57 protein-coding genes (2 of these 57 cut by a window edge) are annotated in these 56,037 nt (G+C 72.1%); 31 read left to right on the plus strand and 26 right to left on the minus strand.

Annotation, left to right across the window (positions count from 1 at the left end; translation table 11 throughout):
- Together IEY98_RS16815 and IEY98_RS16820 are read right to left on the minus strand one after the other, a co-directional pair.
- Positions 1-187, minus strand: the start of a protein-coding gene (locus IEY98_RS16815; RefSeq protein ID WP_229786975.1) for a dihydrodipicolinate synthase family protein. 947 nt of this gene lie to the left of the window's left edge; the window shows 187 of its 1,134 coding nt (coding positions 1-187); it begins with the start codon at positions 185-187; its stop codon lies off the left edge, out of view.
- Positions 184-1,311, minus strand: coding sequence for a Gfo/Idh/MocA family protein (locus IEY98_RS16820; RefSeq protein ID WP_229786976.1), 1,128 nt, complete (start codon positions 1,309-1,311; stop codon positions 184-186). Before IEY98_RS16820 ends, IEY98_RS16815 begins: the two co-directional genes overlap by 4 nt.
- A 112-nt stretch (positions 1,312-1,423) precedes the next feature.
- Between IEY98_RS16820 and IEY98_RS16825 the strand changes: the two genes are divergently transcribed.
- Entirely contained in the window at positions 1,424-2,449 is a 1,026-nt protein-coding gene (locus IEY98_RS16825; protein ID WP_189211347.1) for a LacI family DNA-binding transcriptional regulator, read from the plus strand.
- Positions 2,450-2,514: 65 nt separating this feature from the next.
- Complete coding sequence (locus tag IEY98_RS16830) at positions 2,515-3,291, plus strand: ArsR/SmtB family transcription factor (protein ID WP_189211348.1); 777 nt, start codon at positions 2,515-2,517, stop codon at positions 3,289-3,291.
- Here IEY98_RS16830 and IEY98_RS16835 read toward each other — a convergent pair.
- Positions 3,209-3,718, minus strand: coding sequence for a GtrA family protein (locus tag IEY98_RS16835; RefSeq protein WP_373292404.1), 510 nt, complete (start codon positions 3,716-3,718; stop codon positions 3,209-3,211). The two genes, IEY98_RS16830 and IEY98_RS16835, sit on opposite strands and share 83 nt — an antisense overlap.
- 122 nt (positions 3,719-3,840) lie before the next feature.
- Here IEY98_RS16835 and IEY98_RS16840 point away from each other — a divergent pair, with 122 nt between their 5' ends.
- The 3 genes from IEY98_RS16840 to IEY98_RS16850 all read left to right on the plus strand — a co-directional run bounded on the left by IEY98_RS16840 (position 3,841) and on the right by IEY98_RS16850 (position 6,629).
- Positions 3,841-4,362 carry a hypothetical protein gene (locus IEY98_RS16840; protein ID WP_189211349.1) on the plus strand — a complete coding sequence of 174 codons (522 nt, stop codon included), beginning with the start codon at positions 3,841-3,843 and terminating at the stop codon, positions 4,360-4,362.
- A 528-nt stretch (positions 4,363-4,890) separates the two neighbouring features.
- The gene (locus IEY98_RS16845; protein WP_189211350.1) at positions 4,891-5,979 is read left to right on the plus strand and encodes a sensor histidine kinase; all 1,089 of its coding nucleotides are present in this window, start codon (positions 4,891-4,893) and stop codon (positions 5,977-5,979) included.
- Positions 5,976-6,629: a response regulator gene (locus IEY98_RS16850; protein ID WP_189211351.1), complete on the plus strand. Its 654-nt coding sequence runs from the start codon at positions 5,976-5,978 to the stop codon at positions 6,627-6,629. The genes IEY98_RS16845 and IEY98_RS16850 overlap by 4 nt, the downstream gene beginning before the upstream one ends.
- On the opposite strand, the gene IEY98_RS16855 is transcribed toward IEY98_RS16850, so the two are convergent.
- Genes IEY98_RS16855 through IEY98_RS16875 form a run of 5 tightly spaced genes read right to left on the minus strand, consistent with a single transcriptional unit; the run spans position 6,626 to position 10,646 of the window.
- Entirely contained in the window at positions 6,626-7,087 is a 462-nt protein-coding gene (locus tag IEY98_RS16855) for a DUF1203 domain-containing protein (RefSeq protein ID WP_189211352.1), read from the minus strand. The genes IEY98_RS16850 and IEY98_RS16855 overlap by 4 nt on opposite strands.
- Positions 7,084-8,094 (minus strand): sulfate/molybdate ABC transporter ATP-binding protein, encoded by a 1,011-nt coding sequence (locus tag IEY98_RS16860; RefSeq protein ID WP_189211353.1) that lies wholly within the window; start codon positions 8,092-8,094, stop codon positions 7,084-7,086. Before IEY98_RS16860 ends, IEY98_RS16855 begins: the two co-directional genes overlap by 4 nt.
- The gene (locus IEY98_RS16865) at positions 8,091-8,873 is read right to left on the minus strand and encodes a sulfate ABC transporter permease subunit (protein ID WP_189211354.1); all 783 of its coding nucleotides are present in this window, start codon (positions 8,871-8,873) and stop codon (positions 8,091-8,093) included. The genes IEY98_RS16860 and IEY98_RS16865 overlap by 4 nt, the downstream gene beginning before the upstream one ends.
- Positions 8,866-9,663 carry a sulfate ABC transporter permease subunit CysT gene (gene cysT / locus IEY98_RS16870; RefSeq protein WP_189211355.1) on the minus strand — a complete coding sequence of 266 codons (798 nt, stop codon included), beginning with the start codon at positions 9,661-9,663 and terminating at the stop codon, positions 8,866-8,868. The genes IEY98_RS16865 and cysT overlap by 8 nt, the downstream gene beginning before the upstream one ends.
- Positions 9,660-10,646: a sulfate ABC transporter substrate-binding protein gene (locus IEY98_RS16875; RefSeq protein ID WP_229786977.1), complete on the minus strand. Its 987-nt coding sequence runs from the start codon at positions 10,644-10,646 to the stop codon at positions 9,660-9,662. The genes cysT and IEY98_RS16875 overlap by 4 nt, the downstream gene beginning before the upstream one ends.
- Before the next feature lie 97 nt (positions 10,647-10,743).
- Here IEY98_RS16875 and IEY98_RS16880 point away from each other — a divergent pair, with 97 nt between their 5' ends.
- Complete coding sequence (locus IEY98_RS16880) at positions 10,744-11,514, plus strand: IclR family transcriptional regulator (protein WP_189211357.1); 771 nt, start codon at positions 10,744-10,746, stop codon at positions 11,512-11,514.
- 746 nt (positions 11,515-12,260) lie between these two features.
- Here IEY98_RS16880 and IEY98_RS16885 read toward each other — a convergent pair.
- Together IEY98_RS16885 and IEY98_RS16890 are read right to left on the minus strand one after the other, a co-directional pair.
- The gene (locus IEY98_RS16885; RefSeq protein ID WP_189211358.1) at positions 12,261-12,653 is read right to left on the minus strand and encodes a rhodanese-like domain-containing protein; all 393 of its coding nucleotides are present in this window, start codon (positions 12,651-12,653) and stop codon (positions 12,261-12,263) included.
- Complete coding sequence (locus tag IEY98_RS16890) at positions 12,650-13,162, minus strand: cysteine dioxygenase (RefSeq protein WP_189211359.1); 513 nt, start codon at positions 13,160-13,162, stop codon at positions 12,650-12,652. The genes IEY98_RS16885 and IEY98_RS16890 overlap by 4 nt, the downstream gene beginning before the upstream one ends.
- A gap of 105 nt (positions 13,163-13,267) precedes the next feature.
- Here IEY98_RS16890 and IEY98_RS16895 point away from each other — a divergent pair, with 105 nt between their 5' ends.
- Together IEY98_RS16895 and IEY98_RS16900 are read left to right on the plus strand one after the other, a co-directional pair.
- Positions 13,268-13,957: a substrate-binding periplasmic protein gene (locus tag IEY98_RS16895; protein ID WP_189211360.1), complete on the plus strand. Its 690-nt coding sequence runs from the start codon at positions 13,268-13,270 to the stop codon at positions 13,955-13,957.
- Positions 13,954-14,907, plus strand: a complete 954-nt coding sequence (locus IEY98_RS16900; protein ID WP_229786978.1) for a cation efflux transmembrane domain-containing protein — start codon at positions 13,954-13,956, stop codon at positions 14,905-14,907. The genes IEY98_RS16895 and IEY98_RS16900 overlap by 4 nt, the downstream gene beginning before the upstream one ends.
- A 46-nt stretch (positions 14,908-14,953) precedes the next feature.
- Here the strand turns inward: IEY98_RS16900 and IEY98_RS16905 are convergent, their stop codons facing one another.
- The 3 genes from IEY98_RS16905 to IEY98_RS16915 all read right to left on the minus strand — a co-directional run bounded on the left by IEY98_RS16905 (position 14,954) and on the right by IEY98_RS16915 (position 18,091).
- Positions 14,954-15,796 carry an alpha/beta hydrolase family protein gene (locus IEY98_RS16905; protein ID WP_189211362.1) on the minus strand — a complete coding sequence of 281 codons (843 nt, stop codon included), beginning with the start codon at positions 15,794-15,796 and terminating at the stop codon, positions 14,954-14,956.
- Positions 15,797-15,961: 165 nt separating this feature from the next.
- Positions 15,962-17,257, minus strand: coding sequence for an ABC transporter ATP-binding protein (locus tag IEY98_RS16910; RefSeq protein WP_189211363.1), 1,296 nt, complete (start codon positions 17,255-17,257; stop codon positions 15,962-15,964).
- A 150-nt stretch (positions 17,258-17,407) separates the two neighbouring features.
- A complete protein-coding gene (locus IEY98_RS16915) occupies positions 17,408-18,091 on the minus strand; it encodes a hypothetical protein (protein ID WP_189211364.1) in 684 nt (227 codons plus the stop codon).
- A gap of 59 nt (positions 18,092-18,150) precedes the next feature.
- Between IEY98_RS16915 and IEY98_RS16920 the strand changes: the two genes are divergently transcribed.
- Positions 18,151-19,791, plus strand: a complete 1,641-nt coding sequence (locus IEY98_RS16920) for a M48 family metallopeptidase (protein ID WP_189211365.1) — start codon at positions 18,151-18,153, stop codon at positions 19,789-19,791.
- A gap of 30 nt (positions 19,792-19,821) precedes the next feature.
- Here IEY98_RS16920 and IEY98_RS16925 read toward each other — a convergent pair whose 3' ends face one another.
- The gene (locus IEY98_RS16925; RefSeq protein WP_229786979.1) at positions 19,822-21,171 is read right to left on the minus strand and encodes a S8 family serine peptidase; all 1,350 of its coding nucleotides are present in this window, start codon (positions 21,169-21,171) and stop codon (positions 19,822-19,824) included.
- 216 nt (positions 21,172-21,387) lie between these two features.
- On the opposite strand from IEY98_RS16925, the gene IEY98_RS16930 reads away from it, so the two are divergent.
- Positions 21,388-23,481 carry an MMPL family transporter gene (locus IEY98_RS16930; protein ID WP_189211366.1) on the plus strand — a complete coding sequence of 698 codons (2,094 nt, stop codon included), beginning with the start codon at positions 21,388-21,390 and terminating at the stop codon, positions 23,479-23,481.
- Here the strand turns inward: IEY98_RS16930 and IEY98_RS16935 are convergent.
- A complete protein-coding gene (locus tag IEY98_RS16935; RefSeq protein WP_189211367.1) occupies positions 23,470-23,895 on the minus strand; it encodes a helix-turn-helix domain-containing protein in 426 nt (141 codons plus the stop codon). The genes IEY98_RS16930 and IEY98_RS16935 overlap by 12 nt on opposite strands.
- A 154-nt stretch (positions 23,896-24,049) precedes the next feature.
- On the opposite strand from IEY98_RS16935, the gene IEY98_RS16940 reads away from it, so the two are divergent.
- Positions 24,050-24,382, plus strand: coding sequence for a YciI family protein (locus IEY98_RS16940; protein WP_189211368.1), 333 nt, complete (start codon positions 24,050-24,052; stop codon positions 24,380-24,382).
- Positions 24,379-25,593, plus strand: coding sequence for an RNA polymerase sigma factor (locus tag IEY98_RS16945; RefSeq protein ID WP_229786980.1), 1,215 nt, complete (start codon positions 24,379-24,381; stop codon positions 25,591-25,593). Before IEY98_RS16940 ends, IEY98_RS16945 begins: the two co-directional genes overlap by 4 nt.
- On the opposite strand, the gene IEY98_RS16950 is transcribed toward IEY98_RS16945, so the two are convergent.
- The gene (locus IEY98_RS16950; protein ID WP_189211369.1) at positions 25,594-25,761 is read right to left on the minus strand and encodes a hypothetical protein; all 168 of its coding nucleotides are present in this window, start codon (positions 25,759-25,761) and stop codon (positions 25,594-25,596) included.
- The gene (locus tag IEY98_RS16955; RefSeq protein WP_308425893.1) at positions 25,761-26,183 is read right to left on the minus strand and encodes a cold shock domain-containing protein; all 423 of its coding nucleotides are present in this window, start codon (positions 26,181-26,183) and stop codon (positions 25,761-25,763) included. The genes IEY98_RS16950 and IEY98_RS16955 overlap by 1 nt, the downstream gene beginning before the upstream one ends.
- A 298-nt stretch (positions 26,184-26,481) precedes the next feature.
- On the opposite strand from IEY98_RS16955, the gene IEY98_RS16960 reads away from it, so the two are divergent.
- Genes IEY98_RS16960 through IEY98_RS16970 form a run of 3 tightly spaced genes read left to right on the plus strand, consistent with a single transcriptional unit; the run spans position 26,482 to position 29,367 of the window.
- Positions 26,482-27,177, plus strand: a complete 696-nt coding sequence (locus IEY98_RS16960; protein WP_189211370.1) for an SDR family NAD(P)-dependent oxidoreductase — start codon at positions 26,482-26,484, stop codon at positions 27,175-27,177.
- Positions 27,178-27,192: 15 nt separating this feature from the next.
- A complete protein-coding gene (locus IEY98_RS16965; protein WP_189211371.1) occupies positions 27,193-28,170 on the plus strand; it encodes an aldo/keto reductase in 978 nt (325 codons plus the stop codon).
- 48 nt (positions 28,171-28,218) lie between these two features.
- Complete coding sequence (locus tag IEY98_RS16970; RefSeq protein WP_189211372.1) at positions 28,219-29,367, plus strand: FAD-dependent oxidoreductase; 1,149 nt, start codon at positions 28,219-28,221, stop codon at positions 29,365-29,367.
- On the opposite strand, the gene ligD is transcribed toward IEY98_RS16970, so the two are convergent.
- Both ligD and IEY98_RS16980 read right to left on the minus strand, forming a co-directional pair.
- Positions 29,350-30,282: a non-homologous end-joining DNA ligase gene (gene ligD, locus IEY98_RS16975; protein ID WP_189211373.1), complete on the minus strand. Its 933-nt coding sequence runs from the start codon at positions 30,280-30,282 to the stop codon at positions 29,350-29,352. The two genes, IEY98_RS16970 and ligD, sit on opposite strands and share 18 nt — an antisense overlap.
- Positions 30,283-30,299: 17 nt before the next feature.
- Positions 30,300-30,860, minus strand: coding sequence for a YceI family protein (locus IEY98_RS16980; RefSeq protein WP_189211374.1), 561 nt, complete (start codon positions 30,858-30,860; stop codon positions 30,300-30,302).
- An 87-nt stretch (positions 30,861-30,947) separates the two neighbouring features.
- Between IEY98_RS16980 and IEY98_RS16985 the strand changes: the two genes are divergently transcribed.
- From IEY98_RS16985 to IEY98_RS16995, 3 genes are all read left to right on the plus strand, one after another.
- Positions 30,948-31,406 (plus strand): MarR family winged helix-turn-helix transcriptional regulator, encoded by a 459-nt coding sequence (locus tag IEY98_RS16985; protein WP_189211375.1) that lies wholly within the window; start codon positions 30,948-30,950, stop codon positions 31,404-31,406.
- 60 nt (positions 31,407-31,466) lie between these two features.
- The gene (locus tag IEY98_RS16990) at positions 31,467-32,060 is read left to right on the plus strand and encodes a nitroreductase family protein (protein ID WP_189211376.1); all 594 of its coding nucleotides are present in this window, start codon (positions 31,467-31,469) and stop codon (positions 32,058-32,060) included.
- 101 nt (positions 32,061-32,161) lie between these two features.
- Positions 32,162-34,825 (plus strand): cellulose binding domain-containing protein, encoded by a 2,664-nt coding sequence (locus IEY98_RS16995; protein WP_189211377.1) that lies wholly within the window; start codon positions 32,162-32,164, stop codon positions 34,823-34,825.
- A gap of 43 nt (positions 34,826-34,868) precedes the next feature.
- Here the strand turns inward: IEY98_RS16995 and IEY98_RS17000 are convergent, their stop codons facing one another.
- The 6 genes from IEY98_RS17000 to IEY98_RS17025 all read right to left on the minus strand — a co-directional run bounded on the left by IEY98_RS17000 (position 34,869) and on the right by IEY98_RS17025 (position 39,202).
- Positions 34,869-35,255, minus strand: a complete 387-nt coding sequence (locus tag IEY98_RS17000; protein WP_189211378.1) for a VOC family protein — start codon at positions 35,253-35,255, stop codon at positions 34,869-34,871.
- A gap of 28 nt (positions 35,256-35,283) precedes the next feature.
- Positions 35,284-36,261, minus strand: a complete 978-nt coding sequence (locus tag IEY98_RS17005) for a hypothetical protein (RefSeq protein ID WP_189211379.1) — start codon at positions 36,259-36,261, stop codon at positions 35,284-35,286.
- A gap of 77 nt (positions 36,262-36,338) precedes the next feature.
- The gene (locus IEY98_RS17010; protein WP_189211380.1) at positions 36,339-37,136 is read right to left on the minus strand and encodes an alpha/beta fold hydrolase; all 798 of its coding nucleotides are present in this window, start codon (positions 37,134-37,136) and stop codon (positions 36,339-36,341) included.
- A 13-nt stretch (positions 37,137-37,149) separates the two neighbouring features.
- Positions 37,150-37,842, minus strand: coding sequence for an SRPBCC family protein (locus IEY98_RS17015; RefSeq protein WP_189211381.1), 693 nt, complete (start codon positions 37,840-37,842; stop codon positions 37,150-37,152).
- 1 nt (position 37,843) lies between these two features.
- Positions 37,844-38,413: an ArsR/SmtB family transcription factor gene (locus IEY98_RS17020; protein WP_189211382.1), complete on the minus strand. Its 570-nt coding sequence runs from the start codon at positions 38,411-38,413 to the stop codon at positions 37,844-37,846.
- 57 nt (positions 38,414-38,470) lie between these two features.
- Entirely contained in the window at positions 38,471-39,202 is a 732-nt protein-coding gene (locus tag IEY98_RS17025; RefSeq protein ID WP_189211383.1) for a DUF8692 domain-containing protein, read from the minus strand.
- Between the two features lie 172 nt (positions 39,203-39,374).
- Here IEY98_RS17025 and IEY98_RS17030 point away from each other — a divergent pair, with 172 nt between their 5' ends.
- The 4 genes from IEY98_RS17030 to recQ all read left to right on the plus strand — a co-directional run bounded on the left by IEY98_RS17030 (position 39,375) and on the right by recQ (position 44,792).
- On the plus strand, positions 39,375-40,598 hold the full coding sequence (locus tag IEY98_RS17030; RefSeq protein WP_189211384.1) for a glycoside hydrolase family 16 protein: 1,224 nt from the start codon (positions 39,375-39,377) through the stop codon (positions 40,596-40,598).
- A 64-nt stretch (positions 40,599-40,662) separates the two neighbouring features.
- Positions 40,663-41,151 carry an SRPBCC family protein gene (locus tag IEY98_RS17035; RefSeq protein WP_189211385.1) on the plus strand — a complete coding sequence of 163 codons (489 nt, stop codon included), beginning with the start codon at positions 40,663-40,665 and terminating at the stop codon, positions 41,149-41,151.
- Positions 41,152-41,227: 76 nt separating this feature from the next.
- Positions 41,228-42,193, plus strand: a complete 966-nt coding sequence (locus IEY98_RS17040) for a TIGR03557 family F420-dependent LLM class oxidoreductase (protein ID WP_189211386.1) — start codon at positions 41,228-41,230, stop codon at positions 42,191-42,193.
- Between the two features lie 622 nt (positions 42,194-42,815).
- Entirely contained in the window at positions 42,816-44,792 is a 1,977-nt protein-coding gene (gene recQ, locus IEY98_RS17045; protein ID WP_229786981.1) for a DNA helicase RecQ, read from the plus strand.
- A gap of 906 nt (positions 44,793-45,698) precedes the next feature.
- Here recQ and IEY98_RS17050 read toward each other — a convergent pair.
- Entirely contained in the window at positions 45,699-46,163 is a 465-nt protein-coding gene (locus tag IEY98_RS17050; protein WP_189211387.1) for a hypothetical protein, read from the minus strand.
- Positions 46,164-46,372: 209 nt separating this feature from the next.
- On the opposite strand from IEY98_RS17050, the gene IEY98_RS17055 reads away from it, so the two are divergent.
- The 9 genes from IEY98_RS17055 to IEY98_RS17095 all read left to right on the plus strand — a co-directional run.
- Positions 46,373-48,556, plus strand: a complete 2,184-nt coding sequence (locus IEY98_RS17055) for a xanthine dehydrogenase family protein molybdopterin-binding subunit (RefSeq protein ID WP_189211388.1) — start codon at positions 46,373-46,375, stop codon at positions 48,554-48,556.
- A 10-nt stretch (positions 48,557-48,566) separates the two neighbouring features.
- Positions 48,567-49,028, plus strand: a complete 462-nt coding sequence (locus IEY98_RS17060; protein WP_189211389.1) for a (2Fe-2S)-binding protein — start codon at positions 48,567-48,569, stop codon at positions 49,026-49,028.
- Positions 49,029-49,071: 43 nt separating this feature from the next.
- On the plus strand, positions 49,072-49,908 hold the full coding sequence (locus IEY98_RS17065) for a metallophosphoesterase family protein (protein ID WP_189211390.1): 837 nt from the start codon (positions 49,072-49,074) through the stop codon (positions 49,906-49,908).
- Between the two features lie 271 nt (positions 49,909-50,179).
- Positions 50,180-50,656: a hypothetical protein gene (locus IEY98_RS17070; protein WP_189211391.1), complete on the plus strand. Its 477-nt coding sequence runs from the start codon at positions 50,180-50,182 to the stop codon at positions 50,654-50,656.
- A gap of 70 nt (positions 50,657-50,726) precedes the next feature.
- Positions 50,727-53,225 carry a DEAD/DEAH box helicase gene (locus IEY98_RS17075; protein WP_189211392.1) on the plus strand — a complete coding sequence of 833 codons (2,499 nt, stop codon included), beginning with the start codon at positions 50,727-50,729 and terminating at the stop codon, positions 53,223-53,225.
- 64 nt (positions 53,226-53,289) lie between these two features.
- Positions 53,290-54,180 (plus strand): hypothetical protein, encoded by an 891-nt coding sequence (locus IEY98_RS17080; protein WP_194510805.1) that lies wholly within the window; start codon positions 53,290-53,292, stop codon positions 54,178-54,180.
- Between the two features lie 34 nt (positions 54,181-54,214).
- Complete coding sequence (locus tag IEY98_RS17085; protein WP_189211393.1) at positions 54,215-55,036, plus strand: NUDIX domain-containing protein; 822 nt, start codon at positions 54,215-54,217, stop codon at positions 55,034-55,036.
- A 79-nt stretch (positions 55,037-55,115) separates the two neighbouring features.
- Positions 55,116-55,904 (plus strand): MEDS and STAS domain-containing protein, encoded by a 789-nt coding sequence (locus tag IEY98_RS17090; RefSeq protein ID WP_229786982.1) that lies wholly within the window; start codon positions 55,116-55,118, stop codon positions 55,902-55,904.
- On the plus strand, positions 55,901-56,037 hold the beginning of the coding sequence (locus tag IEY98_RS17095; RefSeq protein WP_189211395.1) for an anti-sigma factor RsbA family regulatory protein. 802 nt of this gene lie beyond the right edge of the window; 137 of the gene's 939 nt are visible here — the first part of the coding sequence; it begins with the start codon at positions 55,901-55,903; its stop codon lies off the right edge, out of view. The genes IEY98_RS17090 and IEY98_RS17095 overlap by 4 nt, the downstream gene beginning before the upstream one ends.

The raw sequence follows: 56,037 nt of genomic DNA on the forward strand, positions 1-56,037 counted from the left end.
ACAGGTGCCGCCGGAAGGCCAATGTGGACTCCCAGTCGACGGTGTTGTCGCCCAGCGGGTCCGCCGCGACGTGGGCGGCGGCGAACAGGACCCGGGAGGCGTGCGGCCGGGGGTGCTCCTCCCACGCCCGCGGGGGCGACAGTTCCACCGACGTCCACGTGCCGTCGGCGAGCGGGACCCTGATCACGCCTCCTCCAGGAGCACCCGACGCCCGTGCCGGGAGGATTCGAGGCCCGCGGCCACCAGGCGCAGCCCGCGCACGCCCGCGGCGAGGTCGTACGGATGGGGCGTCCCGTGGTGCACATCGGACAGGAACCGCTCCCACTGGGCGCGGAAGCCGTTGGCGTACACGTCGTTGTCCGGCACCTCGTCCCACTGCGCGCGGAAGTCCTCAGCGGTGGGCTCGTCCGGGTTCCACACCGGCTTGGGCGTGCGCACGCGAGGCTGGACGCGGCAGCCGAACAGGCCCGCGACGGCCGAGCCGTGGGTGCCGTCGACCTGGAACTCCACCAGTTCCTTGCGGTCGACCCGCACCGCCCACGAGGAGTTGACCTGCGCGATGACGCCGCCCGCCAGCTCGAAGATCGCGTACGCCGCGTCGTCCGCGGTGGCCGCGTACGGCCTGCCGTCCTCGTCCCAGCGCCGCGGGATGTGGGTGACCGCCTTGGCCGTCACGGCCTCCACCCGGCCGAAGAGGTTCTCCAGCACGTAGTTCCAGTGGCAGAACATGTCCAGCACGACGCCGCCGCCGTCCTCGGCGCGGTAGTTCCAGCTCGGCCGCTGCGCTGGCTGGAGGTCGCCCTCGAACACCCAGTAGCCGAACTCGCCGCGCACCGACAGGATGCGGCCGAAGAAGCCGTGGTCGATCAACCGCTTGAGCTTGAGCAGGCCGGGCAGGTACAGCTTGTCGTGCACGACGCCGTTGATCACGCCCGCGGCCGCCGCCGCGTCGGCCAGGGCCGTACCGTCGGCGACCGAGGTGGCCACCGGCTTCTCGGTGTAGACGTGCTTGCCCGCGGCGATCGCCTTGGCGATGGCGTCCTTGCGCTCGCTGGTGACGAGCGCGTCGAAGTACACCGGGGCGTCGTCCTTCAGCGCGGTGTCGAGGTCGGTGTACCAGGTGGCGATGCCGTGCTCGTCGGCGATGCGGGCGAGCTTGTCGGCGTTGCGGCCGACCAGGACGGGCTCGACCGGCAGGCGGGCGCCGTCAGGGAGCCGGAGCCCGCCGTCGTCGCGGATGGCGAGGACCGAGCGCAGCAGGTGCTGGCGGTGGCCCATGCGCCCGGTGACGCCGTTCATCAGGATTCTCATGCTCGCCCCATCCGCATAGAAAGCGCTTTCGTAAGCGCTTACAGTACGATAGGTCCGACCCGGCGGCGCAGGCAAGGGCTCCCGGTAGAAGATGTCCCGTGAGGGAGGGACGATGACGCAGCGACGGGCTCGGCTGATCGATGTCGCCGACGCGGCCGGGGTGTCGATCGCGGCCGCGTCGCGGGCGATGTCCGGCTCGACCGGGGTCAGCGACGCGATCGCGGCCCGGGTACGCCGGGTGGCCGGGGAGATGGGGTACGTGGCCAACGTGCACGCCCGCACGCTGGCGGGCGGCGCGAGCACCACGATCGGGCTGCTGGTGCACGAGATCGGCGACCCGTACTTCACCGAGATCGCGGGCGGGGTGCTGCGCCTGGGCGCGCAGCAGGGCCTCACCGTGCAGATCGGCCACACCGGCCGGGACCCCGACGCCGAGCTGACCCAGGTCCGGGCGCTGGTGGCCAATCGGGTCAGGGCGATCGTCATCGCCGGGTCCGGGTTCGTGGACGCGGCCGTGCAGGCGCCGGTCAAGGCGGAGCTGCAGGCGTTCCAGGCGGGCGGCGGGCGGGTCGCGGTGATCGGCCGCCACCACCTCGGCGCCGACGCCGTCCTGCCGGACAACCACGCGGGCGGCCGGTCGCTGGCCGAGCACCTGCTGGCCCTCGGCCACCGCCGGATCGCCTTCGCCGTCGGCTCCCGCGCGCTGACCACGGTCGCCGACCGGCTGGCGGGGATCGCCGAGGCGCTGGCCTCGGCCGGTCTCGACCTCGACGACCTGCCCGTCGTCGAGGAGGAGTTCACGCGCGCGGGCGGGCGCCGGGCGACGCACGCCATCCTCGACGCACACCCCGACGTGACCGCGATCGCCGCGCTCAACGACGACATGGCGATCGGCGTGCTGGCCGCGCTGCGCGCCCGCGGCGTGTCGGTCCCGGGCGAGGTGTCGGTGTCCGGCTTCGACGACGTCCCGGTCGCGGAGTACCTGTGGCCCGCGCTCACCACCGTCCGCCTGCCGATGGCGGAGATGGGCGAGCAGGTGCTGGAGCTGGCGCTCAAGCCCGCGTCGAGCAGGCCGAGGCGCAGGCTGACCGGCCATTCCCTGGTCGTCCGCGACTCGACGGCGGCGCCGCGCGGTTGACATGCAGCCGCCAGGCTGCCTAACCTGACATGCAGCTGGACGGCTGCATGTCAGGAGGCGCGCGCGTGGACGAGGTGTTCAAGGCCCTGTCCGACCCGAGCAGACGGGCGCTCCTGGACTCGCTGAACAGCCGCAACGGGCAGACGCTGCGGGAGCTGTGCGCCGGGCTGGACATGGCGCGGCAGTCGGTCAGCAAGCACCTGGCGGTGCTGGAGGCGGCGAACCTGATCACCGTGCTGCGGCGGGGGCGGGAGAAGCTGCACTACCTCAACGCCGAGCCGATCAACGCCATCGCCGAGCGATGGATCGACCAGTACGACCGCGGCCGCGTGCGCGCGCTAGCGGACCTCAAGACGGCATTGGAGAGCACGGTGGACGAGTTCGTCTACACCACGTACATCAACACCACGCCGGAGAAGCTCTGGCAGGCGCTGACCGACCCGGCGTTCACCCGGCAGTACTGGGGGACGACCTTCGAGTCGGACTGGACCACGGGCGCGCCGGTGGTGTGGGTGTGGAACGGGGTGCGCATGGAGGACCCCGAGCAGGTGGTCGTTGAGGCCAAGCCGTACGAGCGGCTGTCCTACACGTGGCACACGATCACGCCGGAGTTCGCCCGCGCGGCGGAGATGTCCGACGAGGAACTGGCGGCGATGGCGGCCGAGCCGCGCTCGACGGTGTCGTTCACGATCGAGCCGCACGGGCGGGCGGTGCGGCTGACCGTCGTGCACACCGGGTTCACGCCGGACGGGCTGCTGGTCAGGGGTGTGAGCCAGGCGTGGCCGGAGCTGCTGGCGAGCCTGAAGACGCTGCTGGAGACGGGGGCCCCGCTGCCCGCCTGAACACGACCCAGCGCATGGCCGCGTACATGTAGACCGCCTCGCACGCGCCCGCGGCGAGCCGCGCCAGGTGGTAGTCCACCCCGAGGGCGGCCAGCCCGCTGCCGACGCCGAGGATCCAGGCGAGGTAGTTCACCACGACGACCACGACGTAGATCCCGACCTGCGGGCTGACGGGCGCGTGCGAGCGGAAGTTGAAGGCGCGGTTGAGCACGAAGCTCAGCCCGAACGCGATGACGTACCCGATGGTGATGCTCACCGGCAGCGGCCAGCCGAGCCCGCTGCGCATGATCGTCAGCAGGGTGAGGTCGACGGCGAAGGTGAAGCCGTTGATGAGGCCGAACCCCACCAGGTTCCCCGGCACGATCCGCGACAGCCCGAACGGCAACCTGCGGGCGACGGCGTCCATCGCCTCGTTGAACCTCGGCACGCGCGCAGTGTTCCAAGCTCGCGTGTCCGGAAGCCGACACCGCGGCGTACGTCAGCTGACGTACGCGGAGATACGTTCCTGATCGGACGACGCGGGTCGGCGGCTCCGGGATCGTGATCGCCATGACGACGACCCTGACCCGCGCCACGCCGGTCCGCTTCCGCCTGAGCACGACCGCCCGCAGGACCTGGCTCCTGACCCACATCGCCGCCGCGGGCATCTGGCTGGGCATCGACGTGGTCCTCGCCATCCTCGTCGGCACAGCCCTGCTGACGTCCGATCCGATCCTCACCGAGTCGGCGTTCCGCGCCCTGGAGGTGTTCGCGGTCGGCCCGCTGATCGCGGTCTCCCTGATCACGTTCGGCACGGGCGTCGTGCTGGGCTGGGGCACGAAGTACGGCTTAGTCCGGTACTGGTGGGTGGCCGTCAAGCTGGGGCTGAACACGATCCTGACCCTGCTCATCATCTTCGGCCTGTCCCCCACCCTCCACGAGACAGCGACCATGGCGGCCGTGTACGCCACCGATGGCGCCCCAGACATCAGCGGCCTGGTGGCACCCCCCATCGTGTCCACAACGGCCGTCCTGGCAGCGACGGCGTTGTCGGTGTTCAAGCCGTGGGGCCGGATCAGGAGGCCCGCGTGACCAACCCCAGCCCCGCCCGCTTTGCGAGGCCCGGTCATCGACCAGACAGCCCACCCACCAAGCAGCCCACCACGAAGGAGCCCACCCGCCAGTCCTCGCGGCGAATCGGCGATTCGCAGGCCATTCCTCCGCACCTCAGCCATGCGCCAACCCAGCTCGGATCGGCGACTCGACCGCTCCGCAGGCTGGCAGCTCTGCGCAACCGTCAACTCACCGCCGACCGGCGAATCAACGGACTGCCCGCCGAAGCTCCGCCAACCACCAACCCAGCTCCGACCAGCGAATCAACCGACCCACAGGCCAGCAGCTCCGCCCACCACCAACCCAGCTCCGGCCTGCGGCTCGGCCCATCCGCGGGCCGGTCCTCCGGCACCTCCGCCATCCGTCGGTTCCGCTCCAGCGGGCCAGTCCTTCCGGCAGCCCAATCAGTCCCCCGACCCCCACCCCAACACCCGGGCGGACTGGGCGGGCCTCGGCGGCTTGTCCGGTGGCGCGTGAGGGGAAGACCATAGGACTGAGGAGGTCTCGATGAAGCTGCGGATCACCGACGTCCTGCTGGCGCTCCTGCTGGCCGCCATCGGGGTGTTCGGTTCCCTCGGCGCGGACGGCGTGTCCACGCTGGACCGGCCCGTGGATGGGTTGGCGTTGGGGCTGGCGGGGGCGAACGGTGTCCTGCTGGTCCTGCGGCGGGTCGTTCCCGTGGTGACCGTGGTGGCCTCCGCTGTGGTGACCTCGGCCTACCTGGTCCTCGGTTACCCCTACGGCCCGATCCTGGTGAGCTTGCTCGTCGCCGTCTACAGCGTGGCGCGGTATGTGCGGTTGCGGTGGTCTCTGCCTGCTGGGGGCGCGGCCTTGGTCATCCTGCTCGTGCATGTGTTCACCAATCCCGTCGCGCTGCCGGGGTTGGTGGGGCTGGTGCCGGGGTCGGCATGGGTGGTGGTGCCGTTCGCGGTGGGGGTGAGTGTGCGCCAGTATCGGGAGGGGGTTGAGCGGGCTCGGGCGGAGGCGGTGCGCAGGCGGGTCGACGCGGAGCGGTTGCGGTTGGCGCGGGAGGTGCATGACGTGGTGGGGCACGGGTTGGCGGCGATCAAGATGCAGGCCGAGGTGGCGCTGCACCTGATCGACGTCAAACCGGCCCAGGCCGAGGTCGCGCTCACCGCGATCAGTCGGACGGCAGCCGACGCGCTCGACGAGGTGCGGGCGATGGTGCGCTCGAGCGGGGAGGCCGAGCGGGCGCCCGTTCCCGGGCTGGCGCGGCTGGCCGACCTGCGGGACCGGATGTCCGACGCGGGCATGCGCGTCGACCTCGACGCCGAGCCCGTGCCCGGTGGGCTCTCGCCCGCCGCCGACCTGGCCGGGTACCGGGTGGTGCAGGAGTCGCTGACCAACGCGCTGCGGCACAGCCTGGCGAAGCGGGCCAGCGTGCGGGTGCGGTTCGACGTCGATGTGGTGATCATCGACGTGCGCAACCCGGTCGAGCGGGCGCCGGGGCCCGACGGGATGGGCATCCCCGGCATGCGGGAACGGGTCACCGCGCTGGGCGGGGACTTCTCCGCCGGGCCCGACAACGGCAGTTTCCGCGTGCACGCGCGCATACCCCGGGAAGGCGTCTCATGATCAGCGTGGTGGTCGTCGACGACCAGGACCTCGTGCGCATCGGGCTGCGCACGCTCATCGAGAGCGAGGCGGACCTGGTCGTCACCGGGGAGGCGGGCGACGGGCTGACGGCCGTCCGCGCCGTGCGCGAGCTGCGGCCGGACGTGGTGCTGATGGACATCCGCATGCCCGGCGTCGACGGGTTGGAGGCGACCCGGCGGATCACCGCCGACCCCGAGCTGGCCGCCGTGCGCATCATCGTGCTGACCACCTTCGAGCTCGACGAGTACGTCTTCGACGCGCTGCGGCACGGGGCCAGCGGGTTCCTGCTCAAGGACACCCACCCCACCGACCTGCTGCGGGCGATCCGGGTGGTGGCCTCCGGCGAGGCTTTACTGTCCCCGTCGGTCACCCGACGGGTGATCAGCATGTTCGCCGACGGCGGCAAACCCAAGTCCGCCCCGCACCCCCGGCTCGGCCACCTCACCGAGCGCGAGCGCGAGATCGTCGGCCTGGTCGGGCAGGGGCTGACCAACGACGAGATCGCGGGCAGGCTGGTGGTCAGCCCGGCGACCGCGCGCACGCACGTCAGCCGCGCCATGAGCAAGGTCGGCGCCCGCGACCGCGCCCAGCTGGTCGTCTTCGCCTACCAGTCGGGGCTGGCGGGCTAGGGCCGCACCTCGAAGGTGAAGCACCCGGCGTTCGCGCTGCGGACGTGCAGGTACGACACGTCCGGCTGGGCGAGCACGAGCCGCACGGCGGCCTCGTGGTCGTCCTCGGGCCGCAGGAAGGTGATGTGGCCGTACGCGCGCTCGCCGTCGGGCTGGAACGGGTTCAGCATGGACGCGTAGTCCAGGAACGCGGGCGGGTACTCCCCCGGCGTCGAGTAGCCCGCGCACCGGTCGAAGTGGACGTACACCGGCCCGGTCTCCGCCCACGGGCTCCGCTGGGTCCACGGGTTGTAGCTGATGAGCGCGATGTCCTCACCCGGGGTCGCCCAGGTGAGGCAGCAGCGCAGCGGCTCATCGCCGTCCGCGGGCCGCAGGGTCCAGGGGTTGCCGGACTCGTCGGCGCCGCTGTCGCGCATGGCCTGGAGACGATCGGGGTCGATGGCGATGTACTGGATCACGGGTGGAACTCTGCCGCGCCGGACGCGCCGGTTCCGGCGGAAATCGGCCGTGTCGTTCCGGGCCGGGCCGGGTCCCCGATGGACGTCGCCACCAGGCTTACCGCACGACCGGGCGCCAGGTCCAGCGCGGCGGCCCGGGTGCGGTCGAGGGTGACCATCACCTGCTGGCCGTCGCAGTCGACGTGGGCGCGGACCTCGAAGCCCACCCGGCTGAGCCGGTCGACCCGGCCGGGCACGCCCACGCCGTCGAGGCGCACGTCGATGTCGTGCGGGCGGACCAGGGCGTCGCCCAGGCGGGTCGTCGGACCGAGGAACCGCATGACGAACTCGGTGGCGGGCCGGTCGTAGAGCTCGTCCGGCGGCCCGGTCTGCTCGACCCGGCCCTGGTTGACCACCACGATCTCGTCGGCGACCTCCAGCGCCTCCTCCTGGTCGTGGGTGACGAACACCGTCGTCACCCGGACCTCGTCGTGCAGGCGGCGCAGCCACTCGCGCAGTTCCTTGCGCACCTGCGCGTCCAGCGCGCCGAACGGCTCGTCGAGCAGGAGGACGCGGGGTTCCACGGCCAGCGCGCGGGCCAGCGCCATCCGCTGCCGTTGCCCGCCGGACAGCTGCGCGGGAAGGCGGTCGGCGAACTGCTCCAGCCGCACCAGGCGCAGCAGCTCGCCCACCCGGTCGCGGATCTCCCCGGCCGGGCGGCGCCGGATCTCCAGTCCGAACGCGACATTGCGGTACACCGTGAGGTGCTTGAAGGCCGCGTAGTGCTGGAAGACGAAGCCGACGTCGCGTTCGCGCACCGGCAGGTGGGTCGCGGGCAGCCCGTCGATGAGCACCTCGCCGCCGTCCGGGGTCTCCAGGCCCGCGATCACCCGCAGCAGCGTCGACTTCCCGCCGCCGCTCGGCCCCAGCAGGGCGGTGAGACCGCCGGTGGGCACGTCGACGGACACGTCGTCCAAGGCGGTGAACGCGCCGAAGCGTTTGCGCACCGCGCGGACCTGGATGCTCACGAGCCCTCCTTCGGGCGGATGACGGACACGACGACCAGGCAGAGCACCGCGGCGAAGGCCAGCAGGAACGCGGTGGCGTACGCGGTGGTCTGCTCGAAGTCCTGGTATTTCTGCTCGACCACGAGCGTGGCGGTCTGCGTGCGGTTGATGAGGTTCCCGGAGACGATCTTCACCGCGCCGAACTCGCCGAGCGAGCGCGCCAGGCTCAGCACGACGCCGTACACGACGGCCCAGCGGATCGCGGGCAGGGTGATCCGCGCGAAGACCTGCCAGCCGGTGGCGCCGAGGGTCCTGGCGGCCTGCTCCTGCTCGTCGCCGATCTCCCTGAGCACCGGCACGACCTCGCGGATCACCAGCGGCAGCGCGACGAACACGGTCGCCATCACCATGCCCGGCGCGGCGAACACGACCTGGAGCCCGCCCGCCTCCAGCGTCGGCCCGAACCAGCCGTCCACCCCGCCGTAGACCAGCACGATGGCCAGGCCGACCACGACGGGCGACACCGACAGCGGCAGGTCGATGAGCACCGACAGCAGCCATCGCCCCGGGAACCGGTGCCGCACAAGCAGAAGCGAGACCCCGATGCCGAACACGGTGTTGATCACAACGGACACCACCGCCACCTGGACGGTCAGCCACAGCGCGTTGACCACCACCGGGTCCGACAGCGCCGCGACCAGCGCGTCAGCGCCGTCGGCGAAGCTGTTGGCCACCACCAGCCCCACCGGCCAGAGCACCAGCAGTCCCAAGTAGACCACCACGATCACGCGCTTAACCACGGCGGGCCACCCTCCGCTGGATCAGGTCGAGCGCGGTGATGGCGGCTAGCGCGACCACCAGCAGCACGGCCGCGACCGCCGACGCCGCTGCGAGGTCGCCGTTCTCGATGTGGCTGAGGATGCGCACCGACGCCACCTCCGTGCGCATCGGCAGGTTGCCCGACAACAGCACCAGCGAGCCGTATTCGCTGATGCCCCGGGCGAACGACATCGCCGCGCCCGCCGCGATCGCGGGGGCGAGCGCGGGCAGGACGATCCGGCGGAAGGTCGCGAGCCGAGAGGCGCCCAGCGTCGCGGCGGCCTCCTCGGCTTCCCGGTCGAGTTCGGCCAGGACGGGCTGCACGGTGCGCACGACGAACGGCAGCGTGACGAACAACAGCGCCAGGAATACCGCTGTCCGCGTGTTGGCGACATCGACGCCGATGGGGCTGCGCGGGCCGTACAGCGCGAGCAGGACCAGCCCGGCCACGATCGTCGGCAGCGCGAACGGCACGTCGATGACGACGTCGAGCACGCGCTTGCCCGGGAAGTCGTCGCGCACCAGCACCCACGCGATGAGCGTGCCGATGAGGACGTTCACCAGCGTGACCAGCAGCGAATGGACGACGGTCAGGCGGATCGCGGCGAAGGTCTGCTCGTCGGCGACCGCCCGCCAGAACGCGCCCCATCCGCCCGCGGCGGTCTCCACCAGGACCGCGGTGAGCGGGATCAGCACCAGCAGGCTGAACCACAGCGTGGCCAGGCCGAGGCCCAGTGCCGGGCCCCGGCCCAACCGGACGGCCACGCTCACGACTTGCCGGTTTCCCGCTGGATGCTGGTGATCACGCCGGTCTCGGCGGCGAAGAACCGCTCGCTGGCGGCGGGCCAGCCGCCGAAGTCGGCCGCGATCGTCTGCAGCGTCCTGGGCGCGGGGAACGGGTTCGCCGGGTCGTTCGCGCCGGGCACCTCGACGCTGATGCCGTCGATCACCGGACGGAAGCCGGTGCGCGCGAACTCGGTCTGGCCGGTCGGGCCGAGGACGAACCTTAGCCACTCGACGGCCTTGGGGTCCGCGGACTTCAGCACCGCGCCGGGATTCTCGATGAGCAGAGTGGTGTCCGGGACGATGTAGTCGAAGGCGGCGCCGTTCTGCCGGGCCAGGATGGCCTCGTTCTCGTAGGTGAGCAGGACGTCGCCGGTGCCGCCGGTGAAGGCGGTGGTGGCGTCGCGCCCGCTGCCGGGCAGGGCGACGACGTTGCGGAAGAACCTGGTCGTGAAGTCCTCGGCGTCGAGTCCGGCGGCCTGGGCGTGGCCGTAGGCGGCGAGGATGTTCCAGCGGGCGGAGCCGGACGAGCCGGGGTTGGGGGTCACGATCCCGAGGCCGGGTTCGACGAGGTCGTCCCAGCCGGTGATGCCCTTCGGGTTGCCCGCGCGCACGGCGATGACCACGACCGAGGTGGACACGATGCCCTTGGTCGGCCCCTTGTCCCACTCGGGCGCGACCAGTCCGGCGTCCACCAGCCGGGTGACGTCACCCTCCAGGGAGAAGTGCACGTAGTCGGCGGGCAGGCCGCCCGCCACGGCGCGGCTCTGGTCGCCGGAGGCGCCGTAGGACTCCTGCCAGGTGACGCCCGCGCCGTCCGGCGTCTTCGCCCACTCCCGCTGGATGGCGTTGTTGGCCGCCTTCGGCACGGCGAACCCCACCAGCGACAGGGTGGTGTCCGCCCCGTCGCCGGTCGCGGTGCCGCAGGCCGATAAGGCCACCAGGACCGCTGCGACCGCTGTCTTGCGCACGTCTGCCTCCCGATTCTCGGTGTCGGGAGGGGACCGTAATGATCGGCCGATCATCTTGGAAAGCTGTTCCACATTGTGGATGTGCCAGGATTCGACGGTGTCCGACGTGCGGGAATCCCGGTCCGGAGCGCAGGCGATCGAGCGGGCGCTCGCGGTGCTGCGCTGTTTCGAGAGCGGCGAGCGCACCCAGGGGATCAGCGAGCTGGCCCGGCGCACCGGGCTGACGGTCAGCACGACCCACCGGGTGACGCGGGCGCTGGCCGACGGCGGGCTGCTCATGCAGGTCCCGCGCGGCGACCGCTACCAGCTCGGCCCGACCCTGGCCGTGCTGGGCGCGCGGGCGGCCGACCAGCTCGGCTACGACCAGGCGCTGCCCCTGCTGGCCGAACTTGCCGAGAGCACCGGCGAGTCGGTCAACCTGGGCATCCGCACGGGCACGGACGTGCAGGTCGTGCTCGACGTGCCCTCCACCCAGCCGCTGCGCTTCGACCAGCCGCCGGGCACCCGCGTCCCGCTGTACGCCTCGGCCATGGGCAAGTGCCTGCTGGCCGCCGCCGCCGACCTCGAGGCCGAGGCGGCCGCGCTGGGCGAGCTCACCGCCCACACCGACCGCACGGTCACGACCACCAAGGCCCTGCTCGCCGACCTCCGCGCCGTCCGCGAGCGCGGATGGGCCCTCAACGACGAGGAGCGCAACCCGGGCGTCCGCGCAATCGCGGTCGCCGTGCGCACCGACACGGGCACGATCGCCGCGATCGCCGTCCAGGGCCCCACGGTCCGCATCACCGAGGACCGCTTCGCCACCCTGGCCAACCAACTCACCCACACCGCCCGCCGCGTCGCCCCACTGCTGGCCGCCACCCGCTAGGACGGCTCAAGTCACAGCAGGCAGGCCAGCCACGGCCGCGCTGCCCCACCGGCTCGACGATGGCATCCGCACCCGCTGCCGATCGACTGGGGCAAGGGGATGGACGAGGCCGCAGCCACCCGCTCCACCGTCGCCGTCCACGACCAGCAGGCCATCTGCCCCACGCGCGAAAGCCGCGCATGAGCTCGGCCTCGCCCCGCTGCCAGCCGCCACCCGGTAGCCCGCCCAGGTCACCGCGGGCAAGCCGCCGTCCACCACCGGCAGCCCCTCCGCCCCCACACGCGAAAGCCGCCCATGAGGTCGATGCGCGCCCACTGCTAGCCGCCGATGGTTCCGCCCAGGCCACGGCAGGCGAGCCACCGACCACGACCGGCAGGCTCTCCGCATTCCAGACGCGAAAGCCGCCCACTAGGCCGATGCCGCCCCACTGCCAGCCGCCACCCATAGCCCCGCCCAGGTCACCGCAGGCGAGCCATCGACTACCACCGGCAGACCCTCCGCCTCCCGGGCGCGAAAGCCGTCCACTAGGTCGACGCCCCCCGATACTCACTCAGGTCACCGCAGGCGAGCCAACGTCCACTACCGACAGACCCTCGCCCCCCACACGCGAAAGCCACCCGGTCGACGCCCCCGATAATCCGCTCAGGTCACCGCAGGCGAGCCGCCGTCCACCCGGCAGCCCCCTCGGCCCCCACACACGAAAGCCACCAGGTCGACGCCCCCGCCAGTCGTCACCGATAACCCGCTCAGGTCACCGCGGGCGAACCGCCGTCCACCACCGGCAGGCCCTCCGCCTCCCAGGCGCGAAAGCCGCCGATCAGGTCGGTCGCGCGGCGCAGGCCGATGCGCCGGAGGTCGCGGGCGGCCAGGCTTGATGCGTAGCCCTCGTTGCAGAAGACGATCACCACGCGGTCGGCGGTGATGTCCGGCAGCCGGTGTGTGCCCGCCGGGTCGAGGCGCCACTCCAGGACGATCCGCTCGATCGGGATCGCGCCGGGGATCTCGCCCTCGGCGAGGCGGTTGTAGTAGGGCCGGATGTCGACCAGCAGCGCCCCCTCCCGGACTAGGGCGTGCGCCTTGAACGGGTCGACCCGCTCGATCTCGCCGCGGGCCTGCGCCAGGTACGCCTCGACGCTCACGGCACCTCCACCACGACGGACCCGCGCCGCGCGGGCAGGGCCACCCGGCGCGCGGGGATCTCGGCCAGGCTCGGGTATTCGCGGGTCGGCACCAGCGGCGGCGAGTACGCGTGCACGCTCAGCGCGGGCTCGACCGAGGTGTTGGCCACGACGTGGGCCCGGCCCGCGCCGAAGGCGACCGTCTCGCCCGCGCGGCGCAGGCCCCGGTGCTCGCCGGAGTCCGGGTACCGGTAGCGCTCGGTCAGCGCGCCGCGGACGACGGTGAACGAGCCGGCCGCGCCGCCGTGGTCGTGCGGCGGGGTGGCCTGGCCGGGCAGCCACGACAGCAGCCAGAGCTCGACGCCCTCGGTCAGGGCCAGCCGGGTCCACCAGCGTGATCGCGGGTCGTACCTGGCGATCTCGGCGAACTCGTGGCCGAACGTCGAGCCGACCTGCCGGGTGAGGGAACGCAGTTGGCGCACCGACCAGACGACGCGCGTCGGGTGCAGCAGTGTCTCGGAAACCTTCATGCCAGCAGGCTGGCACCGCCCGACCAACTTGGCATGCCCTTCCACATTGCGGAACACTGATTGACCAGTGCCGGGCGTGGGCACCTCGCGGGTGTGTGGAAGCGGGTGATCGTCGCGGTCGCGGTGCTGCTGGCGGCGGGCTGCCAGTGGCCGCGGGACGCGGAAGGGACGTTGGACCGGGTGCGCGGCGGGGTGCTGCGGGTCGGGGTGGTCGAGGACCCGCCGTGGACCGTTGTCGACGACCGGGGCGCGGTCGGCGGGGCCGAGGCCGCGCTGGTCGAGCGGCTCGCCGCCGAGCTGGGCGCGCGGGTCGAGTGGACCGAGGGTCCGGAGTCGACGCTGATCGGCGCGCTCAGCCACCAGGCGCTGGACCTGGTGATCGGCGGGATGACGCGGTCGTCGCCGTGGACCAAGGAGGTCGCGCTGACAGTGCCGTACTTCACCAGCAAGCGGGTGGTCGCCGTGCCGCTGGCCGCGGACTCGTCGCTGGAGGGCGTGCCGGTCGCGGTCGAGGCGGGGACGCCCGAGGTGACGTTCCTGGCCGAGGAGGGCGCGGTGCCGGTCGTCGTCGACGAGGTGCCCGCCGGGGTCCCCGCGGTGGTCCCGGACTGGGCGGTCGATCCGGCGTGCCAGCGGGCGGTGCTGGAGCTGGGCAGCACCGACCACTCGTTCGCCATGGCGCTGGGCGAGAACGCCTTCCTGGTGAGAGTCGAGGAGTTCCTGCTCGCCCTGCCGCCCGAGGAGATCCGCGGCCTGCTGGTGCAGGCGCGCGGCGGGACGGGGTGCGGCCGGTGAGGGTCTACGACAAGTTCGAGCTGCCGTCGGACAAGGCCGAGCTGCACCGCCGCGCCGTGCGGCTGGAGTGGTGGACGCTCGGGTTCTTCACCGTCACGATCGTGCTGGTCGCGCTCGTGCTGGGGCAGTCGCAGGCGCTGAAGGCGGCCTGGGTGGAGGACATCCTCAGCATGACCCCGCCGCTGGCCTTCCTGATCGCCGCGCGGTTCCGCGACCGCGCGCCGAACAAGGAGCACCCCTACGGCTACCACCGCTCGGTCGGCATCGGCTTCCTGGCCGCCGCGCTGGCGCTGCTCGGCCTGGGCGGCTACATCCTGGTCGACTCGGTGGTGCGGCTGATCGCCCGCGAGCGCGTGCCCATCGGCATGACGGAGCTGTTCGGCGTGACGATGTGGCTGGGCTGGCCGATGATCGCCGTCCTGACCGCGACGATGATCCCCGCCGTGGTGCTCGGCCACAAGAAGCTGAAGCTGGCCCGGCAGCTGCACGACAAGGTCCTGCTCGCCGACGCCGGGATGAACCGCGCCGACTGGATGACCGCGGGCGCTGCCGTGCTGGGCGTGGTCGGCATCGGCGCGGGCCTGTGGTGGGCCGACGCGGTCGCGGCCTGCCTGATCTCCGCGGACATCGTCCGCGACGGCGTCCGCACGACCAAGGCCGCGGTGGCCGACCTGATGGACACCCGCCCGCGCACCGTCGACGGCGAGCCGCACCCGCTCGGCGACCAGCTCACCGCCATGGCCATGGACGAGCCCTGGGTGGCCGACGCGTGGATCCGGCTGCGCGAGGAGGGGCACGTCTTCGTCGGCGAGCTGCTGGTCGTGCCCACGGCGGATGCCGACGACCTGGTCCACCGGGTCGCCGCCCTCGGCGACCGCCTCCGCGCGGCGGACTGGCGCATGCACGACCTGGCCGTGGCGCCGGTCCCGGCGATCCAACCCGCGGAATGACGTGCGTGGGGCGGCCCGAGGACCGCCCCACGCACGATCGTGACAATTACACCGGGCAGGTGTTGCGGTATTCGACGAAAGTCGAGTCCTGCGCCGGGCCCGGGCAGACGAACGGGGAATACCGGGTGTCGCTGTCCAGGAAGCGCTTCAGCCAGGGGAGGATGAACCGCATATTCGTGGCCGTGTAGGAGTTCGTCACGAAGTGGCCGCCGGTCAGCTCGACGTAGGCGTGCTCGTCCGGGCTGGTGAGCGCCGCGTACATCGGCTCGGCGTGCCCGCTGACCGAGGCGATGGAGTCCGACTGCGCGCCGATGATCATCGTCGCGGCCTCGATCCCGGGGAACCGCTTGGTCATGTGCCACGGCGTGAGGGCGACCGCGGCCTTGATCGACGGGCGCTTGTTGGCCGCGGCCAGGGTGCCGCCGCCGCCCATCGAGTGGCCCATGACGGCCAGCCGGGCTGGGTCGACGCGGTCCTTGACCGGCGAGGACGCGACCAGCCAGTCCAGGGCGGCGATGAGCTGGTCGCCGCGCTGGTCGGGGAAGTCGAACAGCCCGTGGGTCTCCAGGGTGAACACCACGAACCCGTGCGAGGCCAGCGCCGGGCCGAACCAGGACTGGGTGTACTCGCCCTCGAAGAAGCCGGGGATCACCGCGACGGCGGCGTACGCGCCCTGGCTGGTGTCGGTCGGGTAGTACAGCGTGCCCTTGTTGAACCCGCGCCCCGACCCGGCGGGCACCGACGTCCGCGCGATGTCGAACGGGCCGGTCTGCGACTTCACCAGCTGCTCGGTGGGGTCCGGTCCCTTCTGCGGCTGCGCGGCCGAGGCCTGTGGCCCGACCAGGACCACGGCGCCCACCGTCGCGGCGGCCGCGACGGCCGCCCACATCGATATCACCTTTCGGCGCACGATCAGACTCCTCCGGATTCAGCAGGGAAATCACTGGCACACGAACGCTAAGTGTTTCACTGCCTGTCCGGATAGGAGCGCGCGGAAATACCGTCTCCGGATTCCAGTGGGGTCGGACGAAATCGTCAGGGTGGTGAGTGGTTCTCAGCGCCAGCCGACGTCGATGCGCCCGCCGCGCCGCTCGAAGAAGTGCAGCATGTCCAGCCGCACGCCGATGGTGATGTTCTCCCCCGACGCGGCCCGCACCCTCGGTGGCAGCCGGACGGTCAGCTCTGCGGGCCGCAGGTGGTGGCGGCCCGCGTGCCCGTTCTCCGCCTGCGCGACCTCCGGGCCGCGCTCGGTGCGGGTGATCTTGTCCAGGAACCGGTTGAACAGCGACTCCGAGGCGCGGGCGTGTCTTCGCGCGGCCGCGGCCGCCGCCCTCGGCCGCACGCCGTCGGGGTCGACGTCGATCTCGGTGGCGCCGATGTCGATGAACGCCAGCGACTCGTGGCCGTGGTGCTCCAGGTGCCGGATGCTGCCGCGCAGCGACTGCCCGCGCCGCGGCTCGGCGATCGGGGCCACCGCCTCGGCGCGCACCCCCACCACGATCGCCTCCCCGTGGTAGTGCGCCAGTTCCCGCGCCCTCGGGTCCGACCACGGCAGGTAGAGCTGCTGCTCGCCGATGCGCAGCGCGATGTGGCTGTTGAGGTAGACGTAGACGAACGCCTCCAGCAGCGTGATCCTCGGCGTGCCGAGGAAGGCGGCGACGAACATCGTGGCGGGCTTGTCGTAGACCCGGCCCGCGGTGCCGACGTCCTGCAGCACGCCCTGGCTGAGCACGGCGATGCGGTCGGCGAGGGTCAGCGCCTCGGTCTGGTCGTGGGTGACGTAGACGGTGGTGACGCCGAGCGAGCGCACCATGCCGGAGATCTCCGCGCGCAGCTCGGCCCGCAAACCGCTGTCGAGATTGGACAGAGGTTCGTCGAGGAGGAACAGCCGCGGCTGGCGCACCAGCGCCCGGCCCATCGCCACCCGCTGCCGCTGGCCGCCGGAGAGCTGGTGCGGCCAGCGGTTGAGCAGTTCGCGCACGCCCAGCGCGCCAGCGGACTCGGCGATGCGCTCGCCCTGGGCCGCCGGGTCCATTCCGGATATGCGCAGCGGGAAGGCGATGTTCTCCCCCGCGCGCATGTGCGGGTACAGCGCGAAGTTCTGGAACACCATCGCCACCTGCCGCTCCTTCGGCGAGAGGTGGCCCGCGTCCATGCCGTCGAGGTGCACCTCGCCGGACGTCGGCGTCTCCAGTCCGGCGATGATCCGCAGCAGCGTCGACTTGCCGCAGCCCGACGGGCCGATCAGCACCATCAGCTCCCCGTCGGCGATGTCCAGGTCGACGCCGTCGAGCGCCACCGCTCCGCCGGGGAACACCTTGGTGATGTCCCGGAGCCCGATTCTGGCCACGTCGCCCCCCGCCTGCCTCGGTGGTTGGGTCTGAATCGAAGCACTCTGGCCAATCAACTGTATAGGTCGCAATCACCCGAATGCGCTAAGCACCCTCGGTGTCTCCCCTGGCACCCTGCGCGACTGGGCGCTGAGCGGCACTGTGGACAGTCAGTTCCTGCGCGCCGCCAGCACGAATCCGGTGATGGCGAGCACGACCGCCAGTATCAGCCCGACCGCGATGGCCGTGGCGACGAACTCGGGCAATTCGGGGTCGGTGGTGATGTAGGCGATCAGGCCGAGCGCGACGGCCAGGGCGGCGACCGCGACGCCCGCCCACGCCCAGCGCTGCCGGGCCGAGCGGCCGGGCGCGGGCGGGCAGTGGTCGAGGACGGCGTCCAGCAGGTCCGCGTAGCCCTCGGCGAGACCGTTGAAGCGGACCTTGCGGCGGGTGCCGCGGAGCGTGAGCGCCACCCACACCTGCGAGCCGAAGTAGTGCGCGACCGGACTGCGCACCTGGCCGAACTGCACGCGCGCGTGGACCACGCTCTCCCACGGGACGACGATGTCGCGCCGGTCGGTCGCGTACACCAGGCCCTTCTCGTGGACGATCAACCGCTCGTTGGGCAGCATCGCGGCTTTGGCCAGGTGCACGCCGCCGATCACGAACGCCGACAGCGCGAGCCCGATCGCCCCGCCGAAGGCCTGCCGGGCCGCCGAGGTGTCGTCGTCGCCGCTCAGGCCGACGGCGATGATCGCGGCGAGCACGCCGAGCACGATCCCCCACCCGCCGATCGCCCTGCGGCGGTCGTTGTCGACGGGATGGACACGCACAACCGGGCCGAGTTCGTGCATCGCGGGCGCCTCCCCCGGGAGAATGGCCGTTGATCACCGGTCTACCACGGAGGTGCCGCGTGGCCGTCGTCCGAGGGTTGATCGCCGTCGCCCTGCTGGTGGGGTTCTACCTGCTCGTGATCGTCCTGGTGCTGGTCTACGCGGCGCTGGTGGTGGGCGTGCTGATCACCGGCCAGGTCGCCTTCCAGCCCACGGTCCTGCTGGCCATGATCGGCCTCGGCGTGGTCGTGCTCGCGCTGGTGCGCTCGCTGGTCCGGGTCAGCGACCTGGCCCCGGAGCCCGACGGCGAGGAACTCGCCCGGCCCGCGCCGCTGTGGGAGCTGGTCGACGAGCTGGCCGGGCTCGTCGGCACCCGCGCGCCGGACGCCATCCGGCTGACCATGGACGCCAACGCGGCCGTGGTCGAGGAGATCCGCCTGCTCGGGCTCGTCGGCGGCGCCCGCACGCTGGCCGTGGGCAGGCCGCTGCTCGCGGGCCTCACCGCGGGCGAGCTGCGCGCGGTCATCGCCCACGAGCTGGGCCACTACGCGCGCGGCCACACCCGCCTGGCGGCGCTGACCTACCGCGGCTCGGTCGCCCTGGCCAGGGCCCGGCTGGCCATCGCCGAGGCGGCGGGCGCCGACCGGATCACCCGGATGTACGCGGGCCTGCCGTTCCGGCTGTTCTCGGCCTACGCCTGGATCTACGACCGGATGACCGTCGGCCCGCGCCGCCGCCAGGAACTGGCCGCCGACGCCGCCGCGGCCCGCGCGACCGACCCGGGGACCACCGCGGGCGCGCTCCGCTCCGCCGTGCGCACGGGCGTGGCGTGGGCCGACTTCGAGGCGCGCTTCCTGGCCCCGGCCAGCACGCGCCCGGACGACCCGGTGCCCGCCTTCGCCGCCATGCTCGCCGACCCGGACTACCGCGACGCGCTGGCCGCGGCCGAGTTGCCCGACCCCGAGCCCACCTGGCGCGACTCCCACCCCAGCCTGCGCGCCCGGGTCGCGGCGCTGGCCCGGCTGCCCGCGCGTGCGGTCGAGCCGGACCGCCGCCCGGCGGCCGATCTCGTGCCACCGCCCGTGGCGCGCACCAGGGCGCAGCCGTGGCGGGACTGGGTGGACGCCGCGTCCGCCCGGATCGCGGACGAACTGGCCGCTCCCCTGGTGACCGCCCTCGGGCCGGAACCGACGCTGGCGGCCGTGCTGGACCTGCTGGAGTCCGGTGGGCGCGACCGGATCGCCACCCGCGCAGCGGTCACCGCGGTCATCGGGCGGGCGCTGGTCGACGCCGGGGTGGCGGCGTGGTCGGCGCCGTGGACCCGGTTGCGGCTGATCGCCCCGGACCCGATCGCCGATCGCCTGGACGCGGCGCTGGAGGACCCGAGCGCGGTCCGCGGGCTGCGCGCCGCTCTCTCTACTGTGGACATCGACGCCGTCTTGGCCGTGCCGGAGCGGGAGAAGCCGCCGCGGCGGTCGCTGTTCCCGGACGCGCCGGAGGCGTCGATCATGCCGGTCGTGTGGTTCGTGGCCGTCGTGGCCGTGGTCGCGGTGCTGGTCTCGCTGTCGCAGGAGGACGATGAGCCGGTCGTCCCGGTCCACCGCCCGGTCTTCCCGACGACGTATTACGTGCCGCCGCTGCCGCCCTATCAGCCGACGTACCGGGTCCCGACCTTCGACATCCCGCTGCCGCCGCTGGGCGGCATCGTGGTGACCCGCTGAGGGCCGTGGCCCTCAGCGGATCGACTCACGTCAGCACGCTCCCAGGTCGGCCCACGTGCTGCCGCTGCCGGGCGCCTGGTTGTAGGAGAAGAACGACTGCAGCTGCCACAGGTGCCCGTTGTGGCTCACCTGCGCGCCGAAGAAGTAGAACTGCGACGCGCTCCACGCGGGGGCCGAGCACGGCTCCGGGTCCGGGTCGGGATCCGGGTCGGGGTCAGTGCCCTCGCCGACGAACAGCAGGTTGTTCGGCGATCCGCTGCCGGGGTTGCCGATCGAGTTCTTCGTGGCCCCGTCCTTCAGCGCGGTCTGCACCTGCGCGGGCGTCGCGCCCGGGTGTCCGGCCAGGTAGACCGCGGCCGCGCCCGCGACGTGCGGGGCCGCCATCGACGTGCCGCTGATGGTGTTGGTCGCGGTGTCGCTGGTGTTCCACGGCGCCGTGATGTCCTGGCCGGGCGCGAAGATGTCGCTGCACGAGCCGTAGTTGGAGAACGACGCGCGCGCGTCCGTCCGGGTGCTCGCGTTGACCGTGATGGCCTCCGGAGTGCGGGCGGGGGTGAAGTTGCAGGCGTTGGCATTGGAGTTGCCCGACGCCAGCGCGTACACCACACCGGACGCGATGGAGTTGCGGACGGCGTTCTCCAGGGTCGCGTTGGTGCCCGACGCGCCCAGGCTCATGTTCGCCACCGCGGGCTTCCTGGCGTTCGCGGTCACCCAGTCCACGCCCGCGGCGACGCCGGACAGCGTGCCCGAGCCCTGGCAGTTGAGGACCTTCACCGCGACCAAGCGCACGCCCTTGGCGACGCCGTGCGCGGTGCCGCCCACGGTGCCCGCGACGTGGGTGCCGTGGCCGTTGCAGTCGGTGTTGTTGCTGTCGACGGTGTTCGTGCCCCATGTCGCCCGGCCACCGAAGTCGGCGTGGGTGGTTCGGATGCCCGTGTCGATGATGTACGCGGTCACGCCCGCGCCGTCGTTGGGATAGGTGTAGCTGTTGTCCAGCGGCAGATCGCGCTGGTCGATGCGGTCCAGGCCCCACGACGGCGGGTTCGGCTGCGTGCCGGTGGTCCGCACGATCCGGTCCTGTTCGACGTAGGCCACCCTCGGGTCCGCGGCGGCGCGGCGGGCGTCGGCCTCGGACATCCGGGCGGCGAACCCGGTCAGGGCGCGGCCGTAGGTGTGCGTGACGCGCGCGCTGTGCCGTTCGACGACGGTTCGCTTGGCGTCAGCGCTCTTGAGCACGACCAGGTAGCTGCCGGGGATCGCGTCCGGCGATCCGGCGCCCAGGATCTGGCCCTGGGCCGCGGTCGCGGACGGCACGACCGCGACGGTTAACGCCCCGGCGGACAGCACGGCCACGAGGCCGCGCAGGATTGAGCGGTGCAAGGGGTCCTCCTTCACGAGCAGGGGACGCCCCGGTGCCCGCCCTCACCAGGGCACCGGAGCGCGGAACGAGGTCCTTGCAGTCAAGTCGATGCGAGAAGTCTTCACTAGTGGTTAGCCGGAAAATCCGTCCAATCGGACCAGCAGCACAAAACCTGGTGAACAACTTGTCACGCGCGCTCGTAGGTTTGACCCCCGTGCTGCGCCTACGCTCGCCGCATGCGGCGGCTGGCGATCTTCTGCCACCGGCGGGCGGGCTGGGTGGTCGCGGTCTGGCTCGCGGTGCTCGCCGGGCTCACCGCCGGCTCCGCGCTGGCCGGTCCGGACCACCAGGACATCCCGACGCTGCCCGCGTCCGACAGCAGCCGCGCGCAGGAACTGCTGGGCGGGCAGGGCGGCGTGGCCGAGCGCGTCGTGTTCTCCGGCGCGCTGGACCGCGCGCGGATCGAGCCGGTGCTCGGCGAGCTCGCCCGGCTGCCCGGCGTCGTCGCGGTCGTCTCGCCGTTCGAGGCTCCGCAGCAGGTCTCCCCGCGCGGCGGCATCGCCTACGCGACGGTGACGTTCGCCGAGCCCGGGTCCGTCGACCTGGAGACGGCCCGCGACCTGGTCGGGATCGCCGAGTCCGCGAGCGGCGGCGGTCTGACGGTCGCGGTGGACGGCCCGGTCGCCGCGCGCACCATCGCCCCGCCGAGCGTGCACGACTCCGGGCTGGGCCTGCTGGCCGCCGCGGTGGTGCTGCTGCTGGCGTTCGGCTCCCTGATGGCGATGCTGCTGCCGCTGGTGACCGCCGCGGTGTCGGTGGGCTCGGCCGCGGGCGTGGTCGGGCTGCTGACGCACCTGGTGCCGGTGCCGACGGTGAGCCTGGAGATCGTGGCGCTGCTGGGGTTGGGCGTCGGGGTCGACTACGCGCTGTTCGTCGTCACCCGGTACCGGCAGGAGCTGCGCTCGGGCGCTAGTCCGGAGGAGGCGCTGGGCACGGCGGCGTCGACGTCCGGGCGCGGGGTGCTGTTCGCGGGCGTGACGGTGTGCGTGTCGCTGATGGGGATGCTCACCGTGGGCATCGACTTCCTCGACGGCATCGCGTTCTCGGCCAGCATCGCCGTGCTCATGACGATGCTGGCTGCGCTGACGCTGCTGCCCGCCCTGCTGCGCCCGTTCGGGCGCAGGCTCGCGCCGAAGGCCCGCCACCGCAGGTACGTCCCGGAGGGCCGGGGCTGGGCGTGGCTGGCCCGCGGCGTGACCCGGCGGCCGGGGCTGAGCACCGCGGCCGCGCTGGTGATCATCGGGGTGCTCGCCCTGCCCGCCGCCGCCCTGCGGCTCGGGGTGCCCGACGCGGGGGTGCACCCGGAGGGCTCGACGACGCGCGTGGCGTACGACCTGCTGGCCGAGGGGTTCGGTCCGGGGTTCGCAGGCCCGCTGGTCGTGGTGGGACGGGTGCAGGACCCGGTGGCGCTGGAGCGCGTGCACGCAGCGGTGTCCACACGCGACGACGTCGAGCTGGTCGCTCCGCCGTCGATCCATAATGGAGTCGGCGCGTTCGTCGTGCAGCCCAAGGGAACCCCGCAGGACCCGGCGACCGCGGAGTTGGTGCGCTCGCTGCGCGAGGACATCATCCCGGCCTCCGGCGGCGAGTTCCACGTCGGCGGGAACACGGCCGTGCAGGCAGATTTCTCCACCGCCATCACCGACCGGCTCCCGCTGTTCCTCGGCACGGTGGTGGCGATCTCCTTCGTGCTGCTGGTGATCGTGTTCCGCAGCCTGCTGATCCCGCTGACGGCCGCGGTGATGAACCTGCTCGCCGCGGCGGCCATGTTCGGCGCGCTGACGGCGGTGTTCCAGCTCGGCTGGTTCGGCTCCGGCCCCACCGGGCCGATCGAGCCCTACATCCCGGTGTTCCTGTTCGCCGGGCTGTTCGGGCTGTCGATGGACTACGAGGTGTTCCTGGTGACGCGCATCCAGGAGGAGTGGCGCAAGGGCCACGACACCGTGACCGCGACCGTGCGCGGGCTGGCCTCGACCGGCCGGACGATCACCGCGGCCGCGCTCATCATGGCGCTGGTGTTCGTGTCGTTCGTGCCGGCAGGCGACCGGGTGGTGCAGGAGACCGGGTTGGGGCTGACCGTGGCCGTGCTGCTCGACGCCGTCGTGATCCGCGCGTTCCTGGTGCCCGCGGTGATGGCGGCGTTCGGCCGGGCGAACTGGTGGCTGCCGGGCTTCGTCGACCGCGCCCTGCCCCGGATCGACGTCGAGGGCCACGCGCCCGACTTCGACTGGTTCCGGCCCGCCCGCGAGCCGGTCGGGTCAGGCGTCTGACCGGGGCAGTTGCTTGTACGCCATGCCGCCGGTCGGGTCGACCATGGTGCGCAGCAGTTCCACCACCGCCTGGCGCTGCACCTCCGTCACCATGTCGAGCAGTTCGTGCACCTCGGCGGTCGAGGCGACCGGTCTGCCCGCGCGGGACGGGTCGTAGGACGTCGGGTCGAGCCCGGCCAGCTGCAGCACCTGGCGCGGGTCGAGGTCGAGCGAGCGGGCGACGAGGGTCAGCGAGACCGGCTTGGGGCGCAGCGGCCGACCGTCCGGGCGCTCGCCGGACTCCAGCTGCTGCCATAACGCGCGCGAGACCCCGGCCCGCTTGGCCGCCTTCGCCTGGGAGAGTCCGGCGGCGTTGCGCGCCCGCCGGAGCGCCGGGCCCAGCGGCCAGTGCGTGTCGTCCTCGCGCCCGTCCATGTCGTTGATGATCTCGCAGCGGGGCGCGGGCGCGAACGGTGAAACGCTTGCGGCCTTAATGTTGCTGTTTGTGGCGAACAAGATAGACCGGGACAAGTTGCCACCGGGTGCCGCTCGCGGTAGGAGTGGCCCTGCACCCACTTGGAGGAACCCCATGCCGCAGTACGCCGTCCTGCTCTACAGCCCGACGCCGGGCGACCCCGCCGACGTGCCGGAGGAGGAGATCGCCGCCCACATGGCCTACGGCGACCGGATCGGCGAGCTGGGCGGGACCATCGTCGCCGCCGCGGCGCTGGACGCGAGCACCGAGGCGGTGTCGGTGAAGGGCACCGTGGTGACCGACGGGCCGTTCGCCGAGACCAAGGAGGTGCTGGCCGGGTTCTTCGTGCTGGAGGCGCGCGACCGCGACCACGCGCTGGAGATCGCCCGGCTGTGCCCGTCGACCTGGCGCGGCGGCGTCGAGGTCCGCCCGATCCTCGGGGAGTGACCCCGGCCGAGCGCGCCCTCGCCGACGCCCACCGCGCGGAGTGGGCGCTGGTGGTCGCCGCGACCGCCCGGCTGACCCGCGACCTCGACCTGGCCGAGGAGTGCGTGCAGGACGCCTACCTGTCCGCGCTGGAGGCATGGGAGCGCGACGGCGTCCCCGCCAAGCCCGGCGCCTGGCTGACGACCACCGCGCGGCGCAAGGCGCTGGACGCGCTGCGGCGGGACCGGACGCTCCGCACGAAGCTGCACCTGCTGTTGGAGCCGGAGGACGACGAGCCGGTCGCTGCCGACGAGATCCCCGACGACCGGCTGCGGCTGGTCTTCACCTGCTGCCACCCGGTGCTGGCCCAGGAGGCCCAGGTCGCGCTGACGCTGCGGCTGGTGTGCGGGGTGGCGACGCCGGACATCGCTAAGGCGCTGCTGGTCAGCGAGCCGACCATGGCGGCGCGGCTGACCCGCGCGAAGAAGCGCGTCGCGGCGGCGGCCGTGCGCTACGAGGTCCCGTCGGCCGCGGCGCTGCCCGACCGGCTGGACTCCGTGCTGACCGTGGTGCACCTGCTCTTCACCACCGGGCACACGGCCCCGTCCGGCGCGGAGCTGGTGCGCGCGGACCTGGTGGAGCGCTCGATCGACCTCGCCCGGATGCTGCGCGCGCTGATGCCCGACGAGCCGGAGGTCGCCGGTCTGCTGGCCCTGCTCCTGGTCACCGACGCCCGCAGGGCGACCCGCGCGTCGGAGTCCGGGCTGACGCTGCTGGCCGACCAGGACCGCGCGCGGTGGGACCGCGCCGCCATCGACGAGGGCGACGAACTGATCGTGTGGGCGCTGCGGCGCGGATCGCCGGGGCGTTTCACGCTGCAGGCCGCCATCGCCGCGCTGCACGCGACCGCGCCGAGCGCGGAGGAGACGGACTGGCCGCAGATCAGGACGCTGTACGACGCGCTGCTGAAGGTGTGGCCGACGCCGGTGGTGGCCCTGAACCGGGCGGTGGCGACGGACCGGGTGGCGGGCCCGGAGGCGGCGCTGGCCGAGGTGGAGCCGTTGTCGGAGCAGTTGTCGGGATACCGCTACCTGCACGCGGTCAAGGCGGACTTGTTGCGCAGGCTGCACCGGGTCGATGAGGCGCGGGCGTCCTACGAGGCCGCGTTGGCGTTGACCGACAACGAGACCGAGCGCGACTTCCTGCGCGCCCGGCTCGGCGAGCTCGGGTGATCAGCGGCGGCGCGCCTCGAACGCGATCCGCCGGGCGGGCCGGGACCGCGACTCCGGCCGCTCCGGCCGCTCCGGGCGCTCCAGGTCAAGGCTCGTCGCGATAGCGGCGCCGATCAGCCGGAAGACGAACCGGAACAGCCTGCGGACCGGCTTGCGCGGCAGCCCCATCAGGCCTCGCGCGCCTCGGCGTCCAACCACCCGTGCGCCCTGGCGATCCCGACGACCGTCTGCCGCACGCGCACCACCTGCTCGGCGGTCAGCGTCGGCACGCCCGACAGCAGCGCCTCGGTGACCTCGTCGCGGAACTCCCGGACAGAGAGCAGGTCGGCGAAGTCCCCGTCGTCGGCGAAGGCCGGATCACTGGTGTACTCCGTGGCCCGACCGGAGACGAGGCTGACGTCGGAGGCCTTGAGCCCGCGCTCCCCCTCCTCGATCACGAACTCCACGACCGCGCCGGGGACGAGCTTGCGCTTGTCGAAGGTGATGTCGTTGACGTGCAGGAACACGTCTTCCCCACCGGTCTCGGGCAGCACGAACCCATACCCGCGGACGTCGTCGAACCGGATGACCTTGCCCCGGACCACAGCCACACCCCACACCCATCAGCCAACTTCCAGCACCCCCATCCTAGCGCTGTCACCTGTGGACGATCACGCCCGGTGGCGGAGCGGATCCCCCGGCGCTTGTGGACGGAGAACGGACTCCGGGCAGGTGGTGGCGTCGGGCGCGACCGGGTGATCCGCGACGGGTTCGCCCGTTCGGCGCAGCGTCGGGGCGTTACGGGCGCGGCGCTGTGGGCAACCGGTCACTACCTCCGTTCCGATCTTGAAAACTGTCGGACCGGCGTGCACTAATGGACTGAGTCGATTCCGAAGGGGGGACGACAGCGTGAGCACCGCCCGCACCGCGCTCGTGACCGGGGGGAATCGGGGGATCGGGTACGAGGTGGCGCGCAGATTGGCCGAGACCGGCCTCAACGTCCTGCTCGGCGCCCGGGACCTGGAGCGGGGGCGGGTCGCGGCGGCGGCGTTGGGGCGGGCGGGGCACCGGGTGCGGGCGGTGGGGGTCGACGTGGCCGACGCGCGGAGCGTGCAGCGGCTGGTGGAGGGGCTCGCGGCCGACGGCACCAGCGTCGACGTGCTGGTCAACAACGCTGGCGTCTACCCGACGCATCCGGTGTTCGCCATCCCGGAGGCGGTGTTCGAGGAGACGCTGCAGGTGACGTTGCTCGGGGCGTACCGGCTGTGCCGGGAGTTGATGCCGGGCATGGTCGACCGCGGCTGGGGCCGGGTGGTCAACGTGTCCTCCGGCGCGGGCGCGGTGACCGACAACGTGCCGTCCCCGCCCGCGTACGGGGTCGCCAAGGCCGCGCTCAACGCGTTGACCATCGCGCTCGCCGCCGCCGTGCCGAGCACCGTCAAGGTCAACGCCGTCTGCCCTGGCTGGGTGCGCACCGACATGGGCGGCCCCGCCGCCCCGCTCTCCCCCGCCCAGGGCGCCGACACCGTCGTCTGGGCGGCCCTCCTGCCGCCCAGCGGACCCTCCGGCGGCTTCTTCCGCGACCGGAAGCGCATCCCGTGGTGACCTACGATCTGAATCGTGGAGACCAGGAACATTGACCGACTGAACCGCACCACGGGCGTCATCGGGCTGGGCTGCTGGCAGCTCGGCGCCGACTGGGGCGAGGTGGACGAGGCCGACGCGATGGCCGTCCTGCACGCCGCCGCGGACGACGGCGTCACCTTCTTCGACACCGCCGACGTCTACGGCGACGGCCGCAGCGAGACGCTCGTCGGCCGCTTCCGCGCGGAACGCGACGGCGTCACCGTCGCCACCAAGATGGGCCGCCGGGTCGAGCAGACGCCGGAGAACTACACCGCGGCCAACTTCACCGCCTGGGTCGACCGCTCCCGCCGCAACCTGGGCATGGACACCCTCGACCTCGTGCAGCTGCACTGCCCGCCGACCCCGGTCTACGCCGACGACGCCGTCTTCGACGCGCTCGACGCGCTCGTGGAGAAGCAGGCGATCGCCGCGTACGGGGTCAGCGTCGAGACCTGCGAGCAGGCGCTGACCGCCATCGCCCGCCCCGGTGTGGCGACCGTGCAGATCATCCTCAACTGCCTGCGCCTCAAGCCGCTGGAGCGGGTGCTGCCCGCGGCGACGGACGCGGGCGTCGGCGTCATCGCCCGGGTGCCGCTGGCGTCGGGCCTGCTGTCCGGCCGCTACACCGCCGACACGACCTTCGCCCAGGACGACCACCGCACCTACAACCGCCACGGCGAGGCGTTCGACGTCGGCGAGACCTTCTCCGGCGTGCCCTACGACGTCGGACTGGAGGCGGTGTCGCGGCTCAGGGCCGCCGTGCCGGACGGCTGGACGATGGCGCAGTTCGCCCTGCGCTGGATCGCCGACCAGCCGGGCGTGAGCGTGGTGATCCCGGGCGCGCGCAACCCCGAGCAGGCGCACGCCAACACCTCGGTCGGCAGCCTGCCCCGGCTGTCCGACGACGCCCACGCCACCGTCCGCGCGGTCTACGACGACCTGGTCCGCCCCCTGGTGCACGACCGCTGGTGACGGACGCGACGGCGGCCCGCCGTCGCGGCTGTGCGACAATTTGGTCAGATGCCCAAATTGACGGAGGTGAGCGCCATGCGCGCCCTGATCTGCGGCGCCGGGATCGCGGGACTGACCCTGGCCTGGTGGCTGCGCCGGGCCGACTGGGAGGTGACGGTCGTCGAGCGCGCCCCGGGCCCGCGCCCCGACGGCTACATGATGGATTTCTTCGGCTCGGGCTACGACATCGCCGAGCGCATGGGCCTGATCGACCGGATCGTGGCGGCCGACGCGGGCATCACCGCCCTGCGCTACACCACTGCGGACGGCGAGCCGCGCGGCGGCGTCAGCTACGCGTCGATGCGCGCCGCGCTCGACGGCCGCCTGGTCAGCCTGATGCGCGGCGACCTCGACCGGGTCCTGCGCGAGGCCGTCCCCGACCTCGACATCCGCTACGGCACGTCGCTGGCCGACGCCGACACCCTCACCGACGGCAGCCCGGTCGATGCGGACCTGGTCGTCGGCGCGGACGGCATCCACTCGCGCGTCCGCGAGCTGACCTTCGGCCCCGAGCGCGCGTTCCTCCGCCCGCTCGGCTACCACACCGCGTCCTACCTGCTCACCGACCCGGACCTGGCCGACGCCGTCGGCGACCGGTTCCGGATCGTCGCCCAGCCCAACCGCCAGGCGGGCCTCTACCCGGCGGGCGGCCACCTGGCGACGATGTTCGTGCACGCCACGGACGCCCCGCTCACCGACAACCCGCGCGCGCTGCTCAAGGCCCGGTTCGCGGGCATGGGCGAGTTGGTCGACCGGGCGCTGGACCACTGCCCCGACGACCCGTACTACGACACCGTCGCCCAGATCGAGCTCCCCAGCTGGCACCGCGGCCGCACGGTCCTCATCGGCGACGCCGCGCACGCGGTCTCGCTGATGGCGGGCCAGGGCGCGTCGCTGGCCATGGCGGCGGCGTGGGTGCTGGCGGGCGAGCTGGCGAAGGCGGACGTGCCGCGCGCGTTGCCCGCTTACGAGGCGCGGATGCGGCCGTTCGCCGAGGCCAAGCAGCGCTCGGGCCGCAGGGCCGCGCGGTGGATGCTGCCGGAGAGCCGCTGGAAGATCAGCCTGCGCAACCGCCTGCTGGGCGTCGCCGACCTTCCCGGCGGGCCGACGGTCGTGCGCAAGGCCATGGCGGGCACGGCGTCAAGCATCGTCGGGTAGCCCGTCCCGGTCGGCCCACTCCAGCAGCGGCTGGAGCGAGAACGCGGTGTCGTCGATGCCCGCGTGCAGGTCGCCCAGCTCCGCGAAGCGGGCGGGCACGGTGGCGATGGTGAACTCGCGCGGGTCCACGTCGGGGATCTCGTCCCAGGTGACGGGCGTCGAGACCGTCGCACCGGGGACCCCGCGCACGGAGTACGCGCTGGCGATCGTGTGGTCGCGCGCGTTCTGGTTGTAGTCGACGAACAGCGCGCGCGGGTCGCGGTCCTTGCGCCACCACGTCGTCGTCACGTCGTCGGGGGCGCGCCGCTCCACCTCGCGGGCGAACGCCAGCGCGGCGCGCCGCACGTCGGAGAAGCCCCATGACGGCGTGATCCGCACGTAGACGTGCAGGCCGCGCCCGCCCGAGGTCTTCGGATACCCGGTGACGCCCAGCTCGTCGAGCACCTCGCGGACCACGCCCGCGACCCTGCGCACCGTCGAGAAGGGACAGTCGGGCATCGGGTCGAGGTCGATGCGCCACTCGTCGGGGCGCTCGGTGTCGGCGCGGCGGGAGTTCCACGGGTGGAACTCCACAGTCGACATCTGGACCGCCCAGATGACGTCCGCCAGCTTCGTCACGCACAGTTCGTCGGCGTGGCGGTTGTAGCGGGGGAAGTGCAGCCGCACGGTCTCCAGCCACGGCGGGGCGCCGTGCGGGACGCGCTTCTGGTGGACCTTCTCCCCGGCGACCCCCTCGGGGAAGCGGTGCAGCATGCACGGGCGCTCGCGCAGCGCCCGCACGATGCCGTCACCGACCCCGAGGTAGTACTCGACCAGGTCGAGCTTGGTCGCCCCGCTCTCGGGGAAGTAGACGCGGTCGGGGTTGGAGACCCGCACGGTGTGCGGGCCCACCTCCACCTCCACAGCCTTGGCCATGGACCCGACAGTAATGCTCAGGCGTTCTTGATCGCCGAGATCTCGAACTCCAGGGTGATCTTCTCGCTGACCAGCACGCCCCCGGTCTCCAGGGCGACGTTCCAGGTCACGCCGTAGTCCTTGCGGTTGATGACGACCGAGCCCTCGAAGCCGATCCGGGCGTTGCCGAAGGGGTCGGTGGCGCTGCCGGTGAACTCCAGCGGGAACGTCACCTGCTGGGTGACGCCCTTGACGGTGAGGTCGCCGGTCACCTCGAAGTCGACGCCGCCGAGGTGCTTGATGGCGGTCGAGGCGAAGGTGATGGTCGGGTACGTGGCGACGTCGAGGAAGTCGTTGTTGCGCAGGTGGTCGTCGCGCTGGCCGTTGCGGGTGTCGATGCTGGCGACCTGGATGGTCAGCGCGACGCTCGACTTCTCCGGCGCGGCGCCGTCGATGGTCGCGGTGCCCTCGAACTCGTTGAACGCGCCGCGGACCTTGGTCACCATCGCGTGCCGGGCGACGAAGCCGACGCGGCTGTGCGCGGTGTCGATCGTGTAGTCGCCGGTCAGAGTGGTGAAGTCGGTGGTTGCGGTGGTCATGGTGTCCTCCGGGTTGGTTGATGACGCAACTGGGATACTGCCCTCAACATAGATGACGCGTCAACTATTCCGGGTAGACTGTTTCCCATGACACGGTGGCTGGACGACGACGAGCAGCGGGCCTGGCGCGGGTACCTGCACATGCAGGCCCGGCTGACCGCCCGGCTCAACCGGCAGTTGCAGGACGACTCGGGCCTGTCGCTGGCCGACTTCGCCGTGCTCGTCGAGCTGAGCGAGGTCGCGGGCGGGCGCACGCGCGTGCTCGCCCTGGCCGAGAAGCTGGAGTGGGAGAAGAGCAGGCTGTCCCACCAGCTCAACCGCATGCGCGCCCGGGGCCTCATCGACCGCCAGGAGTGCCCCAACGACCGCCGCGGCGCCTTCGTGGCGCTGACCCCGCAGGGCCGCACCACCATCGAGGCCGCCGCGCCCCGGCACGTGGAGACCGTCCGCGAGTACCTGTTCGACCGGCTGACCCCCGAGCTGGTCGCCGCGCTGACCGACATCACCGACCGGGTCGCGGCCAGGCTCGCCGAAGATGAGGACTGATACTCAGCAGAGCACGATCGAGAATGCGGCCCCTGTGACCGCACTGCCAGCATCCGGGGGATGACGACCGACATCGCGCTCGTGCCGGAGGCCCTGCTCACCACCACCCGGACCGTGCGCAGGCGGCTGGACCTGGGCCGCGACGTCCCGCTGTCCGAGATCGACACCTGCCTGGCGATGGCCGCGCAGGCGCCCTGCGGCTCCCGGCCTGCGCACTGGCTCGTCATCACCGACCCGGCGATCCGGGCGGCCATCGCGGGCTACTACCGCTCGGCGTTCACCGTCAAGCACCGCGGCTCGCCGCCGTCGCGCAGCCTGGAGAGCGCCGCGTACCTGGCGGAGAACCTGGCCAGGGTGCCGGTCCTGGTCCTGGCCTGTGTGGACACCGGCGGCCCGCTGCCGCCGGGAAACCAGGCGTCGCTGTGGGGCGGGCTGCTGCCGTCGGTGTGGAGCTACATGCTCGCCGCGCGCAGCCGCGGGCTCGGCACCGCGTGGACCACCGCCCACCTCGCCCACGAGCGCGAGATCGCCGACCTGCTCGGCCTGCCCGCCGGCGTCCACCAGGGAGCGCTGATCCCCACCGCCTACTACCTGGGCACGTCGTTCCGCCCAGCCGCGCGGCCCACGCCCGCCGTCCACCGGGATCGCTGGTAAGCGCTTACGAAAAGGTGGCTGGGAGCGCTCCCGATCCGCCCGGATCTCTGTTACCTTCCGGCTGATCCCACTGGGAGCGCTACCAACCAACGGAGGTCCAGGTGCGCAAGGTCCTCGCCTTGGCGGCGGCGGCCGCGACGGCCGTCGGCACGGCCGTGGCGCTCGGCGTCGCCGCCCCGAACCCGCAGGCCGCTGCCGCGACGCCACCCGAATGGCGCAACGTCGAGATCGGCGGCGGCGGCTTCGTCCCCGGCATCGTGTTCAACCAGACCGAACCGGGCCTGGTCTACGCCCGCACGGACATCGGCGGCGCGTACCGGTTCGACACCGCGACCCAGCGGTGGGTGCCGCTGCTGGACCACGTCGGCTGGGCGGACTGGGGCTGGAACGGCGTGGTCAGCCTGGCCACCGACCCGGTCGACCCGGACAACGTCTACGTCGCCGCGGGCATGTACACCAACTCGTGGGACCCGAACAACGGCGCGGTCCTGCGCTCGTCCGACAGGGGCGCGACCTGGGCGGCGTCCCGCCTGCCGTTCAAGCTGGGCGGCAACATGCCCGGTCGCGGGATGGGCGAGCGGCTGGCCGTCGACCCCAACGACAACCGCGTGCTCTACCTCGGCGCGCCGTCGGGCCACGGCCTGTGGCGCAGCACCGACAGCGGCGTGACCTGGGCCGAGGTGACCGCCTTCCCCAACCCCGGCGACTACGTGGCCGATCCGTCGGACCCCAACGGCTACGGCAGCGACATCCAGGGCGTCGTCTGGGTGACGTTCGACCCGTCCTCCGCGACGCCGGGCGGCCGCACCCGCACGATCTACGTGGGCGTGGCCGACAAGGAGAACACCGTCTACCGCAGCACGGACGCGGGGGTGACCTGGGAGCGGATCGCGGGCCAGCCGACCGGCTACATCGCCCACAAGGGCGTGCTCGACCACGAGAACGGCTTCCTCTACCTGGCCACCAGCGACACCGGCGGCCCGTACGACGGCGGCAAGGGCGACGTGTGGAAGCTGGACACCGCGACCGGCGCGTGGACCCGGATCAGCCCGGTGCCCTCGTCCAGTCCGGACGCCTACTTCGGCTACAGCGGCCTGACCATCGACCGGCAGGACCCCGACACGATCATGGTGGCCACCCAGATCTCCTGGTGGCCGGACATCATCATCTTCCGCAGCACGGACGGCGGCGCGACCTGGACCCGCGCGTGGGACTTCACGTCGTACCCGAACCGCGGCTTCCGGTACGAGATGGACATCGCCGAGGTGCCCTGGCTGACCTTCGGCGCCACCCCGGCCCCGCCGGAGACCGCGCCGAAGCTGGGCTGGATGACCGAGGCGCTGGAGATCGACCCGTTCGACTCCGACCGCATGCTCTACGGCACCGGCGCGACGATCTACGGCACGGACAACCTGACCGCGTGGGACACCGGCGGCAAGGCGGTCATCAAGCCCGTCATCAAGGGGCTGGAGGAGACGGCCGTGCTCGACCTGATCAGCCCGCCGTCCGGCGCGCCGCTGGTCAGCGCCCTCGGCGACATCGGCGGCTTCCGGCACGACGACCTGACCGCCATCCCGGACATGATCTTCACCGGGCCCGTCTTCACCTCGACCACCAGCCTGGACTTCGCCGAGAAGTCGCCGAACATCATGGTGCGCGCGGGCAACTTCACCGACGCCGACCGCCCGAACGACAGCCACGTCGCCTTCTCCACCGACGGCGGGAGCAACTGGTTCCAGGGCAGTGAGCCCGGCGGGATCAACAGCGGCGGCACGGTGGCCGCCTCGGCCGACGGCACGGCGTTCGTGTGGTCGCCGGGCGAGGGCCAGGTGGTCCGCTCGACCGGGTTCGGCACGTCGTGGACCGCCGTGCGGGGCCTGCCCGCGCAGTCCGTCGTCGAGTCGGACCGGGTGAACCCGGCGAAGTTCTACGGTTTCCAGGACGGCACCTTCTACACCAGCACCGACGGCGGGGCGACGTTCACCGCGCGGGCGAGCGGCCTGCCCGCGTCGGCGAAGTTCAAGGCCGTCGCGGGCCGCGAGGGCGACATCTGGCTGGCGGGCGACCTCGGCCTGTTCCGCTCGACGGACTCCGGGGCCACGTTCACGAAGATCTCCTCGGTGGCCAGCGCCCGCAACATCGGCTTCGGCAAGGCCGCACCGGGTCACGACTACCCCGCGCTGTTCCTGGTCGGCACGGTCGGCTCGACGCGCGACGCGGTCTTCATGTCCGACGACAGGGGCGCGACCTGGCGGCGGATCAACGACGACCGGCACCAGTACGGCAACATGGGCGAGGCGCTGACCGGTGACCCGCGCGTCTATGGCCGGGTCTACCTGGGCACCAACGGCCGCGGCATCGTCTACACCGACGCTGCGGGCACCACCCCGCCCACGAGCACCACGACGACGACAACCACCACGACCACCACTCCCCCGCCCCCTGGTGAGTGCACTGTCCGGTACACCGTCACCGGAAGCTGGAACGGCGGCTTCCAGGCCTCGGTCCGCGTCACCAACAACACGATGCCCCGCATCGATGGGTGGACGCTGGACTACAGCTTCACCGCGGGACAGCGGGTCTCCCAGCTGTGGAACGGCTCCTACACCCAGACGGGCGCGGATGTCCGGGTGAAGGCCGCGGACTGGAACAGGACCCTCGCGCCGGGGCAGAGCGCCGAGTTCGGGTTCCTCGGCAGCAGGCAGTCCGACAACCCGGCGCCCACCGCGTTCCGCCTGAACGGAACCGTTTGCGCCGTCGGCTGAGACAGCGAGACCCCGCCCACCTGGGTGGGCGGGGTCTGTTGCGTCAGGGGCAGCGGGTGCGGAGGACGCAGAACTCGTTGCCCTCCGGGTCGGCGAGGACCACCCAGCTCTCCGCGCCCTGCCCGACGTCAGCGGGTCGGGCGCCGAGGTCGAGCAGCCTGCGGACCTCGTCGTCCTGGTCCCGGTCGGTGGGGTTGACGTCGATGTGGAGCCGGTTCTTGACCGTCTTGCCCTCCGGCACCCGCGCGAACGTCAGCGTCGGCGGCACCGGTCCCACCCGGTTCTTCCCCTCCGGCACGGCAGACGAGCCGATGGTGACGACATCGTCGTCGGCGTCCTGCACCTCGTAGTCGAGGACCGCGCACCAGAACCGGGCGAGACCGTGGGGATCGGCGCAATCGATCGCGAGCTCGGTGAACTTGCTGGCCATGACGCGGAACGCTACTACCGAACGGGCGTCACTGCGCCCACGGTGCGACCGGGTACCACGGGATGATGTCGCGCCGCGCCAGCAGCCGGATGTCCCAGTACATCACGGTGAACACGCCCGCGATGATGAGCGCGGACACCGTCAGCACGGCCAGTCGCCTGGGGTCGGCGGCCAGCCAGCGCTGCAGTCGGCCGCCGGTGCCGTAGGCGAGGATCAGGAAGATCAGCGCCATGATCACCACGTTGCCCAGCGACTGCAGGACGAACGCCGCCGCGCCGTACAGCGGGTCGTGCGCCTCGGCGGCGTCGCGGAACATCTGGCGGAACAGCGGGTACGGCCGTCCGATGAGGAACCCGCCGACCAGCACGCCCATGAACACCATGGGGGCGTTGGGGAAGCGCGCGGCGATCCGGGCGAACGGGTCGCGCACCTTGCCCGCCGCCGCCAGCCCGATGTAGATCATGATCAGGCCGATGACCCCGAACACGATCATCGACTGGATGCTGCGCGCGGACAGCTCGCCCGGCGCGGGCTGCGCGGTGTCGAACTGCGGCATGCTCGTCCCGATGATCCCGACCAGCGCGCCGTACGGCGCGGAGATCGCGACCATGCCCACCGCGAGCCAGCCGACCGGCCGCAGCGTCGCCCGGAAGCGGGACCACCGGGTGCTGGAGTCGGTCAGCATCGGGGCCACCGCGCCGAACGCGGCGATGTTGCACGCGGTGAAGGTGCCCGCGATGCCGGTGACGAACGCGAAGGCGATGCCCGAGCCGATCCCGGCGATGGGGGTGGCCGCGGCGTCGTGGCCGAGCAGGGTGTTGGCGACGTTCGCCCCGATGGTGTGGTCGACGAACCGCGCTGACCACACCACGGTCAGCAGGAACCCCGCCAGCGCGCTCAACCCGATCACCAGGCCGGGGCGGCGCGGGAAGATCCCGGAGACGAAGGCCGACGTCGCCTTCGGCTCCACGGTGGACTGCTCGGATAACGTGCCCGGTGCTGTCATCCAGTGCTCCTTGTGCCAAGGGAATCCCTGAGCGGAGCGTTCCGGCTGACGATCATCGCGGACAACCGCCATTGTGCTTAATCCCGGAGCAGGAACTCGGTCACCACGGGCGACAGGATCTCGGGCTTCACCATGTGTGTCTGGCCCGGCAGAGTGCGGTGCTCGGCCGTGGGCAGGGTGTCGGCGAGCATGCGCATGGCGTTGCGGAGGTAGTCCGGGCTCTTCCCGCCGTCCATGGCCAGGACGGGCTGCTTGGCGTCGGCCCAGCGGTCCTGCGGCAGCGGCTTGCCGGAGCCGGTCTCGCCGAGGACCCGGTAGTCGTAACGCAGCGTGGGCGCGACCGCCTTGAGCTTCTTCCACATCGGCATGAGCTTCATCACCATGACCGCGAATCCGGGGGTGCCGACCATCCGCATGAACGACGTGACCGCGTCGCCGCGCCGGTCCTGCGCGATCATGGCGTCCATGTCCTCGATCAGGGACGCCGGGCGCGGGGCGTGGGTGTCGTCGACGATGAACGGGCACTCGTAGACGGCCGCCTTGGTGATGCTGTCGAGCCGGTTGGCCGCGTCCAGGGCCAGCACGCCGCCGGAGGACAGGCCGAGGACGGCAGCGGCGCCGCCCGCCGCGTCGATCACGGCGGCGATGTCGTCGATCTCCTTGTCCACGGAGTACGGCGCGGTGTCGCCGCTCTCGCCCCGGCCCCGGCGGTCGTAGGCGTAGACGGTGAAGTCGGACGAGAACGCCTTGACCAGGTCGGGCGACGGGCCGAAGCCCCGGTGGCACAGGGCGCCGTCGACCAGGACGAGCGCGGGGCCGGAACCCGTCGCGGTGTAGGCGATGCGGGTGCCGTCTGCTGAGGTGGCGAAGGGCATGGGTCTGTTCCTCTCAGGCGAAGTGGCGGCCGAGCCAGCCGTCCCAATCCTGCTCGACGGGGGCGAACAGGACGTGGCCGAGCATGAGCTTGTCGTTCATGCCTCGGATGAAGCGGTAGAGCGCGTCGGCGGTGCGGATGCCGATGGTCTGGTCGTTGCGGTGGAAGACGGCGCCGTCGATGACGCCCACGCCGTCGATCTCGGTGTGCGCGGTGTCGCCGTCGATGCCGAGCAGGTCGGGGAGCCGGTCCCAGGCGGCCAGCCCGCCGCCCCAGCGGGTAAGCGGGACGCCCGTGCGCGGGGTGAAGTGCGTGACGTACTCGCGCAGCGTCGCCACGAAGAGGGCGTTGCCCTGCAGCATGGCCTCGTACTCGTCGGCCCAGTCGTCGCCGGGGAGGAAGCCGCTGGTGACGACCCGCACGACGGTGCTGGCCCGGTCGCGGCCCTCGACCAGGTACTCGTAGGCCATGAACCGCCCGTCCGGGGCGTCCGGCACGCGGTGGGCGAAGCGCTTCCCGGGCTCGTACGCGGTGACCCGCGATTCCGGCCGGTAGTCGCCCATCTCCATGCGGACGGCGTCGCCGTCGATCTCCGTGCGGCCCAGGAACCAGGACTGCACGCCGGGTCCGGTGGTGATGGCGGCCCAGACGTCCTCGACGGACGCCGGCGTCTCGATCTCGGCGACGTCCTCGAAGCGGTGTCCCATGTCAGTCCGCCTTCGGGTGCACGGCGACGACGACGCGGTGGTCGCGGCCGTCCTCGGAGTGGTACTTGGCCAGCAGCGCGGTGACGGTGTCGCCCAGCTCGGCGGCGAAGGCCGCGCGGTCCTGCGGGGTGGCGAAGCGGACCTGGCCGTCGAGCGCGTAGGTCGCCACCTTCTTGTTCGCCTTGGCGGAGTTGGTGATGAGCGCGCCGACATCCCGCACGAGCCGGGCGGCGAGGGCGAGCAGCCAGCGCGCGGAGAGCCGGTCGCCGGAGCGGTCGGGGTCCGGCGCGAGCTCGGGGGCGACGTCCGGGGAGATGACGTAGGAGGTGGCGGTCGCCCGCAGCACCCGCTCGGTCATGTTGCCCCTGCGGCGCTCCTCGACCAGCTCCACCAGGCCGTGCTTCTCCAGCGTGCGCAGATGGTAGTTGATCTTCTGCCGGGGGATGCCGAGCTGCCCGGCGAGGGTGCTCGCCGACCCGGGCTCGGCCAGCCGCGCGAGCAGCCTGGCCCGGGTCGGGTCCAGCCACGCCTCGGCGGCGGCCCGGTCGTCGATGACGGTCACGTCGTCCATGGGGAGAACGGTAGTGGCCGACAACTACAGTTGTCAAGACAAATCGATTTGTCGGTCTCAGGGCAGGTAGGCGAGCTGGAACGCCGAGCCCTGGCGGGTCACGACGGTCGACCGGACCGCGGCGGCGAGCATCAGCAGGACGCCGAGGTTCTCCCCCAGTTCCTCCGCGTGGTAGGTCAGCACGTAGAGCGGGCCGCTCTCGTCCAGCGCGATCAGCACGCCCTGCAGCGTCTCGATGCCCAGCGCCGAGCCCAGCAGCAGCGCGCAGCCGCCGACCATGCACCAGCGGGCGACCCCCTGCAGCCGCACGGCGAGCAACAGCAGCCCGCCCGCCACGACCGCCCCGAGGACGAGACCGGGCAGCACCCAGTAGTGCGGGAACCGCTCGAACGTCGTGATCTGGTTGCCGATCCGGTCCAGCCGCTCGTGCAGCTGCGTGTGGTCGTCCAGCGCCAGCGCCCCGAGCACGGCGGCGCTGACGAACCACGCCCACGCCCCCCGCACACCGCTCGCGCGGGCCAGCGCGCCGACGACGGCGTGCACGAGCGCGCCGGTCGTCAGCAGCGCCACGCTCCACCAGGTCGGGAGGTTCCCCTCCATGAACACGTCGAGGTAGTTCTGGATCTCCCCTCGGTCGCGGGTCAGCGGATGGTCGATCAGCGCGGGCACGCCCATGCTGAGCAGGCTCAACGCGACGGTGACGCCGAGGACCCACCACCCCACACGGCCGAACCGCACCTCCACACCCGCCACGACCCGTTCATCGACCTGTTCGACGTGCGCGACCACCCGGCAACCTCCAGTTCAGGGAAGGCGTCACACGATATGCCCCTTTTATGAAGACCCGATCGGGCGATCCACCCCGGCTCCGGAACCGGTTCCGGAAAGGTCTTGTCGAACCAGGTCCAGACCATGCATATTTGTTGTCACCCTGGACAAATCACTCGCCGAGGTGACGACGATGTCCCACGCGAAACCCCGACTGCTCGCCGCGCTCGCCGCGGCCTTCGCCGCGTCCGCGCTGGTCGCAGCCCCCGCCTCCACCGCGGAGCCCGTCCGGCCGATGGCCGTGGTGTGGGCCGACGAGTTCACCGGACCGGCGGGCGCGCCCGTCGACCCGGCCAAGTGGCGCCACGAGGTCGGCGACAACGTCAACAACCACGAACGCCAGTTCTACACGGGCAGCACCCGCAACGCCGCGCTCGACGGCGCGGGCAACCTGGTCATCACCGCGCGTCGGGAGAACCCGGCCAACTACCAGTGCTGGTACGGCACATGCCAGTACACCTCCGCGCGGCTGAACACCGCGGCGACCTTCACCCAGACCTACGGCCGGTTCGAGGCGCGCATCAAGGTCCCGCGCGGGCAGGGCATGTGGCCCGCGTTCTGGATGCTGGGCAACGACATCGGCTCGGTCGGCTGGCCCGCCAGCGGCGAGATCGACATCATGGAGAACGTCGGGTTCGAGCCGTCGACCGTGCACGGCACGATCCACGGCCCCGGCTACTCCGGAGCCGAGGGCGTCGGCGCCGGGTACACCCTGCCGAACGGGCAGCGCTTCGCCGACGGCTTCCACGTCTTCGCCGTGGACTGGGCGCCGGGCCGCATCACCTGGTCGGTGGACGGCGTCGTCTACAGCACCAAGACGCCCAGCGACCTCGGCGGCGACCGGTGGGTGTTCGACCACCCGTTCTTCCTGATCCTCAACCTCGCCGTCGGCGGCTACTGGCCGGGCGACCCCGACGCCACCACGGTGTTCCCGCAGACGATGGTGATCGACTACGTGCGCGTCAGCTCGGGCGACCGCGCGGGCCCGATCACCGGCCTGGCGGGCAAGTGCGTCGACGTCGCGGGCGCCAACACCGCCAACGGCACGCCCGTGCAGCTGTACGACTGCAACGGGACCGGGGCGCAACAGTGGACGATCGCGGGCGACGGCAGCATCCGCGCGCTCGGCAAGTGCCTCGACGTCACCGCGGGCGCCACGAACGACGGGGCCAAGGTCCAGCTCTGGGACTGCAACGGCACCGGGGCGCAGCGCTGGGCCATCAGCGGGGCGCGCGACATCGTCAACATCGCCGCGGACAAGTGCCTCGACGTCACTGGCCACAACAGCGCGAACGGGACGAGACTGCAGATCTGGACCTGCACCGGGGCGGCCAACCAGAAATGGACGACGCCGTGAATGTGTAGCCGCCTGGCGTGCGGGGTAGTCATCGATCGAGGACAACGGAAGGAGTTCACGGTCGATGAGCACGATCACTGAATCGGTGGACGTCCACGTTGACGTGCGAACCGCGTACAACCAGTGGACCCAGTTCGAAACATTCCCTCGGTTCATGGAGGGGGTTGACGAGATCAGGCAGCTCGACGACCGCACCACCCATTGGAAGACGACCATCGGCGGGGTGACCCGCGAGTTCGACGCGGTCATCGCCGAGCAGCGCCCGGACGAGCGGGTCGCGTGGAAGTCCGTCGACGGACCCACGCACGCGGGCGTGGTCACCTTCCACCGCATCGACGCCGACACCACCCGGGTCACGGCCCAGATGGACATCGACCCCGAGGGGTTCGTCGAGAACGTCGCTGACAAGCTGGGTGTGCTGGACCGCAGGGTGAAGTCCGACCTGAAGCGGTTCAAGCAGTTCATCGAGCAGGACCGCGCGGGCATGGAGACCGGCGCGTGGCGCGGTGAGGTCGATCCGCCGCCGCAGGCGCCCACCACCAACCCGCTGTAACCACGAGCCGCGTAGCCCCCGGTCCCCCCGCCGGGGGCTACGTTTGTGCCCGGCGGGCGCCGGGAACCTCCACGCCATGGCTCACTTCGGATACACGCTGATGACCGAGCAGGCCGGGCCCGCGCAGCTGGTGGCCTACGCCGCCGCTGCCGAGCGCGCCGGGTTCGACTTCGAGGTCTCCAGCGACCACTACTTCCCCTGGCTCGACGCCCAGGGCCACGCCCCGAACGCGTGGAGCGTGCTGGGCGCCGTCACCCAGGTCACCGAGCGGGTCGAGCTGATGACGTACGTGACGTGCCCGATCATCCGCTACCACCCGGCGATCGTGGCCCAGCAGGCGGCGACGACCCAGATCCTGGCCAGCGGCCGCTTCGTCCTGGGCCTGGGCGCGGGCGAGAACCTCAACGAGCACGTGGTCGGCCGCGGCTGGCCCACCGTCGACGTCCGCCACGACATGCTGGCCGAGGCCGTCGACATCATCTCGGCCCTGTTCGACGGCGGCTACGTCACCCGGGGCGGCAACCACTTCCGGGTGGATTCGGCGAAACTGTGGGACCTGCCCGACACCCGCGTGCCCATCGCCGTCGCCGTCTCCGGCAAGCAGTCGGTCAACCGCTTCGCCCCACTGGCCGACCACATGATCGCCGTCGAGCCCAACGAGCAACTCGTCACCGGCTGGGACGCCGCGGCCCGCGGCCGCAGCCGCAAGATCGGCCAGCTCCCCATCTGCTGGGACCGCGACCGCGAGGCCGCCATCACCAGGGCCCACGACCAGTTCCGCTGGTTCGGCGGCGGCTGGAAGGTCAACGCCGAACTCCCCGGCACAGCGGCCTTCGCCGCGGCCACCCAATTCGTCCGCCCGGAGGACGTCGCCGCGAGCATCCCTTGTGGACCCGACATCGACCCCATCCTCAAGGCAGTCTCCGCCTACACCGAGGCGGGCTTCACCGACATCGCCCTGGTCCAAATAGGCGGCGACCACCAACGCGACTTCTTCGACTTCGCCGAGAAGGAACTCCTCCCCGCCCTCCGCACCCTCTAACCACTTGCCACATTCGGCCTCAGCTATTGCACGCCCTTACACCTACTCACCGCACTTGCGACTGACCACACACGCTCCACCCCTGCGGCACGCGCGCCTACCGCACGCCCGCTACTGCGGGCCGCCACTGCACGCGCGCCCACTGCACACCTGCCTGCTTCACACCCAACTACAGCCCATCCGATTCACACCCAGCTACAGCCCATCTGCCTCACCCACTGCGCCCAACTGCTCCATACCCACCTGCTGCACACCCACACCACTGACGCGCAACCACACCTGCTTCCCCCCGACCACACCCTGCTTCACGCACGCGCGCGCAGAGAGCAGACCCCCTCCCACCCGGGGGCGAACCCCCAGGTTCAATCCTATCGCCGGGGCACGACAAAATTTCTCGATGCCGCAACGCCCTGCCGCATCGGCCCACTGAGCTGCCGCGCCGCGATCGGTCGCCCGGCAATCACCCCCGACATGAAACGACGCGGGAAGGTCTCGATACCCCTGAAGGTCCGGCCTCCAGAACACCCGCCGAGCGAAGCCGAACGTCCCTCACCATCGAGTTATCCACAGCCCGGCGGCGAGGGGCGGCACGCGTTTCCGGCGCGCCTCTAGGATCGGACCCGTGCCTCCCGAGACCCAGATCGACGTCCGCGCCGCCGCCCAGGAAGTCCTGCGGCGGGTGTTCGGCTACGAACAGTTCCGCGGCGACCAGGCCGAGATCGTCACGCACGTGGCGAGCGGCGGCGACGCGCTGGTGCTCATGCCGACCGGCGGCGGGAAGTCGCTGTGCTACCAGATCCCGTCGCTGGTGCGCTCCGGTGTCGGGGTCGTGGTCTCGCCGCTGATCGCGCTCATGCAGGACCAGGTCGACGCGCTGCGCGCGCTCGGGGTGCGGGCCGGATTCCTGAACTCCACCCAGGGTTTCGCCGAGCGCCGGGACACCGAGCAGGCGTTCCTGGCCGGTGAGCTCGACCTGCTGTACCTCGCGCCCGAGCGGCTCAAGGTGGAGTCCACCGTGCGGCTGCTCGACCAGGGCGAGGTCGCGCTGTTCGCCATCGACGAGGCGCACTGCGTGTCGCAGTGGGGGCACGACTTCCGCCCCGACTACCTGCTGCTGTCCGAGTTGCACAAGCGCTGGCCGGACATCCCCCGCATCGCGCTGACGGCGACCGCCACCGAGGCCACCCGCGCGGAGATCGCCACCCGCCTCGACCTGGCCGACGCGCGGCACTTCGTCGCCAGCTTCGACCGGCCCAACATCCAGTACCGCATCGTCCCCAAGAACAACCCGCGCCGCCAACTGCTCGACCTGATCCGCACCGAGCACGACGGCGACGCCGGGATCGTGTACTGCCTGTCGCGCAGTTCGGTCGAGGACACCGCCCAGTTCCTGGTGGACAACGGGATCCCCGCCGTCCCGTACCACGCGGGCCTGGACAACCGCACCCGCGCTGCCAACCAGTCGCGGTTCCTCCGCGAGGACGGCCTGGTCGTCGTCGCCACGATCGCGTTCGGCATGGGCATCGACAAACCGGACGTCCGGTTCGTGGCGCACCTGGACCTGCCGAAGTCCGTGGAGGGCTACTACCAGGAGACCGGCCGCGCGGGCCGCGACGGCCTGCCGTCGACGGCCTGGCTGGCGTACGGCCTGCAGGACGTCGTGCAGCAACGCAAGCTGATCGACGCCTCGGAGGGCGACGAGGCGCACCGGCGCAGGCTGGGCCAGCACCTCAACGCGATGCTCGCCCTCTGCGAGACGGTCGAGTGCAGGCGCGGCCAACTGCTGAACTACTTCGGCCAGAGCGCCCCCGAGTGCGGCAACTGCGACACCTGCCTGACCCCGCCGGAGACCTGGGACGGCACGGTCGCCGCCCAGAAGCTGCTGTCCACCATCGTCCGCCTCGACCGCGAACGCAACCAGCGCTTCGGCGCCGGTCAGATCATCGACATCCTCCTGGGCAAACGGACCGACAAGGTCACCCAACACCGCCACGACCAACTCTCCACCTTCGGCATCGGCACCGAACTGAAGGACACGGAGTGGCGCGCTGTCGTGCGCCAGCTGCTCGCCCAAGGCCTGCTCAAGGTCGAGGGCGACTACGGCACCCTGCACCTGACGGACACAAGCCCCGCAGTCCTGGCCCGCCAACGCGAGGTAATGCTCCGCCGCGACCCGGAACGCGCAGCCCGCCCCACCCGCACGGCTTCGACGAGCAAGCGCGCGTCCGTCGACATGCCCTCCACCGCCCAACCCACCTTCGACCGCCTCCGCGCCTGGCGAGCGGCATCAGCGAAGGAACAGGGCCTCCCCGCCTACGTGATCTTCCACGACAGCACCCTCCGCGCCATCGCCGCCGCCAACCCCACCACCCTCGCCGAGCTGAGCAAGATCAGCGGCGTAGGCGAAGCCAAACTCGCCCGCTACGGCCAGCAAGTCCTGGACACCCTGACAGGCAACACCCCAGCCACCCCCAACGCCGCCCCCTCCACACCGAACGCCCCCTCCACACCCACCACCCCCGCCCCCGACCACCCCCACCTCACCTCCCACGACGACACCGACATCCCCCTGCCCGAACCCCCCGAGGAGGACTACTGACCCCACAGGACAACTAAATCGGCCCCAAGGCACGACCGAGCCACCGAGCACCAGGAATGCAGGGCGAGCACCAGGAATGCAGGGGCCGGGGGCGAGACCGCCGAAGGTGCGTTCGCATATGGATGGCCGGGTGCGACGGCAACCCCAGCCGCGCACCCTCTAGCGACGCCAGCCCAGCGGATAGCAGTCAGGTCTCGGCGGACCACGGCAGTCGATGGACCAGCCAGCAGGTGGAACCGGCACGCGTCCTAGGCGCACCGCAGTCCAGGCACAGCAGTCGACGCACGCGTCCAGCGAGAGCGCACGGCATACGGCGCACGACGTCCGGCGCACGGTGTCCGGCGCACGACGTCCGGCGCACGACGTCGGGAGACGGCGGTCGGCGTCGGGAGCCAACGCCGGGTAGCGGTGGATTGGCGGCAACCAGCCAACGCCGGAGAGCGCAGGGCGGTCAGCGCGCCAAGCAACCCGGAGGGCGGGGGACGGTCGGCGAGTCAACCAACCCGCCGGAGGGTGGTGGGGGTCGGCGCACGGCAGTCGGAACGCCTCGACCAGCACGGGGATGCGGGACGGCGGCCAGCGAGCGAACGGTCAGCGAGCGAACAGCCAGCGAGTGGGCGGGCGAAGTCGAAGTGCTGCGTGTCGTTCATCGGCGGTCTGCGCTCTGCGCGGCGGCGCCTGCGGTCAGCGAGTGGGCGGTCAGCGCAGGTCAGTCGGGCGTGGCACTCGGGGCGCCTAGGGCGCGGCAGTCGGCTTTCGCTGACGGTCCGGACAGGCGGGGGGCGGGGAGCTGGGCACGTCATGGAGGGGCGGTGGCTGGTGCGCGCTGCCGGAGCACCGGGCCGAGGCGTGGCGGTCGGGGTGCCTTCCAGCCTGGGGAGTTGTACGCGGCCTGCTAGCCCGCCTCTAAGCGGTCTGGGCGAGCCAGGCTGGGGGGTCGGCGTCGTGGGCTTCGCACCACTCCAGGGAGCCGACGGTCCACAGGAGGGCTAGGACGAGGACGCTCAGGGGGTCGCCGCCTTCGTTGCGGACGGACAGTTCCAGCTGGACGTCCACGTCCTCCGGGCGGCCGTTCAGGTCCGCCAGGACGGCTCGTACCAGGGCCCGGACGGGTGGGGTGAGGTCGTCCACCGAGACCTCGTTGCCCTCGGCGTCGCGGAGGTCCAGTAGGTAGAGGTGGTCTGGGTTGTCGCCGCCTCGGTGGAGGAGCATCGCCGCGGTCGCGTCGACCAGTTCGCGGATGACGGCGCGGAGGCGGGTGCGTTCGTCGGGGCCGCCGAGCAGGTCGAGCGGGGCGTCGACGCCGGGGGCGGCTCCGCCCCGCGTCACCGTCACCAGCCTGCGCGCGATGCCGCGTGGGTGCTCGGTCATGACAGTCGCTCCTCGTCGTCCGCCGGTTTGGTTCAGGTACCCCGCGGACTGTGCGCGCATGCACCCCATCTGCCCTGCGCGTGTCACGACGTGACACGATTCGCGAGGGCTCGCTACTCAGCGTTGCACATTCCGGATCATCATCCATAGGGTGCGGTGCATCACAGTGCACTCCATCCGGGTCAATCCCGGCGTCCGGAAAGGCGCACATGTCGATCCCCACCAACCGCAGACGGTTCCTCGCCTACCTGGTCGCCGCGCCGACGCTCACGGTGGCGGCCAAGATCGGCACAGCCGAACCCGCGCTCGCCGCTGTCCCCACCCCGCCCGCCCCCGCCGACCTGCTCGACCTCGGCGACATCCTGATCCTCGCGGGCGCCCCCACCGCGAACCTGCTCACCCTGACCGTCGACGAGGACGGCGGCGCGACGCTGCACCTGCCGCGCGCGGAGGTCGGCCAGGGCATCACCACCGCGACCGCCATGCTCGTCGCCGACGAACTCGACCTGCCGCTGGCGCTGGTCAGGGTCGTGCTCGACGACGCCCGCCCCGAGCTGCTGTTCAACCAGCTCACCGGCGGCTCCAACACCATCCGCTCGGTCTACCGCCCGGTGCGGACCGCCGCTGCCGCCGCCCGCGCCCGCCTGGTGGCCGCCGCAGCGGCCCGGTGGGGCGTCCCGGCCACGACGCTGCGCACCGAGGACGGCGCCGTGCTCGGCCAGGACCACCGCGCGACCTACGCCGAGCTGACCCGCGACGCCGCGCGCACCGACCTCGGCCCCACGACCGTCACGCCCAAGTCCGAGCACCGCATCGTCGGCACCCCCACCAGCCGGGTCGACGCGCGGGCGATGGTCACCGGCCGCCAGCGCTACACCCTCGACCTCGACCTGCCCGGCCACCCGACCATGGTCCGCAGGCCGCCGACGATCAACGGCACCGTCCGGCGCGTGCACAACGCCGAGGCGGTCAAGGCCATGCCCGGCGTCGTCGACGTCGTCGTGGTCGAGACCGGCGTCGCCGTCCTCGCCGAGACGTTCGGGCAGGCCCAGCAGGGCAAGGACGCCCTGGAGGTCTCCTGGAACCCCGGCACGGTCGACGACGAGGACGACGACACGATCCGCCGCAAGCTGCGCGCCGCCGCCCTGCCGTTCGTGGTCCCGCCCCTGCTGACGCAGTACCAGGACGCCGAGTTCGACTTCGCCTTCGTCAGCCACGCGCCGCTGGAGTCCAACACCGCCATCGCCGACGTGCGGGCCGACCGGGCCGAGATCTGGGCCGGGCTGAAGTCGCCGATCGTCGCCCAGCAGACCATCGCCGCCGAGCTGGGCCTGCCGCAGCACCGGGTGAAGGTGCACGTGGTGCAGGGCGGCGGCTCCTTCGGCCGCAGGCTGTTCTTCGACGCCGCGCTGGAGGCCGCGCGGATCTCCAAGGCCGCGGGCAGGCCGGTCAAGCTGCTGTGGAGCCGTATCGACGACATGCGGCACGGCCGCACCCGCGCGGCCAGCCACCACAAGCTGCGCGCCACGTTCGCCCTGGGCAACGTGCTGACCTTCGAGCACCGCGTGGCCAGCGTGGAGACCGACTTCGGGCACGGCCTCGGCGAGATCCTGACCGCCACCGCGGCCGAGCTGCCCGTGGGCGGCAACCTCAGCTTCGCCCAGACGGTCTTCCTGACCACGATCAAGTCCCCGTACCACTTCGGCGTCACCACGCAGCTGCTCAACGAGGTCCCGCTGCGCATGCACACCGGCTCGTGGCGGTCGGTGTACTCGGCGAACACCCGCGGCGCGGAGGAGATCTTCGTCGACGAGCTGGCCCGCCGCCTGCGCAGGGACCCGGTCGCGTTCCGCCGCGCGTTCCTCAAGACCGCCCGCCAGCGCGCGGTGCTGGACAAGGTGGCGGTGGAGGGCCAGTGGGGCAAGGCGCTGCCTGCCGGGTTCGCCCAGGGCGTCGGGTTCCACGAGGAGTACAAGTCGTGCACCGCGTGCCTGGTGGAGATCGACGCGCGCGACCGCGCCCACCCGAGGGTGACCAGGGCGGTGATCGCCGCCGACTACGGTCTGCCGGTGAACCCGCGCGGCCTGGAGGCCCAGCTGCTCGGCGGCCTCACCGACGCGATCTCCACGACGCTGACCGCGGGCCTGCACATCGACCGGGGCCTGCCGCTGGAGGGCAGCTACTCCCAGTTCCACTACGCCCGCCAGGCCGATTCCCCCACCGACGTGCGGATCTTCATCATGCCGCCGTCCGGGGAGCCCGGCGGGGCCGGGGAACTCGGCGTGCCCGCGGCGGTGGGCGCGATCGCCAACGCCTACGCCCGCGCGACCGGGGTCAAGCCGCGGTCGTTCCCCATCAACTTCCCCGTCGACTTCGAGCCGTTCCCGCGCTAAGGAGCCATCCGTGCCGACCTACTCCTTCACCGTCAACGGGGAGACCGTCACCGTGGACGCTCCCGCCGACCTCCCCGCGCTGTGGGCGCTGCGGGACAAACTGGGCATCACCGGACCGAAGTACGGCTGCGGCATCGACGTCTGCAAGGCGTGCACCAGCCACATCGACGGCGAGGCGTTCAACCCCTGCGTCACCCCGGTGGCCGAGATCGCGGGGCGGGAGGTGACCACGATCGAGGGCCTCGCCGACGGCGACGTGCTCCACCCGGTGCAGCAGGCCTGGCTGGAGCAGGACGTCGCCCAGTGCGGCTACTGCCAGCCGGGCCAGATCATGGCCGCGGTGGCGCTGCTGCGGCGCACCCCGGACCCGACCGACGCCGAGATCGACGCGATCGAGAACGTGTGCCGCTGCGGGACGTACTTCCGCGTCCGGCAGGCGATCAAGCGCGCCGCCGAGTTGATGAGAAGCTGACGTCCGGCTGCCCGACCCCCGGTCCGGATGACAGGATCGGGGGGTGGGCACCCTTCTGGCCGTCAGCGACCTGCACATCACCTACGACGAGAACCGCGAGATCACCCGCGGTCTGCGCCCGGGGTCGGCCGAGGACTGGCTGATCGTCGCAGGCGACATCGCCGAGAAGACCTCGGACGTGCGCTGGGCCCTCGAACTGCTCGCGGGCCGCTTCGCGCGGGTCGTGTGGACGCCGGGCAACCACGAGTTGTGGACGACGCCCAACGACCCCGACCAGACCCGCGGCGTCGAGCGGTACGAGCGGCTGGTGGCGATCTGCCGGGAGCTGGGCGTGCTGACCCCGGAGGACCCGTACGCGGTCTGGGAGGGGGAGGACGGCCCGGTGCGGCTGGCCCCGCTGTTCGTCGGCTACGACTACACCTTCCGCGCCCCCGGCGCGTCGACGAAGGAGGAGTCGCTGTCGATCGCGCACGCGGCGGGGATCGTCTGCACCGACGAGTACTACCTGTTCCCCGACCCGTACGAGACCCGCGACGACTGGTGCCGGGCCAGGGCGGCGGAGACCGAGGCCCGCCTGGCCGGCTGCGACCCCGACGTGCCGCTGGTGCTGATCAACCACTACCCGACGGTCCGCGAGCCCACCGACATCCTGCGGTACCCGGAGTTCGCCCAGTGGTGCGGCACGACGCTGACGGCCGACTGGCACACCCGCTTCCGCACCGCCGCGATGATCTACGGGCACCTGCACGTCCCGCGCGTGACCCACCACGACGGGGTCCGCTTCCAGGAGGTCAGCCTCGGCTACCCCAGGGAGTGGAAGCGCCACGGGAACCCGCACGGCATCCTGCGCAAGGTCTTCCCGAGCCCGGCGCGCGTCTGACCTGGCGGCACTTCGCCCCGGCACAATCCGGGACCGGCGCCGCGCGGGCGGGTGACGCCTCTCCGGACGACCGCCCTCCGCGCGACCTGCCCGGATGCGCCGCACCGCCATCCGACTATGACCCTCTGTGACCGTTATCACCGTGAGGTTATGGGTTACTGGGATGAGTCGCGGGGGGCTTCACCGCCGATCCTTTAGATGAACGAGAGTCGGCGCCCGGCGGCCGCAATGGGGCGACATGCCGGACGGCGACGGTGGAGGGTGCCTCGCCATGACGGCGGCGAACATCGCGGCGTTGCACGCCGTGGACGGAGACGGAAGACCGGAGTCGGTCGCGTTCGAGGTGTCGGAGTACCGCTCGGTGCTGCACTGGCCCGTGGACGGCGACTCGCTCGGCGCGTACCTGGAGGTCGGCCCCGAGGTGGGCGCCCTGCGCATGCGCGCGGGACTGGGCGCGGAGGTGCAGTGGTGGCTGCGGCTGCGCATGCTGGCGGGCCCCGTCCTCGCGGTGCCCGGCAAGCGCACGGAGTGGACGTTCCTCACCCAGCCCGCGACCGATGACCAGCGGCGGCGCCCCTTGCCGCCGGGTGTGGAGCCGGTGACCGCCAGGGTCCTGCTGCCCACACCGGACACCGACCGGTCGGTGACGCACTGGGCCACCGCGCCCGACTTGGCGCACCCGTCGCTGCCGCTGTTCAGCTCCGTGGTCGGAGCGGTGCGCAGCGTGCTCTACGGGCACCGGTTCTAGGACCTCCCCCGGGCCGCCGCGCCACCCCGGTGGCGGGCGCGGCGGCCGACCGGGCACGATCGTGGGCACCATGACGCTCACCGCCCGCCTCCCCGGCTCCCCCGACCCCGACGCGCTGTTCGACGCCTTCGCGGGGTGGGCGGACGACCAGGGCCTGTCGCTGTACCCGGCGCAGGAAGAAGCGCTGATGGAGCTGGTCTCCGGCGCCAACGTCATCCTGAACACCCCCACCGGGTCCGGGAAGTCGCTCGTGGCGACGGGCGCGCACTTCGTGGCGCTCGCGCACAAGCAGCGCACCTTCTACACCGCGCCGATCAAGGCGCTGGTCTCGGAGAAGTTCTTCGCCCTCTGCGACATCTTCGGCGCGTCCGAGGTGGGCATGATGACCGGCGACTCCAGCGTCAACCCGGGCGCGCCGATCATCTGCTGCACGGCGGAGATCCTGGCCAACATCGCCCTGCGCGACGGCGCGGACGCCGACGTCGGCCAGGTCGTCATGGACGAGTTCCACTTCTACAGCGAGCCCGACCGGGGCTGGGCCTGGCAGGTGCCGCTGATCGAGCTGCCCAAGGCCCAGTTCCTGCTGATGTCGGCCACCCTCGGCGACGTCACCCGGTTCAAGGACGACCTGACCCGGCGCACCGGCCGCGACACCGCCGTGGTGGCCAGCGCCGAGCGGCCGGTCCCGCTGTTCTTCTCCTTCGGCATGACGCCCCTGCACGAGGCGCTGGAGGAGCTGCTCAGCACCAACCAGACCCCGGTCTACGTCGTGCACTTCACCCAGGCGGCGGCGCTCGAACGCGCGCAGTCGCTGATGAGCATCAACGTCTGCACCCGCCAGGAGAAGGACGAGATCGCCAAGCTGATCGGCGACTTCCGCTTCTCCCCCGGCTTCGGCAAGACGCTGAGCAGGCTCGTGCGCCACGGCATCGGCGTGCACCACGCGGGCATGCTGCCCAAGTACCGCAGGCTGGTGGAGCGGCTGGCCCAGGCCGGGCTGATGAAGATCGTCTGCGGCACGGACACGCTCGGCGTCGGGATCAACGTGCCGATCCGGACGGTGGTGTTCACCGCGCTGTCCAAGTACGACGGCGTCAGGACGCGGCTGCTCAAGGCGCGCGAGTTCCACCAGATCGCCGGACGGGCGGGCCGGGCCGGGTACGACACCGTCGGGACCGTGCTGGTGCAGGCGCCCGAGCACGTCATCGAGAACGAGAAGGCGCTGGCCAAGCTCGGCGACGACGTCAAGAAGAAGCGCAAGTTCGTCCGCAAGAAGCCGCCGGAGGGCATGGTCTCCTGGGGCAAGCCGACCTTCGAGCGGCTCGTCGAGGCCGAGCCCGAGCCGCTGACCTCCAGCTTCCAGGTCAGCCACGCGATGCTGCTCAACGTCATCGGCCGCCCGGGCGACGCGTTCGCCGCGATGCGCAAGCTGCTCACCGACAACCACGAGGACCGGCCCGCCCAGCGCCGCCACATCCGCAGGGCGATCGCCATCTACCGGGCGCTGCTGGCCGCTGGCGTGGTCCGCAAGCTGGACGAGCCCGACGAGCAGGGCCGCACGATCGCCCTCGCCGAGGACTTCCAGGTCGACTTCGCGCTCAACCAGCCGCTGTCGCCGTTCGCGCTGGCCGCGATCGAGCTGCTGGACCGCGAGTCGCCGTCCTACGCCCTGGACGTGGTCTCGGTCGTGGAGTCCATCCTGGACGATCCGCGCCAGGTGCTGTCGGCCCAGCAGCACAAGGCCAGGGGCGAGGCCGTCGCGGCGATGAAGGCCGAGGGCATGGACTACGACGAGCGCATGGCGCTGCTCGACGAGGTCACCTACCCCAAGCCGATGGCCGAGCTGCTGGACGCTGCCTTCACCACCTACCGGCGCGGGCACCCGTGGGTCGGCGACCACCGGCTGTCGCCGAAGTCGGTCGTGCGCGACATGTACGAGCGCGCGATGACCTTCGCCGAGCTGGTCTCCTTCTACGGCCTGGCCCGCTCGGAGGGCCTGGTCCTGCGCTACCTTGCCGACGCGTACAAGGCGCTGCGGCAGACGGTGCCGGACGAGGCCAAGACCGAGGAGCTGACCGACCTGGTCGAGTGGCTGGGCGAGCTGGTCCGCCAGGTCGACTCCAGCCTGCTGGACGAGTGGGAGAAGCTGACCAACCCCGCCGACGACGCCGAGGCCCCCGTCGACGAGGCCCCGCCCGCGGTCACCACCAACCCGCGCGCGTTCCGCGTGCTGGTGCGCAACGCGCTGTTCCACCGCGTGCAGCTGGCCGCCCGGCGCGACTGGCACGCGCTGGGCGAGCTCGACGGCGACAGCGGCTGGGACGCCGAGGCGTGGGCGGACGCGCTGGAGCCGTACTTCGACGTGCACGCCCAGATCGGCACCGGCCCGGACGCGCGCGGGCCCGCCCTGCTGATCCTGGAGCAGGGCGAGGACGTCTGGCACGCCCGGCAGATCTTCGACGACCCCAACGGCGACGGCGACTGGGGCTTCACCGCGGACGTGGATTTGCGCGCTTCGGATGAATCCGGGACCGCCGTTCTGGCGGTGCGGACAGTGGGCGAGTTCTGACGTTGATCGGTCCCGGTCGCCGTGGGATGTTCGGGTCCCACCGACCAGGAGCGGGTGATGCCCCGTGGCGGCCCTCCGCCCTCTGCTGACGGCCGCGGTCGCGGTGGTCCTCGGGGCCGCCGTGATCGCGGTCGTGGACGGGCCGTCGCCGTCGGGGGCGGCCGAGTGCGCGATCCCGGCGTACGCCGAGGGGACCCCGGCCGCGCCGTCTGCCGCCCCCGACGGCGGTGGGCTGCGGGTGGTGGAGCAGGGCTTCACGCAGAGCGCGGACGTGGTCAGCGTCGGCGCGGTCGTGGAGAACACGAGCGGTCACGCCGCGTACCGGACGCGGGTGCTGGTGCGGCTGTTCGACGCCAAGCGGATGTGGCTGCCCGAGGAGCGCGCGGGCGAGGTCCGGCGGGTGGTGGAGATCCCGGTGGTGCTGCCTGGGCAGCGCGTGGGTGTCGGCACCGACGCCCACCCCGCGCCGCTGTACGGCGGCGGAGCGGCGGTCGTGGCGTCGTTCGAGGTGGAGCTGACCACCACGACCTGGCTGGACGGGAACGCGCTCGGTCCCTTCCGGACGGTCACGGCGACCGGGGTCGCCACCGAGCACCCGAACCCGGCGGCGCCGGGCGTGGTCAGCCTGCGCTACCGGGAGGACTCGCCGAACTGCCGGGCGCTGACCAGCCGGGGCGCCGCCGCGGTGTACCGGGACGCCACGGGCGCGATCGTGGGCGGGGCGATCGAGCCCCCGGGCGCGCTGATCGTCTTCCGCGACGACGACGGCGCCGTTGTCGGCGGTGAGCCGGGACCGCCCGCGAGCCCGTCGTGCGCGCCCGGCGACCGGGAGATGTGGATCATCCCGCTGCACGCGGCGCCGCCGTCGGCCGACCACACGCGCACCGAGGTCCACCCCTACTGCGACCTTTCCCGCCCCGCGCACGCGACCGGAGCCCGCGAACCCCGCAACTGACCGCCTACGGTTGACCTCGGCGGAAGGGGACGGCGTGGGCAAGGGCGACGGCGACCGGGTGGTGCGGTGCGAGCGGGGCCACCTGCACTGGGGCCGCTACGGCGCGGCCGGGCTGCTGCCGGTCTCGGACGGGCACGTGCTGCTGCAGCACCGGGCCTGGTGGACGATGGGCGGCGGCACCTGGGGCACCTTCGGCGGCGCCCGGGACAGCCACGAGGACGCCGTCACCGCGGCGCTGCGGGAGACCGCGGAGGAGTCGACGCTGGACCCCGGGCTGGTCAGCCCGCTGGGCATCCTCCGGGAGGACCACGGCGGCTGGGCGTACGACACCGTGATCGCCACCGTCGAGCGGACGCCGCCCGTGGGGCCCGCGTCCGGGGAGACGGAGGACGCGGCGTGGGTGCCGGTCGGCGAGGTGCACCTGCGGCCGCTGTTCGGGCCGTTCGCCAAGGCGTGGCCGAGGGTGCGGGAGCACCTGCGCAGGCCGGTGCTGGTGGTCGACTGCGCCAACGTCATGGGCTCGCGCCCGGACGGCTGGTGGCGCGACCGGCGCGGCGCTGCGACCCGGCTGCGCGACGCGCTGGCCGGGTTGGGCGACGTGCCCGGCCTCGGCGGGTTCGACGTGGCGTTCCCTGAGGTCGTCCTGGTGGTCGAGGGCCAGGCCCGCGGGGTCGAGTCGGTCGCCGGGGTGCGCGTCGTCTCCGCCGAGGGCAGCGGCGACGACACCATCGCCGAGCTGGCCCGGGGCGGGGCGCGCACGGTCGTCACCGCGGACCGGGGGCTGCGGGCGCGCTGCCAGGAGGCGGGCGCGGAGGTGGTCGGCCCGCGCTGGCTGCTGGACCGCGTGGCCTACTGACGGCGCGCGGGGCTACCCTGGCCGTGTGCGACGTTCCGGATGGGTGCGGCACGCACGGGATCTCGACCTTCATGACCATGTGTGCTGGTGGTATTCCGATGCGGCGGAGTTCCGGCTCCGCGCGCGGGAGTTCCTGGTCGACGGCCTGGCCGCCGGGCAGCGGGTCCGCTATGTCGGCTCCGCCCCCGAGGCGGTCCTGACCAGGGAGCTCGACGGGGTGACGGAGTTGGCCGAGGCGTTGCGGGACGGGACCGCGCAGGTCCGATCCCTGGCCGAGGCGTACCCGGGCGGCTCCGTCGTCGACCCGGACGAGCAGGTGGCGGTATACGCGCGAGCGACCGAGGAGGCCGTTGCGGACGGGTTCACCGGGTTCCGGGTCGCCGCGGACGCGACCGCGCTGGTGCGCGCCCCCGACCAGCTGGCCGCCTTCCTGCGCTACGAGCACCTGATCGACCGGTACATGTCCGAGAACCCGATGTCGGCGATGTGCGGATACGACCGCTCCGAGCTGGGCGACCCCGCGGTGGCGCAGCTGGCGTGCCTGCACCCGCAGACGAACGTGCGGCTCGCCGGTTTCCGGCTGCACGCCGCCTCGGACCGCACGGTCGCGCTCGCCGGGGAGCTGGACATGACGAACCGGTCGCTGCTCGACTCGGCGCTCGACCGGGTCGACCTGGCCGCCGACGGCGGGGAGATGGTGGTGGACGCGCCGGAGCTGGCCTTCATCGATCACGCCTGCCTGCTGCGGCTGGCGGGCTACGCCGAGCGCCGGGGCGTGGCGCTGGTGCTGCGCACCGACTGGCCCGGCGCGAGCCGCATGGCGCAGGTGCTCGGACTGTCGAGGGTGCGCGTGGAGCGAGCGGCATGACGATCGACACGACACTCGACGGTTTCGTCCACCCGGCGCTGTTCTACCGGTCCGACGACGAGTACCTGGCAGCGCTGGTGCCGTTCGTCAGCGACGGCGTCGCGGCGGGGCAGCCGGTCGCCGTGGCGGTGCC

The organism is Actinokineospora fastidiosa, from assembly GCF_014648415.1.
GTDB lineage: Bacteria > Actinomycetota > Actinomycetes > Mycobacteriales > Pseudonocardiaceae > Actinokineospora > Actinokineospora fastidiosa.

What these genes read in the sequence shown, in the direction of transcription:
- IEY98_RS17015 (WP_189211381.1), bottom strand. Translation starts at nt 37,842, where the DNA reads ATGGGACACCGCTTCGAGGACGTCGCCGAGATCGAGACGCCGGCGTCC.
- IEY98_RS17010 (WP_189211380.1), bottom strand. Translation starts at nt 37,136, where the DNA reads ATGCCCTTCGCCACCTCAGCAGACGGCACCCGCATCGCCTACACCGCG.
- IEY98_RS16935 (WP_189211367.1), bottom strand. Translation starts at nt 23,895, where the DNA reads ATGGACGGGCGCGAGGACGACACGCACTGGCCGCTGGGCCCGGCGCTC.
- IEY98_RS17055 (WP_189211388.1), top strand. Translation starts at nt 46,373, where the DNA reads ATGTCGATCCCCACCAACCGCAGACGGTTCCTCGCCTACCTGGTCGCC.
- IEY98_RS17070 (WP_189211391.1), top strand. Translation starts at nt 50,180, where the DNA reads ATGACGGCGGCGAACATCGCGGCGTTGCACGCCGTGGACGGAGACGGA.
- IEY98_RS17050 (WP_189211387.1), bottom strand. Translation starts at nt 46,163, where the DNA reads ATGACCGAGCACCCACGCGGCATCGCGCGCAGGCTGGTGACGGTGACG.
- IEY98_RS16905 (WP_189211362.1), bottom strand. Translation starts at nt 15,796, where the DNA reads ATGTGGGCGGCCGTCGCGGCCGCCGCGACGGTGGGCGCCGTGGTCCTG.
- IEY98_RS17030 (WP_189211384.1), top strand. Translation starts at nt 39,375, where the DNA reads ATGTCCCACGCGAAACCCCGACTGCTCGCCGCGCTCGCCGCGGCCTTC.
- IEY98_RS16940 (WP_189211368.1), top strand. Translation starts at nt 24,050, where the DNA reads ATGCCGCAGTACGCCGTCCTGCTCTACAGCCCGACGCCGGGCGACCCC.
- IEY98_RS17040 (WP_189211386.1), top strand. Translation starts at nt 41,228, where the DNA reads ATGGCTCACTTCGGATACACGCTGATGACCGAGCAGGCCGGGCCCGCG.
- IEY98_RS17035 (WP_189211385.1), top strand. Translation starts at nt 40,663, where the DNA reads ATGAGCACGATCACTGAATCGGTGGACGTCCACGTTGACGTGCGAACC.
- IEY98_RS17000 (WP_189211378.1), bottom strand. Translation starts at nt 35,255, where the DNA reads ATGGCCAGCAAGTTCACCGAGCTCGCGATCGATTGCGCCGATCCCCAC.
- IEY98_RS16950 (WP_189211369.1), bottom strand. Translation starts at nt 25,761, where the DNA reads ATGGGGCTGCCGCGCAAGCCGGTCCGCAGGCTGTTCCGGTTCGTCTTC.
- IEY98_RS16820 (WP_229786976.1), bottom strand. Translation starts at nt 1,311, where the DNA reads ATGAGAATCCTGATGAACGGCGTCACCGGGCGCATGGGCCACCGCCAG.
- IEY98_RS17005 (WP_189211379.1), bottom strand. Translation starts at nt 36,261, where the DNA reads ATGACAGCACCGGGCACGTTATCCGAGCAGTCCACCGTGGAGCCGAAG.
- IEY98_RS16980 (WP_189211374.1), bottom strand. Translation starts at nt 30,860, where the DNA reads ATGACCACCGCAACCACCGACTTCACCACTCTGACCGGCGACTACACG.
- IEY98_RS16825 (WP_189211347.1), top strand. Translation starts at nt 1,424, where the DNA reads ATGACGCAGCGACGGGCTCGGCTGATCGATGTCGCCGACGCGGCCGGG.
- ligD (WP_189211373.1), bottom strand. Translation starts at nt 30,282, where the DNA reads ATGGCCAAGGCTGTGGAGGTGGAGGTGGGCCCGCACACCGTGCGGGTC.
- IEY98_RS17075 (WP_189211392.1), top strand. Translation starts at nt 50,727, where the DNA reads ATGACGCTCACCGCCCGCCTCCCCGGCTCCCCCGACCCCGACGCGCTG.
- IEY98_RS16890 (WP_189211359.1), bottom strand. Translation starts at nt 13,162, where the DNA reads ATGAAGGTTTCCGAGACACTGCTGCACCCGACGCGCGTCGTCTGGTCG.
- IEY98_RS16990 (WP_189211376.1), top strand. Translation starts at nt 31,467, where the DNA reads ATGACGACCGACATCGCGCTCGTGCCGGAGGCCCTGCTCACCACCACC.
- IEY98_RS16850 (WP_189211351.1), top strand. Translation starts at nt 5,976, where the DNA reads ATGATCAGCGTGGTGGTCGTCGACGACCAGGACCTCGTGCGCATCGGG.
- IEY98_RS16915 (WP_189211364.1), bottom strand. Translation starts at nt 18,091, where the DNA reads ATGCACGAACTCGGCCCGGTTGTGCGTGTCCATCCCGTCGACAACGAC.
- IEY98_RS16985 (WP_189211375.1), top strand. Translation starts at nt 30,948, where the DNA reads ATGACACGGTGGCTGGACGACGACGAGCAGCGGGCCTGGCGCGGGTAC.
- IEY98_RS16845 (WP_189211350.1), top strand. Translation starts at nt 4,891, where the DNA reads ATGAAGCTGCGGATCACCGACGTCCTGCTGGCGCTCCTGCTGGCCGCC.
- IEY98_RS16930 (WP_189211366.1), top strand. Translation starts at nt 21,388, where the DNA reads ATGCGGCGGCTGGCGATCTTCTGCCACCGGCGGGCGGGCTGGGTGGTC.
- IEY98_RS16970 (WP_189211372.1), top strand. Translation starts at nt 28,219, where the DNA reads ATGCCCAAATTGACGGAGGTGAGCGCCATGCGCGCCCTGATCTGCGGC.
- IEY98_RS16840 (WP_189211349.1), top strand. Translation starts at nt 3,841, where the DNA reads ATGACGACGACCCTGACCCGCGCCACGCCGGTCCGCTTCCGCCTGAGC.
- IEY98_RS17020 (WP_189211382.1), bottom strand. Translation starts at nt 38,413, where the DNA reads ATGGACGACGTGACCGTCATCGACGACCGGGCCGCCGCCGAGGCGTGG.